The organism is Nonomuraea rosea, assembly GCF_039539705.1.
Classification (GTDB): Bacteria; Actinomycetota; Actinomycetes; order Streptosporangiales; family Streptosporangiaceae; genus Nonomuraea; species Nonomuraea rosea.
This window is the reverse complement of record NZ_BAABDQ010000016.1, coordinates 1-54581: the sequence shown is the minus strand read 5'-3', so window position 1 is coordinate 54581 and position 54581 is coordinate 1. Positions and strand designations below refer to the sequence as shown.

Annotated in this window: 61 protein-coding genes, 2 tRNA genes and 1 pseudogene (1 of these 64 running past the window's edge); 40 read left to right on the top strand and 24 right to left on the bottom strand. The window is 70.7% G+C overall.

Annotated features, from left to right (window positions below):
• The 6 genes in view from ABEA43_RS32255 to ABEA43_RS32230 are tightly spaced (at most 25 nt apart) and all read right to left on the bottom strand, a layout consistent with a single transcriptional unit that may run on beyond the window.
• On the bottom strand, positions 1–581 hold the 5' portion of the coding sequence (locus tag ABEA43_RS32255) for a LacI family DNA-binding transcriptional regulator (protein WP_345567759.1). It extends 436 nt beyond the left edge of the window; only the first 581 of its 1017 coding nucleotides appear in the window; it begins with the start codon at positions 579–581; its stop codon lies off the left edge, out of view.
• A gap of 25 nt (positions 582–606) precedes the next feature.
• Entirely contained in the window at positions 607–1863 is a 1257-nt protein-coding gene (locus tag ABEA43_RS32250) for an enolase C-terminal domain-like protein (protein WP_345567757.1), read from the bottom strand.
• Entirely contained in the window at positions 1860–2708 is an 849-nt protein-coding gene (locus ABEA43_RS32245) for an NAD-dependent epimerase/dehydratase family protein (RefSeq protein ID WP_345567756.1), read from the bottom strand. The genes ABEA43_RS32250 and ABEA43_RS32245 overlap by 4 nt, the downstream gene beginning before the upstream one ends.
• Positions 2705–3559 carry a carbohydrate ABC transporter permease gene (locus ABEA43_RS32240; protein ID WP_345567754.1) on the bottom strand — a complete coding sequence of 285 codons (855 nt, stop codon included), beginning with the start codon at positions 3557–3559 and terminating at the stop codon, positions 2705–2707. The genes ABEA43_RS32245 and ABEA43_RS32240 overlap by 4 nt, the downstream gene beginning before the upstream one ends.
• Positions 3556–4422 (bottom strand): carbohydrate ABC transporter permease, encoded by an 867-nt coding sequence (locus tag ABEA43_RS32235; RefSeq protein ID WP_345567752.1) that lies wholly within the window; start codon positions 4420–4422, stop codon positions 3556–3558. Before ABEA43_RS32235 ends, ABEA43_RS32240 begins: the two co-directional genes overlap by 4 nt.
• Entirely contained in the window at positions 4419–5783 is a 1365-nt protein-coding gene (locus ABEA43_RS32230) for an ABC transporter substrate-binding protein (protein WP_345567750.1), read from the bottom strand. Before ABEA43_RS32230 ends, ABEA43_RS32235 begins: the two co-directional genes overlap by 4 nt.
• Positions 5784–5955: 172 nt before the next feature.
• Here ABEA43_RS32230 and ABEA43_RS32225 point away from each other — a divergent pair, with 172 nt between their 5' ends.
• The gene (locus tag ABEA43_RS32225) at positions 5956–8244 is read left to right on the top strand and encodes a hypothetical protein (protein WP_345567748.1); all 2289 of its coding nucleotides are present in this window, start codon (positions 5956–5958) and stop codon (positions 8242–8244) included.
• 75 nt (positions 8245–8319) lie between these two features.
• Here ABEA43_RS32225 and ABEA43_RS32220 read toward each other — a convergent pair whose 3' ends face one another.
• Positions 8320–8895: a helix-turn-helix domain-containing protein gene (locus ABEA43_RS32220; RefSeq protein ID WP_345567747.1), complete on the bottom strand. Its 576-nt coding sequence runs from the start codon at positions 8893–8895 to the stop codon at positions 8320–8322.
• 96 nt (positions 8896–8991) lie between these two features.
• Here ABEA43_RS32220 and ABEA43_RS32215 point away from each other — a divergent pair, with 96 nt between their 5' ends.
• The 7 genes from ABEA43_RS32215 (at position 8992) to ABEA43_RS32185 (ending at position 16671) form a co-directional block, all read left to right on the top strand.
• On the top strand, positions 8992–9669 hold the full coding sequence (locus tag ABEA43_RS32215; protein ID WP_345567745.1) for a class I SAM-dependent methyltransferase: 678 nt from the start codon (positions 8992–8994) through the stop codon (positions 9667–9669).
• 4 nt (positions 9670–9673) lie between these two features.
• On the top strand, positions 9674–10171 hold the full coding sequence (locus ABEA43_RS32210; RefSeq protein WP_345567744.1) for a DinB family protein: 498 nt from the start codon (positions 9674–9676) through the stop codon (positions 10169–10171).
• Positions 10172–10337: 166 nt separating this feature from the next.
• Positions 10338–11786, top strand: coding sequence for a cellulase family glycosylhydrolase (locus tag ABEA43_RS32205; RefSeq protein WP_345567743.1), 1449 nt, complete (start codon positions 10338–10340; stop codon positions 11784–11786).
• 151 nt (positions 11787–11937) lie between these two features.
• On the top strand, positions 11938–13359 hold the full coding sequence (locus ABEA43_RS32200) for an aldehyde dehydrogenase family protein (RefSeq protein ID WP_345567741.1): 1422 nt from the start codon (positions 11938–11940) through the stop codon (positions 13357–13359).
• A gap of 17 nt (positions 13360–13376) precedes the next feature.
• The gene (locus tag ABEA43_RS32195) at positions 13377–14447 is read left to right on the top strand and encodes a Zn-dependent alcohol dehydrogenase (protein WP_345567739.1); all 1071 of its coding nucleotides are present in this window, start codon (positions 13377–13379) and stop codon (positions 14445–14447) included.
• A 2-nt stretch (positions 14448–14449) separates the two neighbouring features.
• The gene (locus ABEA43_RS32190) at positions 14450–15973 is read left to right on the top strand and encodes an MFS transporter (protein WP_345567738.1); all 1524 of its coding nucleotides are present in this window, start codon (positions 14450–14452) and stop codon (positions 15971–15973) included.
• Complete coding sequence (locus ABEA43_RS32185) at positions 15970–16671, top strand: CehA/McbA family metallohydrolase (RefSeq protein ID WP_345567736.1); 702 nt, start codon at positions 15970–15972, stop codon at positions 16669–16671. Before ABEA43_RS32190 ends, ABEA43_RS32185 begins: the two co-directional genes overlap by 4 nt.
• 6 nt (positions 16672–16677) lie before the next feature.
• Here the strand turns inward: ABEA43_RS32185 and ABEA43_RS32180 are convergent, their stop codons facing one another.
• Positions 16678–18885, bottom strand: a complete 2208-nt coding sequence (locus ABEA43_RS32180) for a helix-turn-helix transcriptional regulator (RefSeq protein ID WP_345567734.1) — start codon at positions 18883–18885, stop codon at positions 16678–16680.
• Positions 18886–18973: 88 nt separating this feature from the next.
• Here ABEA43_RS32180 and ABEA43_RS32175 point away from each other — a divergent pair, with 88 nt between their 5' ends.
• On the top strand, positions 18974–19195 hold the full coding sequence (locus ABEA43_RS32175) for a hypothetical protein (RefSeq protein ID WP_345567733.1): 222 nt from the start codon (positions 18974–18976) through the stop codon (positions 19193–19195).
• A gap of 57 nt (positions 19196–19252) precedes the next feature.
• On the top strand, positions 19253–19852 hold the full coding sequence (locus tag ABEA43_RS32170) for a DUF4386 family protein (protein ID WP_345567731.1): 600 nt from the start codon (positions 19253–19255) through the stop codon (positions 19850–19852).
• A gap of 195 nt (positions 19853–20047) precedes the next feature.
• On the opposite strand, the gene ABEA43_RS32165 is transcribed toward ABEA43_RS32170, so the two are convergent.
• Entirely contained in the window at positions 20048–21175 is a 1128-nt protein-coding gene (locus tag ABEA43_RS32165; protein WP_345567730.1) for a serine hydrolase domain-containing protein, read from the bottom strand.
• Between the two features lie 81 nt (positions 21176–21256).
• Positions 21257–22339, bottom strand: coding sequence for a serine hydrolase domain-containing protein (locus ABEA43_RS32160; protein ID WP_345567728.1), 1083 nt, complete (start codon positions 22337–22339; stop codon positions 21257–21259).
• A gap of 118 nt (positions 22340–22457) precedes the next feature.
• Between ABEA43_RS32160 and ABEA43_RS32155 the strand changes: the two genes are divergently transcribed.
• The 6 genes from ABEA43_RS32155 (at position 22458) to ABEA43_RS32130 (ending at position 27671) form a co-directional block, all read left to right on the top strand.
• A complete protein-coding gene (locus ABEA43_RS32155; RefSeq protein WP_345567726.1) occupies positions 22458–23114 on the top strand; it encodes a response regulator transcription factor in 657 nt (218 codons plus the stop codon).
• Entirely contained in the window at positions 23111–24331 is a 1221-nt protein-coding gene (locus ABEA43_RS32150; RefSeq protein WP_345567724.1) for a sensor histidine kinase, read from the top strand. Before ABEA43_RS32155 ends, ABEA43_RS32150 begins: the two co-directional genes overlap by 4 nt.
• A gap of 213 nt (positions 24332–24544) precedes the next feature.
• Positions 24545–24958 carry a TOBE domain-containing protein gene (locus ABEA43_RS32145; RefSeq protein WP_345567722.1) on the top strand — a complete coding sequence of 138 codons (414 nt, stop codon included), beginning with the start codon at positions 24545–24547 and terminating at the stop codon, positions 24956–24958.
• 9 nt (positions 24959–24967) lie between these two features.
• Positions 24968–25774, top strand: coding sequence for a molybdate ABC transporter substrate-binding protein (gene modA / locus ABEA43_RS32140; protein WP_425570389.1), 807 nt, complete (start codon positions 24968–24970; stop codon positions 25772–25774).
• Positions 25775–25779: 5 nt separating this feature from the next.
• Positions 25780–26643, top strand: coding sequence for an ABC transporter permease (locus ABEA43_RS32135; RefSeq protein WP_425570388.1), 864 nt, complete (start codon positions 25780–25782; stop codon positions 26641–26643).
• Complete coding sequence (locus tag ABEA43_RS32130; RefSeq protein WP_345567718.1) at positions 26640–27671, top strand: ABC transporter ATP-binding protein; 1032 nt, start codon at positions 26640–26642, stop codon at positions 27669–27671. Before ABEA43_RS32135 ends, ABEA43_RS32130 begins: the two co-directional genes overlap by 4 nt.
• A gap of 28 nt (positions 27672–27699) precedes the next feature.
• On the opposite strand, the gene ABEA43_RS32125 is transcribed toward ABEA43_RS32130, so the two are convergent.
• The 3 genes from ABEA43_RS32125 to ABEA43_RS32115 form a co-directional block, all read right to left on the bottom strand.
• The gene (locus ABEA43_RS32125; protein WP_345567717.1) at positions 27700–28161 is read right to left on the bottom strand and encodes a molybdopterin-binding protein; all 462 of its coding nucleotides are present in this window, start codon (positions 28159–28161) and stop codon (positions 27700–27702) included.
• Between the two features lie 129 nt (positions 28162–28290).
• Positions 28291–28692 (bottom strand): hypothetical protein, encoded by a 402-nt coding sequence (locus tag ABEA43_RS32120; protein WP_345567715.1) that lies wholly within the window; start codon positions 28690–28692, stop codon positions 28291–28293.
• A gap of 54 nt (positions 28693–28746) precedes the next feature.
• Positions 28747–29979, bottom strand: a complete 1233-nt coding sequence (locus ABEA43_RS32115; RefSeq protein ID WP_345567713.1) for a serine hydrolase domain-containing protein — start codon at positions 29977–29979, stop codon at positions 28747–28749.
• Between the two features lie 249 nt (positions 29980–30228).
• Between ABEA43_RS32115 and ABEA43_RS32110 the strand changes: the two genes are divergently transcribed.
• A complete protein-coding gene (locus ABEA43_RS32110) occupies positions 30229–30969 on the top strand; it encodes a GbsR/MarR family transcriptional regulator (protein WP_345567711.1) in 741 nt (246 codons plus the stop codon).
• 136 nt (positions 30970–31105) lie between these two features.
• Positions 31106–33256, top strand: coding sequence for an RNA polymerase recycling motor ATPase HelR (helR, locus tag ABEA43_RS32105; protein ID WP_345567709.1), 2151 nt, complete (start codon positions 31106–31108; stop codon positions 33254–33256).
• Here helR and ABEA43_RS32100 read toward each other — a convergent pair.
• Entirely contained in the window at positions 33243–34115 is an 873-nt protein-coding gene (locus ABEA43_RS32100; RefSeq protein ID WP_345567707.1) for a helix-turn-helix transcriptional regulator, read from the bottom strand. The genes helR and ABEA43_RS32100 overlap by 14 nt on opposite strands.
• A gap of 103 nt (positions 34116–34218) precedes the next feature.
• On the opposite strand from ABEA43_RS32100, the gene ABEA43_RS32095 reads away from it, so the two are divergent.
• Positions 34219–34917 (top strand): SDR family NAD(P)-dependent oxidoreductase, encoded by a 699-nt coding sequence (locus ABEA43_RS32095; protein WP_345567706.1) that lies wholly within the window; start codon positions 34219–34221, stop codon positions 34915–34917.
• A 212-nt stretch (positions 34918–35129) separates the two neighbouring features.
• On the opposite strand, the gene ABEA43_RS32090 is transcribed toward ABEA43_RS32095, so the two are convergent.
• Complete coding sequence (locus ABEA43_RS32090) at positions 35130–35975, bottom strand: NAD(P)H-binding protein (protein WP_345567704.1); 846 nt, start codon at positions 35973–35975, stop codon at positions 35130–35132.
• 78 nt (positions 35976–36053) lie between these two features.
• A complete protein-coding gene (locus ABEA43_RS32085) occupies positions 36054–36251 on the bottom strand; it encodes a hypothetical protein (protein WP_345567702.1) in 198 nt (65 codons plus the stop codon).
• A gap of 71 nt (positions 36252–36322) precedes the next feature.
• Here ABEA43_RS32085 and ABEA43_RS32080 point away from each other — a divergent pair, with 71 nt between their 5' ends.
• From ABEA43_RS32080 to ABEA43_RS32070, 3 genes are read left to right on the top strand one after another with little or no spacing between them, the layout of a single operon-like run.
• Entirely contained in the window at positions 36323–36838 is a 516-nt protein-coding gene (locus tag ABEA43_RS32080) for a MauE/DoxX family redox-associated membrane protein (protein WP_345567701.1), read from the top strand.
• A 25-nt stretch (positions 36839–36863) separates the two neighbouring features.
• Positions 36864–37346 carry a S26 family signal peptidase gene (locus ABEA43_RS32075; RefSeq protein ID WP_345567700.1) on the top strand — a complete coding sequence of 161 codons (483 nt, stop codon included), beginning with the start codon at positions 36864–36866 and terminating at the stop codon, positions 37344–37346.
• A gap of 13 nt (positions 37347–37359) precedes the next feature.
• A complete protein-coding gene (locus tag ABEA43_RS32070) occupies positions 37360–37578 on the top strand; it encodes a hypothetical protein (protein WP_345567699.1) in 219 nt (72 codons plus the stop codon).
• 60 nt (positions 37579–37638) lie between these two features.
• Here the strand turns inward: ABEA43_RS32070 and ABEA43_RS32065 are convergent, their stop codons facing one another.
• Positions 37639–38595, bottom strand: coding sequence for an ArsR/SmtB family transcription factor (locus ABEA43_RS32065; protein ID WP_345567697.1), 957 nt, complete (start codon positions 38593–38595; stop codon positions 37639–37641).
• A gap of 57 nt (positions 38596–38652) precedes the next feature.
• Here ABEA43_RS32065 and ABEA43_RS32060 point away from each other — a divergent pair, with 57 nt between their 5' ends.
• The gene (locus tag ABEA43_RS32060; protein WP_345567695.1) at positions 38653–39630 is read left to right on the top strand and encodes an NADP-dependent oxidoreductase; all 978 of its coding nucleotides are present in this window, start codon (positions 38653–38655) and stop codon (positions 39628–39630) included.
• On the opposite strand, the gene ABEA43_RS32055 is transcribed toward ABEA43_RS32060, so the two are convergent.
• The 3 genes from ABEA43_RS32055 to ABEA43_RS32045 all read right to left on the bottom strand — a co-directional run bounded on the left by ABEA43_RS32055 (position 39620) and on the right by ABEA43_RS32045 (position 42525).
• Complete coding sequence (locus ABEA43_RS32055) at positions 39620–39925, bottom strand: hypothetical protein (protein WP_345567692.1); 306 nt, start codon at positions 39923–39925, stop codon at positions 39620–39622. The two genes, ABEA43_RS32060 and ABEA43_RS32055, sit on opposite strands and share 11 nt — an antisense overlap.
• A 4-nt stretch (positions 39926–39929) precedes the next feature.
• Positions 39930–41150, bottom strand: a complete 1221-nt coding sequence (locus ABEA43_RS32050; RefSeq protein WP_345567689.1) for an MFS transporter — start codon at positions 41148–41150, stop codon at positions 39930–39932.
• A 76-nt stretch (positions 41151–41226) separates the two neighbouring features.
• Positions 41227–42525, bottom strand: a complete 1299-nt coding sequence (locus ABEA43_RS32045) for a vanadium-dependent haloperoxidase (protein ID WP_345567687.1) — start codon at positions 42523–42525, stop codon at positions 41227–41229.
• Positions 42526–42586: 61 nt separating this feature from the next.
• Between ABEA43_RS32045 and ABEA43_RS32040 the strand changes: the two genes are divergently transcribed.
• Together ABEA43_RS32040 and ABEA43_RS32035 are read left to right on the top strand one after the other, a co-directional pair.
• Positions 42587–42751, top strand: a complete 165-nt coding sequence (locus ABEA43_RS32040; protein WP_345567685.1) for a hypothetical protein — start codon at positions 42587–42589, stop codon at positions 42749–42751.
• A 67-nt stretch (positions 42752–42818) separates the two neighbouring features.
• Complete coding sequence (locus ABEA43_RS32035; protein ID WP_345567683.1) at positions 42819–43490, top strand: flavin reductase family protein; 672 nt, start codon at positions 42819–42821, stop codon at positions 43488–43490.
• Here the strand turns inward: ABEA43_RS32035 and ABEA43_RS32030 are convergent.
• Genes ABEA43_RS32030 through ABEA43_RS32020 form a run of 3 tightly spaced genes read right to left on the bottom strand, consistent with a single transcriptional unit; the run spans position 43464 to position 45676 of the window.
• Positions 43464–43979, bottom strand: a complete 516-nt coding sequence (locus tag ABEA43_RS32030; RefSeq protein WP_345567681.1) for an NUDIX hydrolase — start codon at positions 43977–43979, stop codon at positions 43464–43466. The two genes, ABEA43_RS32035 and ABEA43_RS32030, sit on opposite strands and share 27 nt — an antisense overlap.
• Positions 43980–44010: 31 nt before the next feature.
• On the bottom strand, positions 44011–44754 hold the full coding sequence (locus ABEA43_RS32025; RefSeq protein WP_345567680.1) for an ABC transporter permease: 744 nt from the start codon (positions 44752–44754) through the stop codon (positions 44011–44013).
• A complete protein-coding gene (locus ABEA43_RS32020; protein WP_345567678.1) occupies positions 44735–45676 on the bottom strand; it encodes an ATP-binding cassette domain-containing protein in 942 nt (313 codons plus the stop codon). The genes ABEA43_RS32025 and ABEA43_RS32020 overlap by 20 nt, the downstream gene beginning before the upstream one ends.
• A gap of 262 nt (positions 45677–45938) precedes the next feature.
• Here ABEA43_RS32020 and ABEA43_RS32015 point away from each other — a divergent pair, with 262 nt between their 5' ends.
• The 15 genes and pseudogenes from ABEA43_RS32015 (at position 45939) to ABEA43_RS31950 (ending at position 54229) form a co-directional block, all read left to right on the top strand.
• Positions 45939–46481, top strand: coding sequence for a P-loop nucleotide/nucleoside kinase family protein (locus tag ABEA43_RS32015; RefSeq protein WP_345567676.1), 543 nt, complete (start codon positions 45939–45941; stop codon positions 46479–46481).
• Positions 46482–46531: 50 nt separating this feature from the next.
• Positions 46532–47488 carry a GH25 family lysozyme gene (locus ABEA43_RS32010; RefSeq protein WP_345567674.1) on the top strand — a complete coding sequence of 319 codons (957 nt, stop codon included), beginning with the start codon at positions 46532–46534 and terminating at the stop codon, positions 47486–47488.
• Between the two features lie 45 nt (positions 47489–47533).
• Entirely contained in the window at positions 47534–48055 is a 522-nt protein-coding gene (locus ABEA43_RS32005; protein WP_345567673.1) for a C40 family peptidase, read from the top strand.
• Positions 48056–48174: 119 nt separating this feature from the next.
• Positions 48175–48405, top strand: a complete 231-nt coding sequence (locus ABEA43_RS32000; protein WP_345567672.1) for a transposase — start codon at positions 48175–48177, stop codon at positions 48403–48405.
• Between the two features lie 39 nt (positions 48406–48444).
• Positions 48445–48517 (top strand) — tRNA-Thr (locus ABEA43_RS31995).
• A gap of 133 nt (positions 48518–48650) precedes the next feature.
• Positions 48651–48839: an aldehyde dehydrogenase family protein gene (locus ABEA43_RS31990; protein ID WP_425570387.1), complete on the top strand. Its 189-nt coding sequence runs from the start codon at positions 48651–48653 to the stop codon at positions 48837–48839.
• Positions 48836–49258, top strand: a pseudogene (locus tag ABEA43_RS68245) (DUF2804 family protein); the annotation flags it as partial. The gene ABEA43_RS31990 and the pseudogene ABEA43_RS68245, both read left to right, overlap by 4 nt.
• A 68-nt stretch (positions 49259–49326) precedes the next feature.
• Positions 49327–49638, top strand: coding sequence for a DUF2804 family protein (locus ABEA43_RS31985; protein ID WP_345567671.1), 312 nt, complete (start codon positions 49327–49329; stop codon positions 49636–49638).
• 151 nt (positions 49639–49789) lie between these two features.
• Positions 49790–49863: transfer RNA gene (locus tag ABEA43_RS31980), tRNA-Met, on the top strand.
• Between the two features lie 70 nt (positions 49864–49933).
• A complete protein-coding gene (gene rpmG, locus ABEA43_RS31975) occupies positions 49934–50098 on the top strand; it encodes a 50S ribosomal protein L33 (protein WP_101786011.1) in 165 nt (54 codons plus the stop codon).
• 209 nt (positions 50099–50307) lie between these two features.
• The gene (locus tag ABEA43_RS31970) at positions 50308–50757 is read left to right on the top strand and encodes a MaoC family dehydratase N-terminal domain-containing protein (RefSeq protein ID WP_345567669.1); all 450 of its coding nucleotides are present in this window, start codon (positions 50308–50310) and stop codon (positions 50755–50757) included.
• Between the two features lies 1 nt (position 50758).
• The gene (locus ABEA43_RS31965; protein ID WP_345567668.1) at positions 50759–51187 is read left to right on the top strand and encodes a MaoC family dehydratase; all 429 of its coding nucleotides are present in this window, start codon (positions 50759–50761) and stop codon (positions 51185–51187) included.
• Between the two features lie 109 nt (positions 51188–51296).
• Positions 51297–52340 carry a hypothetical protein gene (locus ABEA43_RS31960; protein WP_345567666.1) on the top strand — a complete coding sequence of 348 codons (1044 nt, stop codon included), beginning with the start codon at positions 51297–51299 and terminating at the stop codon, positions 52338–52340.
• 11 nt (positions 52341–52351) lie between these two features.
• Positions 52352–53437: a UDP-N-acetylmuramate dehydrogenase gene (locus ABEA43_RS31955; protein WP_345567664.1), complete on the top strand. Its 1086-nt coding sequence runs from the start codon at positions 52352–52354 to the stop codon at positions 53435–53437.
• Between the two features lie 225 nt (positions 53438–53662).
• Positions 53663–54229 carry a TMEM165/GDT1 family protein gene (locus ABEA43_RS31950; RefSeq protein WP_345567662.1) on the top strand — a complete coding sequence of 189 codons (567 nt, stop codon included), beginning with the start codon at positions 53663–53665 and terminating at the stop codon, positions 54227–54229.
• Here the strand turns inward: ABEA43_RS31950 and ABEA43_RS31945 are convergent.
• The coding region (locus ABEA43_RS31945) for a helix-turn-helix domain-containing protein (protein WP_345567660.1) at positions 54230–54581 on the bottom strand (352 nt) is incomplete at its 5' end.

Genomic DNA, 54581 nt, shown 5'->3' with positions numbered 1-54581 from the left:
CGCACGTACAGGATGCGCTCGTGACCGAGCCCCGCCAGGTGCCGCACCACGGCGGCGCCGGCGGAGACGTAGTCGGCGCCGATGTAGGGCAGGCGGTCGCCGAACTCGTCGTGCCGCCCTATGTAGACGACCGGCAGATCGGTGGCCAGCAGGCGGTCCATCTCCCGCACGGGCAGGTGCCTGCCCAGGAACAGGCAGCCGTCGGCCAGGCGTACCCGGTTGAGCACCTGGGCGTGCGGCCGCTCGCCCGTGACGCTGGAGGCGATGAACATCAGCAGGTCGTAGCCCTGCCGCGCCGACTCTTCCTCGATCCCCACCAGGAACGGGTAATAGGCGTGGGACATCTCGGTGGGGAAGGTCGAGGTGAAGGTGTAGAGGCCGAGCAGGTTGTTCTGCCCGGCGGCGAGGCGGGTGGCGATGGGGTCGGGCACGTACCCGAGCTGCTCGGCGGCCTCCATGACCTTGCGCTGGGTCTCGGCGGCGATGCCCATGGCGGCGGCGGTGCCGCCGAGGATCAGCGACACGGTCGGCTGCGAGACGCCGGCCAGCCGAGCGATGTCCGCCTGACGAGGGCGACTCATGGCATATCTCCAAAGAAGTAATGGATCACGGAGCTTCGAGCCCGCCGTCCGGCCTGCGCACCCGCGCGGCCCACCGCTCATGCAGATGCGTCTCGGGCGGGTATCGCCTGGCGGCGCTCTCATCGAGGTCGATGCCCCAGCCGGGCTGTTCGGAGGGGGCGATGTAGCCGTTGACCGTCCGCAACGTTCCAGGAAACACCTCGTGCACGGTCTCCGGGTAGACATGCGCCTCCTGGATCCCGAACGCGGGGCTGGTGACGTCGAGCGTGACGTTGGCCGCCGCGCCCACCGGCGACACGTCCGGCGGCCCGTGCCAGGCCGTCCGCACCCCGGTGAGCTCGCACAACGCGGCGAGCTTGCGCACGGGCGTCAGCCCGCCGACGGCCGAGACGTGCAGGCGCAGGTAGTCGACGCCGCCGGAGGTGATGAGCCGCGCCGCGTCGGTCACCGAGGAGACCAGCTCGCCGGAGGCGATCGGCATCGGCGCCGCCGCCCGCACCTCGGGCAGCCGGTCGAAGTGCTCGGGCGCGAGCGGGTCCTCCAGGAAGAACAGCCGGTACGGCTCCAGCGACCGCGCGAGCACCACCGCCTCCTTGGGCGTGAGCCGGTTGTGCGCGTCGTGCAGCAGGCCGAGCTCGTCACCGAGGACCTCGCGGGCCCGCTCGAACAACGCCGGCGTGGTCCGCAGGTAGTGGCCGACGTCCCAGCCGTCAGGATGGGGGCTGCCCGGATATCCGCCGGGCGTGCCGGCGCCGCCGTACGTGCCCAGCCCCGGCCCGCCCGCCTGCAGCCGCACGTAGCGGTAGCCCTGCCCGGCGAGCGCGGCGGCCCGCTCGATCGACTCCTCGACCGTGCCACCGCGCGCCCCGGTGTAGACGGCGGCGGCCGCCCTGACCCGCCCGCCCAGCAGCTCGTACACCGGGACGCCGAAACGTTTGCCGGCGATGTCCCACAACGCCTGGTCGATGCCGGACAGCGCGTTGTTGTGCACGGGTCCGCCCCGCCAGTACGAGGAGTAGTGCAGCATCCGGCCGATGTCCTCGATGTCGGACGGATGCCGGCCGATGACCATGGGCGCGAGGTGCTGCTCGATCGCGGCGACCACGGCGTGGAAGCGCTGGGTGAAGGTGGCGCAGCCCAGGCCGTACAGCCCGGGTTCTGAGGTGTCGACCCGTACGACGACGAGCGGGACCCCGCCCGGGGCGGTGACGATCGTGCGGACACCGGTGATGCGCAGCCCGTCCCTGGCCTGCCACGGCGCCTGCGTCTCCGGCATGATCATGATTGTCGCTCCTCTGGGAACGGATGCAAGGCGGTGAACCCGAGCAGCCGCCTGGCCGGTTCGAGGTCGATGGCCACTGTCCTGCCGGGGAACGTCGTACGACATGGGACGCCGGGGTGGTGCGTCGCGAGCAGCTCCTCGGTGGGCGTCGTCACGAGCGTCTCGGGCGCGGCGAGGAAGATGATCGGCGCGCCGTGCAGCGGGGCCGTCAGCCCGAGCAGGCAGGCGCGCGCGGCGTCGCGCAGGTCGAGGTAGCTCCACATCTCCGTGGCCCCGCCCGCGGGATCCCTGGCCAGCCGGTCCGCGTGCGCGGCGAGCCTGGCCCGGTCGCCGAGGAAGGGGAAGCGCAGCGCGGCCACGATCATGCCGTGCCGCCGGTGCATCATCGCCGCTGTGGCCTCGTCCACCTGCTTGGACAGCGCGTACGGATCCTCGATCTGGAGTGGCACCCGCTCGTCCAGCGGCAGGTACGGCGGGCTCGGGCGCGACCTGGCGAAGGGCAGGCCGGTGATCGACAGGCTGCTGGCGATCACGGCCCGCCGTACCCCCTGCTCTCCCGCCTCGTTCAGCACGACGAAGGTCGCCTGCGTGTTGACCGAGAACACCACCTCGGGCGCCGCGATCTCGGGCGAGGGCAGCGCCGCGGTGTGCACGACGGCGTCGGCCCCTTCGAGGGCCGAGCGGACGGCGGCCGGGTCGCGGGCGTCGCCCACGACGACCCGCTCCGCCGTCAGCGGTCCGGGATCCCGCTCGACGAGCGCGGTCACGGCGATGCCGCGCGCTGCCAGCTCGGTCAGTACGGCGGAGCCGAGTCGCCCCGCCGCACCGGTGACCAGGACCCTCATCCCTTCAGCCCCGTGAACGCGATGCCCCGGATGATCTGCCGCTGGAACAGCAGGAACACCACGACGGGCGGAATGATCGCGATGAGCATCCCGGCGATGAGCAGAGCCTGGTCCGAGGTGTCCGCCAGCCGGGGCAGGGCGACCGCCAGCGGCTGGCTCTCGGTGTCGGTGATGGCGATCATGGGCCAGAGGAAGTCCTTCCACGCGTTCATGACAGCCAGCAGTGATACCACGGCCAGGATCGGACGTGACATGGGCAGCACGACCCGGGTGAAGACCCGCCACGGCCCGGCGCCGTCGAGGCGCGCCGCCTCGAACAGCTCCTTGGGGATGCCGTCGAAGAACTGCTTGACCAGCAGGACGTTGAAGGCGTGCGCGCCGGCGGGCAGCCACACCGACAACGGCGTGTTGGCGATGGACAGGTCCAGGACGGTCAGGTACAGCGAGACCATTGAGACCGTGCCCGGCAGGAACAGCGTCGCGAGCACCGCGCCGTAGACGTACTTACCGTAGGAGGGCCGCAGGACCGACAGCGCGTAAGCGCCTGTCGTCGCCACGAACAGCTGGGTGAGCCAGGAGCCGGCGACGAGGACGACGGTGTTCGTCAGGTAGTGGCCGACCTCCAGGGTGGTCCACGCCTCCGCCAGGTTCGACCAGCGCACGTCCGCCGGCCACAGGGCCAGCGGATGGCGCAGCGACTCCTGGGTGGAGGAGATCGCGCCCTTGAAGATCCAGTAGATCGGCCCGGCGCCCTCCAGGACCAGGGCCACGATGAGCAGCACCTGGGTGGTGCCCAGCCCGAGGCGCATCCCGCGCCCGCGCCTTTCGGTGTCGGAGATCACTCCCCTCATTTCGTCCCCCACGTTCTGGTGAGCCGCAGGTATCCGGCCGACAGCACCGCCAGCACCACGGCCAGGCTCACGCTCAACGCCGCCGCCGTGCCGTAGTCGCCGCCTACGAACGCGTAGCGGTAGATCAGCAGCAGCACCGTGACCGTCGAGTCCTCCGGCCCGCCGTCGGTCAGCACGAACGGCTCGGTGAACACCTGGAAGGTGTTGATCACCTGGAGCAGCAGCATGATCAGCAGGATGGGCCGCAGGTGCGGCAGCGTCACGTGCCACAACCTGCGCCACACCGACGCGCCGTCCAGCTCGGCCGCCTCGTACAGCTCGGTGGGCACGCCGGACAACGCTGCCAGGTAGATGAGCACGGCGCCGCCGGCGCCCGCCCAGGTCGCCTCCAGGACCAGGCTCGGCATCGCCATGCCCGTGGACTGCAACCAGGGATACGGCCCCAGCCCGACCAGCCCGAGCACCTGGTTGAACAGGCCGGAGTCCGGGTCGTAGAACCACTTCCACATCAGTACGGCCACCACCGGCGGCACCACCACCGGCAGGTAGACCAGCACCCGCATCAGCCCGGAGCCGCGCCGCAGCTCCGACATCAGCACCGCCAGGAAGATCGGCAGCGGAAAGCCGATCAGCAGGGCCAGGCCGGTGAACAGCAGCGTGTTGCGCACCGCCATGCCCAGCAGGGGGTCGGCGAGCAGCGTGCGGAAGTTGTCCAGGCCCGCGAACGTCGCCGCCTCGACCAGGTTGGTCTGCTGGAACCCGAGCACCACGCTGCGGATGATCGGCCACCACGAGAACAGGCCGAAGACCAGCACCGTCGGGACGAGGAACAGCGCGGCCGCGACGCCTCTTCCCCGGGTCACTGTGCTTTCTCAAGCAGCGGCGCGACGCGCGCCGCCGCCTTGGTCAGCTCGTCGCGCGGGTCGGCGTCCTTGCGGGTCAGCACGGCCTGCACGGCGGTGTCGAGCGCGCCGTACAGATCCTGGGCGGCGACGGGGGGCTCGACGACGTACTCCAGCTTGTCGGTGTCCTTCACGTAGGGCGCGAAGTTCGACACCGGGATGTTCGCGTGCCCGGCGATCGCGGTGTTCACCGGGCCTGCCACCGACGTGCCGTAGAAGGGCAGCGTGGGCAGGCCGACGGCCAGCTTGTCCGCCGCGTTGGCCACGGCCAGCTGCTCGGCGGCCGCCGGGTCGTAGTTGGGCTTGAGGTAGTAGAAGTCGATCCACTTCACCGCGGCGGCTCGCTGCGCGGCGGTGGCCTTGGCGTTGACGGCCGCCACCAGCCCGCCCAGCAGCGTCGCCTTGCCGGTGCCCTGCTGCGGCAGCGCCGCGATGCCGAAGTCGTCCGGTTTGCCGGAGTAGAGGGTGGTGTAGCGGTTGTAGCTGTTCACGGTGCCGATCAGCATGCCGATCTTGCCGGCCGCGAAGTCGCGCTCCGCGTCCTGCTGGGTGCGCAGGTGGTTGGCGCCCATGGAGTCGTCCTGCCACCGCATCGCGGACAGGTGCCGCAGCGCCGCCTCCGCCGGGCCGTCCAGGAGCGAGGGCACGTACTTGTCGCCCTCCTGCTTCTCCATCCGCCCGCCGAAGGAGTAGGTCATCGCGGTCAGGATCCAGCCGCCGGTGTTCTTGACCGTCATCTGCGTGTATCCGGTCGCGCCCGTCCCGGCGATCTTCTTGGCCGCCGCCCTGACCTCGTCCCACGTGGCCGGTGGCCGGTCCGGGTCGAGCCCGGCCTTGGTGAACAGGGCGCGGTTGTAGACCAGGCCCAGCGCGTACTCGGTGACGGGCAGGCCGTAGACCTTGCCGTCCGGGCCGGTCGCGGGGGCCAGCGCGCGCGGGTCGAAGTCCTGCGCGTGCGGCAGGGTCTTGATCTCGGCGCTGAGGTCGGCGATCTGCCGCCGGGCGATGAGCCCCGGCGGCTCGGTGAGCGGCACGGTCAGCACCGTCTCCGCGCTCCCGCCGGCCAGCCTGGTCGCGAACGTCCTGGCGTCCCACTGCGTGTCGGTCGGCTTGATCTTGATGGCAGGGTTGGCCTTCTCGAACGCGGCGACCGCGTCGAGGAACTGCTTGCGCGTCTTGGCGGCGGTGGTCGGAGGCATGCCCGCCACGGTGATGGCGGTCGTGCCCGAGTCCTCACCCGGCGAGCCGGACGAGCAGCCCGCCGTCGCGGCGGCGAGCACGAGCGCCCCCGCCATCCACTTTCTGGAGGCTGATACATCCATGGCTTCTCCTCTGGCCTAATGCGGATTAGGAGGCATCTAATCCGCATTAGAAGAGGGTGTCAAGGTGTTACCGGAAGATTACGTGACGCGCACACGCCACCCTTGACACTCCCGATCCGGCCGGAGTACACACTTCCCTAATCCGCATTAGGTCGACAGGGAAGAGATCTTCATGTCTGACATCCCCCGACGCCGCTTCCTCGGCGGAGCCGTGGCCGCCGGGCTCACAGGAGCGTTGCTGCCCACGGCGCAGGCCCAGGCCGACGCCCTTTCGATCTCCGCCGACGGCATCACGCTGACCGCCGGCACCGATGGCGGGATCACCGTCCTGGACGGTGGCGGCGTCGAACGGGTCAGGCTCACCGGGTTCATGGCCAAGGACTCCGTCGCCGGCATCCAGCGCACCACCGGCGGAACGCCGTCGCTCGTCACGCTTCAGGACGGCGCGCAGGCCATCCAGGTCGACTACACGCTCCCCAGCACGGCCGGGGGGATCACGGTCCGCGGCGTCTTCCGCGTGGCGCCGCACCGGGCCAAGCTTCGCTGGGAGGTCGGCGGCTCGGCCACGCTGACCCCCGCCGGGTTCATGCTCGGCCGCACCGTCGTCTCGCCGTCGGCGCCCGAGTCCTTCGCCGCGCTGACGAGGTGGAGCCGGGACGCCGGGGGCGGAGTGCCGTACGAGAGCAATGCCGGGGTCGTCTACCAGGAGACCTGGGCCGACACCCGCGCCTACTTCCGCCTGGCCACCACCACCCCTGCCTGGACCAACGCCACCTGGATCCACGCACCGGGCGTCGGCACCGCGAGCGCGGCCGTGACGGAGGCCGACCTCGTGCTCGGCTCGATGCGCCCGGCCGCGGGCGGCACCATGGGCGCCGGGCTGCCCCTCGGCGTGGAGGTCTGGACCGACCAGCCCTTCTCCCTCTGGGACGCCGGCGGCCAGACCATGGCCTTGCACGCGGAGGTGGCCAACGGGGGCAGCGCCGCCCGCAGCGTGAAGCTGTCGTGGTGGGCGCGCGACTTCGACGGCAGGACGCTGGCCAGGGGCAGCGTGACCGGCACGGTCGCGGCGGGAGCCGCGTGGCGGCAGACCTTCACCGTCACCTCGCCGCCCCGCGGGATCGTGTTCACCGAGGTGAGCGCCACCGCGGGCGCCGACAGCGCGTTCGCCCGCACCAACCTCGCAGTCCTGCCGCCGCACACCTACCAGGCGGGAGCCGGCAGCATGTTCGGCATCGCCAACTACCCCTGGCTGCTCAAGCCCGACGCCGCCGCCGTCGTGGGACTCATGAAACGCCTGGGCATCCAGCGCGTCCGCATCTCCTACGACGGCGGGCCGGGGCTCCCGCCCGCCGCCCTCGACGCGGCGGGGATGACGCACAACATCGAGCTCGCCGGGATCCCCCTGGGCGGAACGGCCGCCGAGGTCGCCGCCTGGGCCGACGCGAACACGCAGAAGGCGATCGGCTCGGGCGCCGACTACTTCGAGGTCGCCAACGAGGTGAACAAGCCGTGGATGAGCGGCGAGACCGCCGCCGCCTACGTGCGGGACGGATTACGCCCGGTACGCGACCGGCTCACCGCCGCGGGGGCGCGCACCAAGGTGCTCAACGCGGGCCTGGCCGGCATGGATCACGTCTGGACCAAGAACTTCCACGACGCCGGCGGCTGGGACCTCATCGACGGGTTCGCCTTCCACCCGGGCAGGGGCAACTTCACACCGGACTACGCGCCGCCTCCCGAGGAGTGGACGCAAGGCAACAACGGCTCGTACTGGAACTTCCTCGGCGGCCTGCGCAAGGCCCGCGAGATGATCACCGAGTACGGGCACAAGGAGGTGTGGCTCACCGAGGCCTACGCCTGCACGAAGCCGAACAGCTGGTGGCACGACACCTACCGGCAGGCCGCGGAGAACGTCCTGCTCACCCTGGCGCTGGCCAAGGCCGAGGGGGTGCGCTGCGTGAACTGGTACCAGCTGCACGACAGCGTCCTCGGCAAGCCGCAGATGGCCGACCCGGCCAACCCCGAGTACCACTACGGGCTCATGAACCGCGACACCAGCGCCAAGCCGTCCATGCTCGCCTACGCCACCGCCGCGCAGGTGCTGGACCAGGCGACGTTCGTGCGCCGGCTCCAGCCGGCCGACCCCGACCTGAAGGGCCTGCTGTTCAGCACCCCGGAAGGACCCGTCTGGATCCTGTGGAGCAGGAAGGACGGCTACCTGCTCAACACCGACCACGCGGCGGGCTCCACGTGGTTCGCCGCGCCGGAGCCGTGGGTGGACGGCTGGCCGACCAAGACGGAGCTGAAGGTGGCCGCCGCCGGCGGCTCGGTCAGGGAGCTCGACTGCATCGGCAGGGAGCGGCGGCTCACCGTCCGCGACGGCAAGGTCAAGATCCGGCTGGACGGCGCCCCGCGCGTCTACTACGGCCTCACCGAGGCGCCTGACCAGCCCCAGTAGCGCCCGGCCGGGATCAAGGCAGCGTATCTGCCGCATATCCAGGTGCATGCGTTGCCGGGTCAGGACGCGGTGTGATCACTTGGACGGTGCCAGATGGGCACGCTCTCCCTGTGCGCCGAACAGGGTGAGCAGCTCCGCCGGCTGGTCGTCGGCGCTGCCGATCCAGTGCGGGATGCGGGTGTCGAACTCCACGGCCTCGCCGACGCCCAGCCGGAACTCCTGCTCGCCGAGCACGAACCTGACGTGTCCGTTGAGGACGTAGAACCACTCGTAGCCCTCGTGGGTTCGCAGGCTCATCGTGGACGCCAGGCCGGCGGGCGGATAGATCACCTTGTAGGCCTGAATGCCGCCGGGCCGCCTGGTCAGGGGCACCATCACCAGCCCTGATCGCCGTACCGGCCGCAGGTGGATGCGCGGGTCGCCGGTGGGCGGGGCCGCGACGAGGTCATCGAGCGGGACGCCGTGCGCCCGGGCCAGCGGCAGCAGCTGCTCCAGCGTCGGGCGGAGCTTGCCGTTCTCAAGGCGGGACAGGGTGCTCGCCGTGAGGCCGGTCTCATCCGCCAGCGCCGCCAGCGTGGCGTTCCGCGCCCGGCGCAGGGCGCGCAGCCGCGGACCGACTCCGGCCAGAACGTCTACTGCGGGGTTGTCCATGACTCCGATGATGCGGATCCGCAACTTTTCTTGCAAGAGGGAAACGGCGGTGGCGATGCTGGCCTGACTGGCCAGGCCATGAAGGGGGCAACACCGATGGATTCCACCCGACGACCCGACGCCGCCACGGACGACCAGGGCGCGCAGGACGAGGACGCCGAGCAGTTCTGGGAACGGCACTACCGCACCCGGCGTGCCTGGGACGGGCGTGTCAACCCGCTGCTCGCCGAGACCGCCGCGCCGCTGCTCCCCGGCACCGCCCTGGACCTGGGCTGCGGCGCCGGCGGCGACGCCATCTGGCTCGCCGGGCAGGGCTGGCACGTCACCGCGGTGGACATCTCCGCCACCGCCGTCGAACAGGTGCGGGAACGCGCCCGCGATCTCGGCCTCGCGGACCGGGTCACCACCGAGCAGCACGACCTGGCCGGCAGTTTCCCGGCCGGCCGGTTCGATCTCGTCTCCGCCCAGTATTTCCACACCCCGTTCGCGCTGGTACGCAGCCGGGTCCTGCGCACCGCCGCGCAGGCCCTGCGCCCCGGCGGGCTGCTGCTGATCGTCGACCACGGCTCCACCGCGCCCTGGTCCTGGAACCAGGACCCCGGTGTCCAGCACCCCACCCCCACCGAGGTCGCCACCGAGCTCGACCTCGACCCCGCGCGCTGGTCCGTCCTGCGCGCCGACATGCCCCGCCGCCAGGCCACCGGACCCGCCGGCGAGAGCGCCACCGTCATCGACAACGTCCTGCTCGTCCAGCGAGCCCTCGGAACGGAGTGACTCCATGCCGGAAAACCGTACGCAGCGGACGAAGGACATCACGCCGCCGCGGACCGGCGCCGACGAGAAGGCCACCCTGCGGGGCTTCCTCGACTATCTGCGGAACGCGATCGCGGACAAGGTCGCGGGCGCGCCGGAGCCGCAGGTCAGAACGGGCGGAGTGCCCTCGGGCACCAACCTGCTCGGGCTGCTCAGGCACCTGGCGTTCGTCGAACGGTTCTACTTCCTCGGCGAGGACGCCGGCGACTGGGCCGCGACCATGCGGCCGTCCGCGGCGGACACCGTGGACGGCGTGCTCGCCGACTACCGGAAGACCGTCGAGCGAGCGAACCAGGTCATCGACGCCTGCCCGGACCTGGCCCTTCCCGCTGCGCGGCCCGCGCGCCCAGGGCCGGCGCCGTCGATGCGCTGGGTCCTGGTGCACATGATCGAAGAGACCGGCCGGCACGCCGGCCACGCCGACATCCTCCGCGAGCAGATCGACGGATCCACCGGCCGCTGACCAGCCACCTCCGCCATCGGAGTGCCCTTGCTGAAACTTTGGGCCTTGTGCAAGGTTCGGTGTCAATTTATGCTGCGCCGCAAGTTAAGAAACTTAACTAACTGGGTGGGGAGGCGGCGCGCGCGCCTGCCCCGGCCGGTGTTCCCTCGGAGAATCGGAGTGGTTCGTGAGGCGTAGTTCAGTAGCGAGGATCTTCGCGGTGGTGGCCGCGCTGGTGGTGGTGCCGCTGCTGGTGCCGTCCGGCGCGAGCGCGGCCGGGGCGCGGCAGGCGGCGGCCGACCCCCTGGTGTCACAGGGCAAAGCCGTGACGGCATCCTCGGTCGAGGCCGCCGGCCTGGAGCCGGGCAAGGCCGTGGACGGCAGCGCGGCCACGCGGTGGGCCAGCGCCGAGGGGGTGGATCCGCAGTGGATCCGCGTGGACCTCGGCTCCGCGCACACGGTCTCCCGGGTACGGCTGACCTGGGAGGCCGCCTACGCCACGGCGTACCGGGTGCAGACCTCGCCCGACGGCTCCACCTGGAGCGACGTCTACTCCACCGCCGCCGGCGACGGGGCGACCGACGACCTCACGGTCAGCGGCAGCGGCCGGTACGTACGGGTGTACGGCACGCAACGCGGCACCCCGTACGGCTACTCCCTGTGGGAGATGGAGGTCTACGGCGCTCCCGCAGGTGGCGGGGGCGGCGGCACCCCGGTGCAGGCCAACGGGCAGCTGCGGGTGTGCGGCATCAAGCTCTGCAACGAGAGCGGCAAGCAGATCCAGCTGCGCGGTATGAGCAGCCACGGCATCCAGTGGTACAACCAGTGCCTCAACAACGCCTCGCTCGACGCGCTGGCGACCGACTGGAACGCCGACGTCCTGCGCATCTCGATGTACATCCAGGAGGACGGCTACGAGACCAACCCCCGGCTGTTCACCGACCGCGTCCACTCCCTGATCGAGATGGCCACCGCCCGCGGGATGTACGCGATCGTGGACTGGCACATGCTCGACCCCGGCGACCCGATGTACAACCTCAGCCGGGCCAAGACGTTCTTCACCGAGATCGCCCAGCGGCACAACGGCAAGAAGAACGTCCTGTACGAGATCGCCAACGAGCCGAACGGCGTCACCTGGTCCGTCATCCGCGACTACGCGCACCAGCTCATCCCGGTGATCCGGCAGCACGACCCCGACGCCCCGGTCCTGATCGGCACCCGCGCGTGGTCGTCGCTCGGCGTCTCCGACGGCGGCAACGAGACCGAGATCGTCAACAACCCGGTCAACGCGGCCAACATCATGTACACCTTCCACTTCTACGCGGCCTCGCACGGCACCGAGTACCTGAACACGCTGTCCAGGGCCGCCGACGTGCTGCCGATCTTCGTGACCGAGTTCGGCACCCAGACCGCGTCCGGCGACGGAGCCAACAATTTCACCAGGTCACAGCAGTACCTCGACCTGCTGGCCCAGAAGAAGGTCAGCTGGGTGAACTGGAACTTCTCCGACGACTTCCGCACGGGCGCCGTCTTCACCACCGGAACCTGCCCGAACGGCTCGTTCGCCGGGACGGGCCGGCTCAAGGAGGCCGGTGTGTGGGTCCGTGACCGGATCCGCACCGCCGACGACTTCTGACGCCGGGAGGCGCGGGCGTCCCGAACCGGGGCGCCCGCGTCCGTGCGATGGAGCTCCGGGAGGAGTTCGCCCGCTTCGACGCCCTGGACGGCGGGGTGGAGTGAATCTAGAATCCGAATCTAGAATCTGACTCCCATAATTGAGGTGGGTCATGCCACATCGAATCTATGTAGCCGGTGAGTGGGTGCCGGCCAGCGGCGGCACGGCGATACAGGTGGTGAACCCCGCCACTGAGGAGGCCTTCGACGAGGTCCCGCGCGGCGGCGCCAAGGACGTGGCCAGGGCGGTGGAGGCGGCGGCCGCCGCGCTGCCCGCCTGGTCGGCCCGGCCTGCCGCCGAGCGGGCCGAGCTGTGCGCGGCCGTGGCGGCGGCGTTGCGGACACGGTCGGAAGAGCTCGCCAGCATGATCGTGGACGAGCTGGGCATGCCGCTGCCGCTGGCCCGGCTCATCCAGGTGGGGTCGCCGATCCGCACGTTCGCCTCGATGCCCGAGCTGGCGGCGGGCCTCGGCTTCGAGGAGCGCGTCGGCGGCTCGGTGGTGTACCGGGATCCGATCGGCGTGGTCGGCGCGATCACCCCGTGGAACTACCCGTTGCACCAGATCGCGGCCAAGGTCGCCCCGGCGCTGACCGCGGGGTGCACGGTGGTGCTCAAGCCGAGCGAGGTCACGCCGCTCAACGCGTTCGTGCTGGCCGACGTGCTGCACGAGGCAGGGTTCCCGCCGGGCGTGTTCAACCTGGTCTCCGGCACCGGGCCCGAGGCGGGGGAGGCGCTGGCCGCGCATCCGCTGGTCGACATGATCTCGTTCACCGGCTCCACGCGGGCCGGCCGCCGGGTCGCCGAGCTGGCCGCGGCGGGGGTGAAGCGCACCGCGCTGGAGCTGGGCGGCAAATCGGCGAACGTGCTGCTCGACGACCTGGACGACGCCGGGTTCGAGGACGCCGTACGCAAGGGCGTCGGCGCCTGCTACCTCAACTCGGGCCAGACCTGCTCGGCGCTGACCCGGCTGCTGGTCCCGCGCGAGCGGCTGCCGGAGGCCGAGCGGTTCGCGGCGGAGGAGGCGCTGACGTACACGACGGGCGATCCCCGCGACCCCGGCACGCGGCTCGGGCCGCTGGTCTCGGCCGCGCAACGCGAGCGCGTACGCGATCATCTGCGTGCGGCGGCGGAGGACGGCGCGACGATCCTGACCGGCGGCCCCGACGCGCCCGAGGGGCTGGAGCGTGGCTTCTACGTGCGGCCGACCGTGCTGACCGGCGTCACACCTGAGTCGCGGATCGCCCAGGAGGAGATCTTCGGGCCTGTCCTGGTCGTCCTGCCCTACGACGGGGAGGACGAGGCGGTCCGGATCGCCAACGGCACGGCGTACGGGCTGGCGGCGGGCGTGCGCGCCGCCGACCCCGAGCGCGCCCACCGCGTGGCCAGGCGGCTGCGCGCCGGGCAGATCCGCGTCAACGACGGCGCGCACAACCCCCTGGCGCCCTTCGGCGGCTTCAAGCAGTCCGGGTACGGCCGCGAGTACGGCCGCTTCGGGCTGGAGGAGTTCCTCACCACCACGTCCGTGCAGCTCTGAACCCCGGGGGAGAACACATGCGAGGCGTCATTCTGCGCGAGACGGGCAAGCCCGTCGAGGTCAGCGACGAGCTGACCCTGCGGCGGCCAGGTCCCGGAGAGGTGCGGGTACGGCTGCGCGCCGCCGGCGTCTGCCACTCCGACCTGTCCATGTGCGAGGGCCGGCTGCCCGCCCGACTGCCTCTGGTGCCCGGTCACGAGGGCGCGGGCGAGGTGGTCGAGCTCGGCCCCGGCGTGTCCGGCCCGCCGGTCGGGACGCACGTGATCCTGTCCTGGATCCCGCCCTGCGGCACCTGCTACCTGTGCCTGGGCGGCCAGCCGAACCTGTGCGTCAGCGTCCGCCCCACCGGAGAGCCCACGCTGCGGCTCGGCGGCGAGCCCGTCAACGCCGCGCTCGGCGTGGGCTGCTTCGCCGAGGAGACCGTGGTGGACGCCCGGGCGGCGATCCCGATCCCGGACGACGTGCCGTTCGACGTGGCGGCGGTGGTCGGCTGCGCGGTGCTGACCGGCGTCGGCGCGGTGGTCAACACCGCCCGGGTACGGCCGGGCGCGTCGGTCCTCGTGATCGGCTGCGGCGGCGTCGGGATCAACGTGATCCAGGGCGCCACGCTGGCCGCGGCCGCCCCCGTGCTGGCCGTGGACCGTGTGCCGGACAAGCTGGCGGCGGCGCGCAGGTTCGGCGCCACCCACACGGCCACATCGGACGAGCTGGACGCGGCGGTCAAGGAGCTGACCGAGGGCCGGGGGTTCGACTACGCCTTCGAGGTCGTGGGCCGTTCGGAGACCATCAGGCAGGCGTGGAACGCGACCCGCCGCGGCGGCACCACCGTCGTGGTCGGCGCGGGCAGCGCCGAGGACATGGTGTCGTTCAGCGCCGCCGAGCTGTTCGCGACCGAGCGGCGGCTGCTCGGCTGCCTGTACGGCTCCGGCGACGTCCGCACGGACACCGGCCGCCTGCTGCGGCTGTGGCGGGCCGGGCGGCTCGACCTGGACGGGCTGATCAGCAGGCGGATCACGCTGGACGACGTGGGCGAGGCGTTCACCGCGATGGGGTCGGGCGACGTGATCCGCTCCCTGATCACGTACTGACGATGCCGGAACGAACGCCTGCTCCTGAGCAGGATGAGCTGGATGAGCGGGCGCGGCTGCGTTACGCGTGGCGGGTGCTGTCGGTGGTCAGCCTGGCGAGCATCGTCACCGCCCTCGGCAGCAGCTCGCTGAACGTGGCGCTGCCCGAGGTCGTACGGCACTTCCGCTCGGGCGCCGCCGCCGCGAGCTGGATCCTGCTGTCGTTCATGCTGGCCAACACCGTGCTCATGGTGGTGTTCGGGCGGCTGGCGGACATGTTCGGCCGGCGCTCCATGTACCTGTGGGGCCTGGCCACCTACACCGGCGCCAGCCTGCTGCTGGGCTTCTCCCCGAGCGACTGGTACGTCGTGGGCCTGCGGGTCGTGCAGGCCGCGGGCGGCGCGATGCTGCTGACCAACAGCGCCGCGCTGCTCACCGACGCCTTCCCTCGCCGGCACCTCGGCCGCGGCATGGGCATCTACATCGCCTCCTTCTCGGTCGCCCAGCTGGCCGGGCCCACGCTGGGCGGGTTCCTGACGCACCGGTTCGGCTGGGAATGGGTGTTCTGGTACAACGTGCCGCTGGGCGTGCTCTGCCTGATCTGGGGCGCGGTCACGCTGCGCCGCGCCGGGGCCTCCACCGGGGAGCGCGGCATCGACCTGCCGGGCAACCTGCTGGTGCTGGTGTCGCTGGGCGGGCTGCTGTTCGGGCTGTCGCAGGCCGCCGACCGCGGCTGGACCGACCCGGTGGTGCTGGGCGGGATCGGGTTGTTCGTCGTGCTCGTTCCGGTGTTCGTCGTGGTCGAGCGGCGCAGCCGTCATCCGGTGGTCGACGTGCGGCTGTTCGCCGACCGGGTGTTCGCGCTCGACCTGACGGCCTCGTTCCTCAGCACGGTGGGCAGGATGGCGGTCGTCCTGCTGATCGCGCTGTTCTATCAGGCGGTGCACGGCGAGGATCCGGTGTCGGCCGGGTTGAAGGTGCTGCCGCTGTCGGTCGCGATGATGGTCGCCTCGATGTGCGCGGGGCCGCTGCACCTGTGGCTGGGCGCGCGGGTGACGGCCCTGCTCGGCAACGTCGTCGGTACGGCCGGGCTCGTGGTTCTTATGTCGTACATTTCGGTTGACGTGGGGTATGCGCCGATCTGCGTGGGGATGGTGCTGGTGGGGGCGGGTGCCGGGATGTTCATGCCCGCCACCGCCACCTCCCTGCTGGACGAGCTGCCCGCGCACCGGGTCGGCATCGTCAACGCGATGCGGCTCATGGTGCAGAACACCGGCGTCGTCGTGAGCACCGCGCTGGCCCTGTCGCTCGTCACGGGCCCGCTGCCGGCCTCCCTGCGGCCCGAGGTCTTCGCCGGGACCCTGTCACGCGTCTCCCCGGGGGACGTCGCCCACCTGGTCACCGGCTACCGGCTCACGCTGGGGGTGCTGGCGGCCGTCTCCGTGCTCGCCGTGTTCGCCTCGCTCGGGGCCCGCCGCAGGACCCCGAGGCGGCCGGTCCCGGCGGAGGCGTACGACGGGCGCGCGGTCGAGGAGCGTACGCCGTGATCGCTGGGCGCGGTCGTGGCACGCGCGCCGTGATCGCCCCGCCGGACACCTCGCGCCCCGTGCGCCCGGGGTGGGTGCGCGTCGACTGCCACGTGCACACCGTCGCGTCCGGTGACGCCGTCACCACCCTCGACCAGCTGGCCGAGCGAGTGTCGGCCCACCGGATCGACGTCGTGTGCCTCACCGAGCACAACCACCTGGAGGGCACGGCGGAGCGGCTGTCCAGGGCGGTCGGGGCGCGGGTGGTGCCCGGCGAGGAGATCCGCACCGGCTCAGGCGAGCTGATCGGGCTGTTCCTCACCGAACGGGTGCCGTACGTGCTGGCGGCCCGCGAGGTGGTCCGGCGGATCCGCGCGCAGGGCGGGCTCGTGTGCGCGCCGCACCCGTACGACCCGCTGCGCTCCGGCGTCGGAGCCGAGCTGGACGCGATGTGCGGCGCCGGGCTGATCGACGCGGTCGAGGTGTTCAACGCCAAGGTCGCCGACCAGGAGCACAACCGGGCGGCGCGGCGGACGGCGGCGGCGTACGGACTGCCCGGCACGGTGGGCTCGGACGCGCACGACCCGGCCGGGGTCGGGGCCGCCTACCTGGAGATGCCCGACTTCGACGGCCCCGGCTCCTTCCTCGACGCCCTGCGCGAGGCGGAGCAGCACGGCGAGTACCGGCCACACGCACCCCGCTACGCCCGCGAACCCTAGTCGGCCCTAGAGGAGGTGCAGGTCGCGGGCTGCCTGGATGGCGGCTTTGCGGTCGCCGACGCCGAGTTTGCGGTAGATCGAGCGGCAATGTGTCTTCACGGTGTTGAGACTCACGTACAGCTCCGACGCGATGTCGCGTTGCGACATGCTCGCCGGCAGGTACCGCAGGACGGCCAGCTCCCGATCGGTCAGTTGCTCGATGAGCACGGCGGCCCGGCCGCTCCCGCCCCCGGCCTCGGCGAGGCCGTGGCGGGATTCGGTGCGAGCCAGATAGCGGCCGGCGACGCCGGGGTCAGGGCAGCGCGCCAGGACGGACCGGGCTTCCGCGAGGAGCGGCGCACCGGCGGTGTCGCCCAGGCCGATGAGCGTGTCGCCGCAGGCCGTGAGGACGAAACCGAGCGCCAGATCGGTGGACGCCCGTCTGGCCAGGCTCAGGGCCTGCGACGCGTCCGCGTGCGCGCGAACGGGGTCGCCGCCGGTTCGCGCTCGAATCGCGTACGCGGGCGCGACACCGTGATAGGCGGCCAGCCCGAAATTCTGGGCGGTGTCCACAGCTGTGGACGCGGCGGTCTGAGCGCTCGCCGGGGAGCCGTCATCGAACTCCACGATGGCCTGGTACACGAGGGACAGGACGTGTGCTGTCGGAAACCGTTCTGCAGCGGCCTTCTCCGCCGCGAACCTGAGGGCCTGCCTGGCCTCGCCGGCCTGCCCCGCCCAGGCGTAGGCCGCGCCGGTGGCGGTCGCGAGATCGCACGAGTGCGACATCAGGTGCTCGGTCGCGGTCACCTGCCGAGCGGTGCCGAGCGCGGTGGTGACGTCGCCCCGGGCGAGCGAGATGTTCATGCGCAGAGAGATCGCCGGGGTGTGGTCGAAGCCCTCCGGCGCCACCTCGACCAGGGTGTCGAGCCATTCCTGCGCCCGCGAATAACGCCCGCCGACGTATTCGCACCAGCCGTACAGCAGAGCGCACCACGTCACGGTCTTCGCCACGTCGCCGAGCTGGTCGAGGAAGCCCCGGAGGGTTTCGGTCTGGCCACCGGCGAGCAGGCGCGGTCCGTGGACGAGCAGCAGCCGGGCCGCTTGGCGGGCCTCACCGCCGGCCAGCCGATGAACGATCGCCTGACCGTGGTCGCCCTGGGATTCGTACCACTCAGCGGCGCGCGCGTGGAGGCCGGGGATCCGCTCCGGGAACGTCTGGTGTGCTTCGAGCCGAAGCAGATCGCGCAGGAGGTGGTGGTAGCGGAACCAGGTGCGGGTGCGGTCGAGACCGATCAGCAGCTGGTTCGTGCCCGCGGTGTCGAGCAGCCACTTCGCACCGCCGGTCGCGCCGGTGACGGAATCGACGAGGGCGCCGCTGAGCTGTTCGAGGATCGAGGTCTCCAGGAGGCGCCGGCGGTCGTCCGCGTCGACCGCGGCGAAGAACTCGTCGCGGAGATACTCGACGACGAGCTGGTCGTCGCCACGGAACGCCTCGACGAACTCGCCGGGGTCGGCAGCCCGTTCAAGAGAAAGACCCGCGAGTACGAGCCCGGCCGCCCAGCCCTCGGTACGGCCGCAGAGCTGATCGAGACGAGCCCGGTCGAGCGATCGCACCGCGGAGCCGAGTAAGCCGGAGGCCTCGTCGGCGTCGAAACGTAGATCGGCGCCTCGAATCTCCGCGATCTGACCGCGTACGCGTAGCCGGCCGAGCCGGAAGGGCGGATCGATCCGGGTGGACAGCACGATGGTGACCTGGCGCGGGCAGAGGTCGATGAGGCGTTCCATGCCACGCTGCACGCTGCCGTTGTCGATCAGGTGGTAGTCGTCGATGGCCACGACCAGCGGTTCGGCGGCGTCGGCGAGCTCGTTCACGAGAGCGGACACCACGACGAGGTCGTCGCCGTTCGAGCCGACCACGGCCGACTTCACGTCGCCCGCGGCGAACGGGCGGGCTTGCCCGATGGCTTCGACCAGGTAGGACCAGAACCGGGCCGGGTCGGAATCGCTCTCCTCCGCCTGCAGCCACGCGACGGCTTCCGGGCGGCCGGCCAGCCATGACGCCAGCAGGGTCGACTTGCCCGATCCGGCCGGCGCGCTCACCAGGACCAGGCGGGCCTGGCCCTCGACACCGGCGTCGAGGATGTCGTCGAGCCGGGACCGGCGAACAAGCTGGCCGGGCGGCAGAGGCGGCCGCAGCTTGGTCGCGGCCAGGCTCATCCCCCACGTCGAGGTCACCTTCAAGAACCTACCGCCCTCCTCTCACCCGGGTGAGATGGAGAGCCGGGTGAGGCCGGGTCATGCCGCTCATCGTGATGATCGAGCCATGTCCCAGCCAGCCACGCACGAGATCGTGATCCGAGGCCGGGTCAGCGCCCGGCTCCTGCGGCCGCTCCTCGACGACTTCACCATCGACCACGCGAGCGACGGCGTCACCCGCCTGGCCGGCAGCATCCGTGACGCCTCTCATCTGCACGGGGTTCTGGCCCATCTGACCTCGGTCAACATCGAAGTGATCTCCATCGCGCCGCTCGACGACGCTCCGTAGAGCGTGCCGGCAGGCGGGCTTCTCATCCCCACAAAACCTGGAAAGGACAGTGCAGTCATGTCACCACGGAAGATCGCGGTCGCGGTAGGAGCCTTGTTCGTCTTCCAGATGGTCTCGGCCATCTTCGGCAATGCGCTCACCCAGGAATTCATCGCCGGCGCCTCCGGGAAAACGGCACTGACCGCCGGCGTCGCACTCTCGATCAGCTCCGGCCTGGCCGTGGTGGGAATCGGCCTGCTCAGCTATCAGGTCCTCAAGGGCTTCAACCGGAAACTGGCCCGCTGGTATCCGATCATGCGGATCGCCGAATGCACGGTCGTGACCGCCTGCGCCCTCTACCTGCTGATCCAGCTGCAGGCCGTCCCCAACACGATGTTGTGGGTGTACATCCCCACGGGCATCGGCGGCCTGGTGTTCACCTATCTGCTGTTCGTCTCGAGAATCGTTCCCCGGTCCATCGCGCTGCTTGGATTCGCCGGCTACGTGCTGCTTCTGCTGGGGGTGCCGCTGGAGCTCCTCGGCGTCCTGGACACGGACACGATGCCGGGCATGCTCATGCTGGCTCCCGGCGGATTGTTCGAAGTCCTGGTGCTGCCCGTCTGGCTGTTCGTCAAGGGCTTCACACTGCCTCAGCCGGCGCGGGTTCGCACGGCGTAGCACACGTGTCACCTCGGGCCCCGGCGGACTCATCCGCCGGGGCCTGCCGTATCAGGAGAAATACACGAGCCGGTCCGCCGGGCTGATCAGGCCCTGGTCAGGTCGCCGAGTCCGGGCCAATCGTCACCGGACTTCGGTACGCTGCTCGCACGTGCTCCGTGACGAGCCGGGCTGATGCTTCGCTCCCGCAGGGGTTTACTTGCCGGGGCAGAGCACCGCTTCCGCCGCCTTCTTGATCTGGGGTTCGAGGGCGGGGTCGTTGAAGGCGGTCTCCGCCGTGACGGACATGGCGAGCTGTACACGGCCGTCCCGTGACAGGAAGGTCAGTGCGTTGAAGCCGGCCGAGCCGCCCCTCGCGAGACCGTAGCCGCCGTCGCGTCCGCAGGGCGGCTCGGGCAGCGGCCGGCTGGGGTCCATGGGCGGCCGGCCGGCGTTCAGGGCGTCCTTCAGCTCCTTCGACAGCAGCTTCTCCCCGGCGTACGCCCGGTGGAAGGCGGTGATGTCGTCGGCCGTGGAGATGACGCCTCCTGCGGCGTACCCGTAGCTCATGTTGAGCCGGTCGGCGTCGACCGGCTTGCCGTCCTTGCCGGGGTGGTAACCGTGACCGTGCGGGCCCTTGATGGCGCCGGGCCACGTGACCGGCAGGTAGGTGTCGTCCATGCCGACGCGGTCGAAGATGCGCCGCTCGAACTCGGTGGCCACCGGGTGCTTCGTGACCGCCTCGATGATCAGGCCGAGGAGGAAGTAGTTGGTGTTGGTGTAGACGTACTTCTCGCCAGGCTCTCCCGTACGGGGCCACGTGCGGCTCAGCTTCACCATCTCCAACGGCGAGTAGCGCGTGGTGAAGTCGAGGGGGTCGGCCCCGTGCTCGGGGGAGTAGGACTCGGGGATGCCGGAGGTGTGCTGGAGCAGCTGCTCCACGGTGATGTCCCCGGCCCGGTCCACCAGGTCCTTCTCGGCCACGACCGGCAGCACGTCGGCGAGCTTGTCGTCCAGTGCGAGCTTGCCCTCCCCGACCAGTTGCATGATGACGACCTGGGTCATGCTCTTGGTCTGGGAGCCGATGCGGAACCGGGCGCCGGGCGGGATCTTCCCGCCCTTGCCGTCGATCAGGCGGGTGCCGGCCGTTCCCTTGCCGACCTTCTTGCCGTCGATGTAGAGCGCGCCGATCGCGCCCAGCGCCTCGGGGCTATTCGCCAGCTCTGACAGCGCCTTCTGTACGTCCCCCACCTGGGGCCGGTCCGCGCCGTACGCGGCCGTGGGCGCGGCGACGCCCAGCGTCAGCACCGCGCACGCCAGGCCGGCCACTTTCGCACGCTTCACGAGGAAGTCCTTTTCTGTCGCCTGAGTTATGGCGACATATCTAGACCTCGCGTGGTTTCCTGGCTGTTTCCATGGCTCCGGTTACCCGCCGGGGCAGAGGACGGCTTCGGCGGCCTTGGTGATGGCGGCACCGACGGCCTCGGCCTTCTCGTTGTCGATCTTCAGCGTGACGGCCACCGCGAACTGGGTCCGGCCGTCGATCGAGGAGAAGGTGATGGAGCTGATCCCGGGCATACCGCCCGAGGCCGACGCGACCGTTCCGCCGCACATGCTGGGGAACGGCCGTGGCAGCTGCCGTTGCAGGTCCGCCGGCACCAGCTTGCCCTGGCTGAGCGCGCGGTAGAAGGCGCTGACGTCGTGCGCGGTGGAGATCGCTCCTTCGGCGCCGATGGTGGCGTTGAGCCGGTCGACGTCGCGCGGCCTGCCCTGGTCGTCCGGGTAGTAGCCGTGGCCGTGCGGCCCCTTGATCTGGTCGGAGACCTTGGTGGCCAGGTAGGTGTGCCTCATGCCGAGCGGAGCGAACAGCCGCCGCTCGAACTCGGCGGCCCGATCATGGCCGGTCACCCTCTCGATGATCATGCCGAGGAGGACGTAGTTGGTGGTGGAGTAGCGGTATTCACCCGGCTCGCCCTGACGAGGCACGGTACGCGCGGCCTTCACCAGGTCGATCGGCTGGTAAGGGGTGGTGAAGTCGAACACGTCGAACTTCCCGCTGGCCATGAAGTCGGGAATGCCCGAGGTGTGCCGGATCAGCTGCTGCACGGTGATCTCGGCGGCCCGATCCACGTAGTCGTGCTCGGCCATCTCCGGCAGGACGTCACCGAGCTTGTCCTCCAAGGTGAGCTTGCCCTCCCCGACCAGCTGCAGGACGATCGCGGCCTCCATCAGCTTGGTCTGGGACGCGATGCGGTAGCGGGAACCCGAGGGGATGAGCCCGCCCTTGCCATGGAGCAGGCGGGATCCCGCCGTCCCCCGGCCCACCCGTTTGCCGTCCACGTACACCTCTCCGATGGCCCCCACCACGCCATCGGTCTTCGCCACGTTCGCGATCGCCTTACGGATGTCTCCCAGCTCGGCCTGGCCGGCGGCGGTCGCGGCTCCCGGAACGCTCACCATCAGCGCGCATGCCATCCCGGCCAGGCCGGCGGCTCTCCCACGTCTCATCTCTGAGCACCTCTCTCCACGGGGTTTCGAGGGTGACCACATCTACCGGCCGGCGCCGATCGGCGGCAGATCGGCGACCCATACGCGTTCCATATGCGGGCATTGCGATACTTCCCGGATGAGAGTGCTCTTGGTCGAGGACGAGCAGCCTCTCGCCGGGTACATCGAGGCTGGGCTGCGCAAGCACGGTTTCACCGTGGACGTCGCCCTCGACGGTCAGAGTGCGCTCGACAAGTGCGAGGTCACGCCGTACGAGGTGGTGGTCCTGGACCGGGACCTGCCGGTCGTGTACGGCGACGCGGTGTGCCGGCGGCTCGTGCAGCGGGGTGCGTCGCGGGTGCTGATGCTGACCGCGTCCGTCGCGGTGGAGGACCGGGTCGGCGGGCTGATGCTGGGCGCGGACGACTATCTGGGCAAGCCGTTCGCGTTCTCCGAGCTGGTCGCGCGGGTGCACGCGCTGGTACGGCGCAGCGCGCCGGCCCGCCCGCCGGTGCTGCGCGCCGGCGGCGTGGCGCTGGATCCGGCCCGGCGCAGCGCCGAGCGGGACGGGCGGCTGCTGCGGCTGACGCCCAAGGAGTTCGGCGTGCTGGAGCAGCTGCTCGCCGCCTGCGGGGACGTGGTCAGCGCGGAGACGCTGCTGGAGAAGGTGTGGGACGAGCACGCGGACCCGTTCACCAACGCGGTCCGGATCACGGTCGGCACGCTGCGCCGCAAGCTCGGCGACCCGACGGTGATCGAGACCGTCATCGGCGCCGGCTACCGGATCGGCCCGTGAAGCTGACGTCCCGGTTGCCGGGTCGAGCCGTGCGGCTGACGGCCCGGGCCCGGCTGGCGTCGCTGCAGACCGCTCTGGTGCTGGCCGCCGGGGCCGCGCTGACCGGCCTGACCTACCTGCTGATGCGCCGCCGCGAGATCTTCACCCAGCTGGACCCGACCGGCCCCGGCCCGCAGGGCACGCCCGAGCCGGTGCTCGCTCTCGTCCACCAGGTGCGGGCCGACACCCTGTCCGCGCTGCTGCCCCAGGCCGGTCTGGCGCTCGTCGTGGTGACCGCCCTGGCCGCCGTACTGAGCTGGCTGGTGGCCGGCCGGGTGCTGCGGCCGATCCGTGTGATCTCCGCCACCGCCCGCCGCCTGTCCGCCGAGAACCTGACGGAACGGGTCCCGGTCACCACCCCCGCCGACGAGCTGTCCGCGCTGGCGGGCACGGTCAACGGGATGCTCGACCGCATCCAGCGCGGCGTCGCCGAGCGCGACCGGATCCTGCACAGCCAGCGGCTGTTCACCGCCAACGCCGCCCACGAGCTGCGCACCCCGCTGACCACCGTGCGCACCGCGATCGACGTCACCCTGGACGGAACCCCCAGCCGGGCCGAGCTGCTCGCGATGGCCGGCGACGTGGGCGGCGCCGTCGAGCACATGCAGCGCGTCCTGGACGGCCTGCTGCTGCTGGCCCGCAGCCAGGCCGGGCTCGCCGCCCGTGAGCCGGCCGACCTGGCCGCCATCGCGGCGGCCGCCCTCGATGCCGCCGGGGCGCGCGCGGCAGCCGCCGGCATCACGGTACGACCCGGGCTCCGGCCGGCGCCGGTCAACGGCGAACCGGTCCTGCTGGAACGCATGATCGGCAACCTGGTCGACAACGCGGTCCGCTACAACCGGGCGGGCGGGCACCTGGCCGTGGACACGGGCATCGCGGGCGGGCGCAGCGTCCTGCGGATCTCCAACACCGGCCGCCAGATCCCGCCCGGGGAGGCGGAGACGCTGCTGGAACCGTTCGTGCACGGGCAGGGGGCCCGCGTCCGTACCGACGGCCTGGGACTGGGGCTGTCGATCGTGCGCGCGGTCACCCTCGCGCACCGGGGACGGATCACGGTCGCCGCCAGGACCGGCGGCGGCCTCGACGTCACCGTCGACCTCCCGCAGGCCGGGAGCACCCGCCAGACGAGCGTTCAGGCGGGGTCGCCGACGTCCAGGCGCACCACGCCGCTGACGTAGCGGCCGGGTACGACCAGGCGCGGCCCCTCCTCGTCCAGCTGCTTGCCGTCATGGGCGACGATGGTGAACGAGGGCGTGACGATCCAGGGGCGAGGCGCCTGAAGCTGTGCTCTCCGATCTCGTGGATGCGATGGCAGAACGGTAGATCATGCCGCTGCTGCGGCGGAAGACAGGTATTCAGGCTGGAATGTGCGGAAGGTATGGTGAGTGGTTGTGACGACGTTTCGGATCAGCGAGGCCGCGGTGCTGCTCGGGGTCAGCTCCGACACCGTCCGCCGATGGGTGGACTCAGGCCGGCTGGGAGCCGAGCGCGACGAGCATGGCCACCGGCGGGTGAACGGCGCCGATCTGGCCGCCTTCGCCCGCTCGCAGATCGAGGAGAACGACAGCGGCGGCCGTTCCTCGGCGCGTAACCGTTTTCGCGGGATCGTCACCGAGGTGATCCGCGATGCGGTGATGGCGCAGGTGGAGATCGCCGCAGGGCCGTTCCGGGTGGTGTCGCTGATGAGCCGCCAGGCCGCTGATGAGCTGGGCCTGGAGGCGGGAGTGGTGGCGGACGCCGTGATCAAGTCCACCAACGTCGTCGTGGAGATCCCCGGTCACGAACGCGTGGCCAGTCACTTGTGAGGAGCCCCCTTGGTGTTCAGGCGTCTTTCCCGATGGGCGATCGCTCTGCCCGTCGCGCTCGCGCTGGCGGGCCTGTCCGGTTGCGGCTCCGGTGAGCCGGCCGCGTCCACGACGTCCGGCTCGGCGTCGGCTCCGGCCGGCGGGGCCAAGGAGGTGACGGTGTTCGCGGCGGCGTCGCTGACCGGGACGTTCACCGAGCTCGGCAAGGCCTTCGAGGCCGCGCATCCGGGTACGACGGTGAAGTTCAACTTCGGCTCCAGCGCGACCTTGGCGCAGCAGATCGTCCAGGGGGCTCCGGCGGACGTGTTCGCGGCGGCCAGCCCGGCCACGATGAAGACGGTCACCGACGCGTCGCTGGCCGGCTCGCCGGCCACGTTCGTGCGCAACAAGCTGCAGATCGCCGTGCCTGCCGACAACCCGGCCAAGGTGGATGAGCTGAAGGACCTGACCGACGCCAAGGTGAAGGTGGCGCTGTGCGCCGAGCAGGTGCCGTGCGGAGCGGCGGCGGTCAAGGCGCTGGACGCGGCCGGGCTGAAGGTCACGCCGGTCACGCTGGAGCAGGACGTGAAGGCCACGCTGACCAAGGTGGAGCTGGGCGAGGTGGACGCGGCGCTGGTCTACAAGACCGACGTGATCGCCTCGGCGGGCAAGGTGACCGGGATCGCCTTCCCGGAGGCGGACCAGGCGATCAACGACTACCCGATCGCCACCCTGGCCAAGGCGCCCGCCGGTGACGCGGCCAAGCAGTTCGTGGACCTGGTGCTGTCGCAGCAGGGCAAGGACGTGCTGACCAAGGCCGGCTTCGAGGCTCCCTGATCCGGATGAGCCCTTCCGCCTCCGAACAGCTCGACGCGGCGGGTCCCCCCGGCGGGCCCGCCGCACGTCCGGCCACGGGCCGCGAGGTCACCGGGCGGCTGCCGTGGATGCTGGTCGTGCCCGCGGTGGCCGGGCTGGTGTTCCTGGTGCTGCCGCTGGCCGGCCTGCTGATCCGTGCGCCCTGGTCCACGCTGCTGGAGCGGCTGGCCGAGCCGCACGTGCTGGAGGCACTGCGGCTGTCGCTCGTGTGCGCGACCATCGCCACCGCCCTGTGCCTGGTGCTCGGCGTGCCGCTGGCCTGGCTGCTGGCCCGGGTGGAGTTCCCGGGCCGGCGCCTGGTGCGGGCCCTGGTGACCGTGCCGCTGGTGCTGCCCCCGGTGGTCGGCGGCGTGGCGCTGCTGCTGGTGCTGGGCCGGCGCGGTCTCGTCGGGCAGTGGCTGGAGGCCACGTTCGGGATCACCTTGCCGTTCACCACGGCGGGGGTGATCATCGCCGAGGCGTTCGTCGCGATGCCGTTCCTGGTGATCAGCGTGGAGGGCGCGCTGCGCGGCGCGGACCGGCGTTTCGAGGAGGCCGCCGCCACGCTCGGGGCCTCGCGCTGGACGGTGTTCCGGCGGGTGACGCTGCCGATGGTCATGCCGGGCGTGGTGGCGGGGGGCGTGCTGTGCTGGGCGCGGGCGCTGGGGGAGTTCGGGGCGACGATCACGTTCGCCGGCAATTTCCCCGGTACGACGCGGACGATGCCGCTGGCCGTCTACTTGGCGCTGGAGACCGAGCCGGAGGCGGCCATCGTGCTCAGCCTGGTCCTGCTGGCCGTGTCGGTCGTCGTCCTGGCCAGCTTGCGTGACCGGTGGGTGAGCGCGCCATGACCCTCGACGCCCGGCTGGTGGTCACCCGGCCGGCCTTCACCCTCGACATCACGCTCGACGTGCAGCCGGGCGAGGTGGTCGCGTTGCTCGGTCCCAACGGCGCGGGCAAGACCACCGCGCTGCGCGCCCTGGCCGGGCTCACCCCCATGTCCGGCGGGCAGATCACGCTGCGCGGCAGGCCGCTGCACACCCTGGCCGCCGAGAGCCGCCCGATCGGCATGGTCTTCCAGGACTACCTGCTCTTCCCGCACCTGAGCGCGCTGGACAACGTCGCCTTCGGCCCGCGCTGCCAGGGCGTCTCGAAGGCCGAGGCCCGCAGCGCCGCCGCCGCCCTGCTGGAGCGGGTCGGGCTGGCCGATCGCGCCGCCGCCAAGCCGCGCCAACTGTCCGGCGGCCAGGCCCAGCGGGTCGCGCTCGCCCGCGCGCTGGCGGTGCAGCCCGAGCTGTTGCTGCTGGACGAGCCGCTGGCCGCGCTCGACGCGCACACCCGGCTGGAGGTCCGCTCCCAGCTGCGCCGCCACCTGGCCGACTTCGACGGCGCCACCGTGCTGGTCACCCACGACCCCCTCGATGCCATGGTGCTGGCCGACCGGCTGATCGTCATCGAGAACGGCGCCATCGTCCAGCAGGGTCCGCCGGCTGAGGTCGCCCGCCGCCCGCGTACCGACTATGTGGCCCGGCTCGTCGGGCTCAACCTGTATCGGGGGGTGGCGGACGAGACCCGGGTGAAGGTCGGCGAGGTGCTGCTGCACACCTCCGAACGGCTCGACGGGGCCGCGTTCGTCGCCTTCCCGCCCGCCGCCGTCGCGCTCTACCGGACCCGCCCCGACGGCAGCCCGCGCAACCTCTGGCAGGCCCGCATCGACGGCATCGAACGCCACGGCGACAACGTCCGCGTCCACCTCGACGGCCCCATCAGCGCCTTCGCCGACATCACCCCCGCCGCCGTCGCCGACCTCGACCTGACCCCCGGCCAGCAGATCTGGGCCTCGGTCAAGGCCACCGAGACCCACGCCTACCCCGCATGAACGCCGGTCATGACCGTGCTCGTGCGGGCTAGCCCCATAACCGGTCGCCGGCGTGCACTCCGAGGTCGGTGACCTGGCTGATGTGCCGTGCTCCGCAGCGGTCGCCGGGCATCACCAGGTGGGGCCCCTGCTCGTCGAGCGCCCGGCAGTCCATGCTGACGGCCAGCAGCGCCGCGGTGTTGCCGAACTCGGGGTCGATCTCGCCCCAGGACAGCACCGCGCGGTGGCCGTCCCTGCCCCGCACCGCGATGAGGAAGCGCAGCCGATCTTTGCGCTCACCCGGGTCGAACAGCGGCTGCGCGGCCTGGAGCACGTCGATGAGCAGCGGTCCGGTGAAGTAGTGGCGCCGTGGCCCGGAGGTGCGGCACTCGAAACTCACCGTCATCTCCCGCTGCGGCATCGAGCGGAGTGCCGCGACGCTCAGCCAGGCGGGTACGCGTACCTCGCCCGACAGAGCCATCGCCGGAAGATCGGTTGATGTGGGCTGCACCGGCACCCTCCTCGCCTTTCGGCACACCTGCTCCTCGCGTGCCCGCCAGCGAACGGGCTCACACTCAACTGCAAGCTGCTTCTAGCTTACTCATCGCAAATGAGAGGGCTAACCGGCGATCTGTACCGCTCAAGCGGCGTCGAGGGCTTCGGTGATCTTGCGGGTCATCTCGGCCATGGTGGGGCTGGGCTCGCCCTTCTGGGCCCCAGTGCCTGCTTCGACGGCGATCAGGACGGTGCCGCGGAAGTTGCCGGCCTCTGCCGGGTCCTGCTCCTTGAGCAGGCTCATGGCGGCCGTCAGGGCCGGCAGCACCTGGTCGGCGAGTTCGGCCACGGTCTTGCCCGTCAGCTTCACGCCCGTGGACTTGTCGCCGAGCACGTGCCCGACCAGGCCGGTGGCGGAGGCCAGGGCGATGGAGCCCTCGGTGGCGACCTTGTGGGGCGAGCCGGCGGCGGCGGACAGCAGCGTGACGGCGCCGTAGGCGGCGGTGCGCAGGGTGAGATGGTCCTGGTCGGTCAGGGTGACGGACATGGTGATGTGCTCCTTGGGGTCTGTCGGCGCGGTCCTGCTGGTGCCCGTGCGGTGTCAGTCGTCGATGGCCTGGTAGAGGGTGGTCCAGAAGTCGTGGATCACCTGTGCCGGGTCGGGGACGGTCATGCCGACCTGGGTGAGCAGAATGCCGGTGAGCTGGTTGGCCGGGTCGGCGTAGGTGGAGCTGCCGCTGCCGCCGTCCCAGCCGAACTGGCCGAGGGGGGCGTAGTCGCCGCGGTAGGTGCGTACGGCCATGCCCATGCCCCAGCCGCCGTGCTGGCCCTGGCCGAAGGAGATGTGGACGTTGTTGGTGGCCAGGGCGTTGCGGGCGGCGTTCTGCTCGGGGGAGAGGCGGTTGGTGGTCATCAGCTCGACGGCGGGCTTGGACAGGATGCGCTTGCCGTTGTGGGTGCCGCCGTTGAGCAGCATCCGGAAGTAGGCGTTGTAGTCGTCGGCGGTGGAGACGAGTCCGCCGCCGCCGCCCTGGAAGGTGGGGGGCAGGTTCCAGCGTCCGCCCTTGGCCTCGTCCCAGACGTGGAACTCGCCGGTGGCCGGGTCGGGGGCGTAGAGGGTCGGCAGCCGGTCGATCTGGTCGTCGGGGACGTGGAAGGCGGTGTCCTTCATGCCGAGCGGGCCGAAGATGCGCTCGCGCAGGAAGTCCTCGAACGACTGGCCGCTGATGCGGGAGACGAGCACGCCGACCAGGTCGCTGCTGAGCTGGTACTGCCAGTGCTCGCCGGGCTGGTGCATCAGCGGCAGCTCGCCCAGGCGGCGCATCCACTCGTCGGGGCCGGGCATCGGCTCGGGCAGGTTGGGAGTGAGGCCGCGTTCGAAGACGGCGTTGAGGATCGGGGTGCCCAGTGCCGTCATGTCCATGCCGAGCCCGAAGGTGGAGGTCAGGACGTCGCGGACGGTGATCGGGCGGCGTGCCGGCACGGTGTCGTCCAGCGGCCCGTCGATCCGGGTCAGCACCCGCCGGTCGGCCAGCTCGGGCAGCCACGGGTCCACCACGTCGTCCAGCCGCATCCGGCACTCGTCCAGCAGCACCATCGCCGCCGCGATCGACACCGGCTTGCTGGTGGAGGCCATGCGGAAGATCGTGTCGCGGCGGATCGGGGCGCCGCCGTCGTGCTGCATCGTCCCCAGCGCCTCGACGTGGGTGTGGCCGCCCCTGCTGGCCAGGGCGACCAGCCCGGGAATCTTCCCCGAGGCGACGTAGCGCGTCAGCACTTCGCGCAGCCTGCGCAGGCCCGCTGCGGAGAAGCCGCTGTTACTGGTTTCCATCATCAATCTCCATGCTCAAACGTTCGGGAATCTTTGAACGTCTGCGACAGTACATTGCGTTCAGAAATTCGTCAACAGTCTCTAAGTGAACATACTGCCTGCAAGGTGGGGCTTATAGCGCCTGCCTTTGCAATGACACTGACGTTAAACGCAATGGATGATCAGAATGGGCTTTGCAATGGACTGCGGGCGAATGCATACTGTGCGGGGACGCCCAGCTGTGCGCATGCGACAGACAGGAGACGAGCACCGATGCCTGGAGGCAGACTGACCGGCCAGGATCGGCAGCACATCGCCGCGTGGCTGGCCGAGGGACTCGGATACGCGGAGATCGGCCGGCGTCTGGGGCGGCCCGCCTCGACCGTCATGCGGGAGGTCACCCGGAACGGCGGACCCGACGATTACGGGGCGGACCGGGCAGACGAGGCCACCCGGCATCGTGCGCGCCGGCAGAAGCAGGCTCAGCCTCCGGCGCCGCCGATCCCCGACACCGGCCACGGGCGTGACCCCCAAGCGGTGCGGGACTTCACGGAGTCCTACACCGCTCTCCTCGTTCAGCAGGGGCTGCCCCGGATGGAGGCCAGGGTGCTGGCCTGCCTGTACATCACCGACTCCGGCACCCTCACCGCCGCCGACCTGGTCCAGCGGCTCCGCGTCAGCGCGGCGTCGATCTCGCACGCCGTGGCCTTCCTCGAACAGCAGGGAATGCTCAAGCGCGAACGGGTGCCCGGCGCGCGGCGCGAACGCTATGTCATCGACGACGAGATCTGGCTCCGGTCCATCCTCGCCGCTCTGCAGATGAACGACGCCCTGGCGACCGCGTCACAGCGCGGAGCCGAGATTCTCGGGGCGGCGACCCCGGCGGGCGCCCGCTTCGAGTCCTCCGCCGCACTCCTTCTCCTCGTGACCGAGGCCTTCCATCAGGTCGTGGAGCAGTGGCGGCAGGGCCAAGCCGCAACCCGCTCAGGACCGACGGAACGGGTAGTGTCCTGACGGTTGAGGCGAAGGGCGGTCCGGCCGGCCGGCGCGCGATCAGCCGGGAAAGGGCGCTCAGCCCCGCGTGAACCACGCGGGATCGACGTGCCAGGGCTGCGATGATCGCCACAGACCTCAGATTGGAACGGAAGACGTGAACCCACTGACCACCAGCGCATTCGACCTTCCCGGTCGCCTGGCCGCCAAGGCCGACCCGGCGCTGATCGCCGGTGATGAGCAGCACTTCGCGGCCATCGCGGAGAGTCTTGAGCACTCGATCGCCGACCTGTCCGACCGCCTCGCCGCGGCACGCAAGGCGCCCGGCGGCAAAGGCCGGCAGGCGATGGACCGGGACCTGGAGGTCCACCGCCTGACCGCTCGCCTGCGCGCGCTGCGCCGCTTCGGCCTGGACCTGTGCCTCGGCCACATGATCGGCGAAGACAGCCCCGAGCCCGTGTACGTCGGGCGGCTCGGCCTCACCGACAGCGAGGGCCGCCGGCTGCTGCTCGACTGGCGTTCGCCCGCGGCTGAGCCGTTCTTCGGAGCCACCCACGCCAACCCGATGGGCCTGGCGAGCCGCCGCAGGTTCCGCTGGACCCGCGGCCGGATCAGCGACTACTGGGACGAGGTGTTCACCTCGGACGGGCTCGTCGGGCACGCCGCGCTCGACGACCAGTCCGCCTTCATCGCCAGCCTGGGCAGCAACCGGTCGGCACGGATGCGAGACGTGCTCGGCACCATCCAGGCCGACCAGGACGCCATCATCCGCGCGGGATCCCGTGGCGCCCTCGTCGTCGACGGCGGTCCGGGCACGGGCAAGACCGTCGTCGCGCTGCACCGCTCCGCCTACCTCCTCTACTCCGACCCGCGCCTCGGTCACCACCGGGGCGGCGTGCTGTTCATCGGCCCGCACCAGCCCTACCTGGCCTACGTCGCCGACGTCCTCCCCAGCCTCGGAGAGGAGGGCGTGCAGACCTGCACCCTGCGGGACCTCGTCACCGAGGGAGCCGGAGCGGCGATCGAGACCGACCCGGAGGTGGCCCGCCTGAAGTCGTCCGCAGACCTGGTGAAGGCGATCGAGCCGGCCGTCACGTTCTACGAGAACGCGCCCACCAAGGGAATGACGGTCACCACCCACTGGTCCGACGTCTGGCTGAGCGTCGAGGATTGGGCCGAGGCGTTCGAAGCACCGGAGCCCGGGACACCGCACAACGACGCACGCGACCAGATCTGGGAAGAGCTGGTCAGGATCCTGGCGGACAAGCTGGCCGAGGACGACATCTCGGTCGACCTGCTCCGCAGGTCGCTGCTGCGCAACAGGGAGCTGCTCACGACCTTCAACCGCGCGTGGCCGCTGATCGAGGCGGCCGACCTTGTCGGAGACCTCTGGTCGGTGCCCGCTTACCTGCGCAAATGCGCCCCGTGGCTGAGCACCGACGAGATCCGGCGGTTGCAGCGCGCGGACGCCGCAGCGTGGACGGTGTCCGACCTGCCGCTCCTGGACGCGGCACGGCAGCGGCTCGGCGACCCGGAGGCGGCACGCCGTAAGCGCCGCCACAACGCGGTCGTCGCCGCCGAACGCGAGCGCGTGTCCGGGGTCGTCGACAACCTGCTGGATGCCGATGACGACGGGGAGGGCGTGATCATGATGCTCCACGGGCGGGACCTCCGGAACGCCCTGGTCGACGAGACCGCATGGCCCGTCATCGAGCCGGACCAGCTCGCAGGCCCGTTCGCGCACATCGTCGTGGACGAGGCCCAGGAGCTGACCGACGCGGAGTGGCAGATGCTGCTGCTCCGGTGCCCGTCCAGCAGCTTCACCATCGTCGGGGATCGTGCCCAGGCCAGGCACGGGTTCAGGGAGTCGTGGCAGGAACGGCTGGAGCGGATCGGGCTCGACCGGGTCAAGCTGGCCTCCCTCACCGTCAACTACCGGACGCCGGAAGAGATCATGGCGGAAGCCGAGCCGGTCATCCGGGCCGTGCTCCCCGACGCCAACGTGCCGACCTCCATCCGCAAGAGCGAGGTCCCCGTCGTCCACGGATCCGCCGCGGACCTGGGCTCGATCCTCGACACCTGGCTCGCCGCGCATGAGGACGGCATCGCCTGTGTCATCGGCGATCCCACGTTCGAGGCGACGTCCCGGGTACGGTCGCTGACTCCCGAGCTGTCGAAGGGGCTCGAGTTCGACCTGGTCGTCCTCGTGGACCCGGAGGCGTTCGGCCAGGGCATCGAAGGGGCGGTCGACCGCTATGTCGCGATGACCAGGGCGACCCAGCAGCTCGTCATCCTCACGAGCTCCTGAGCGCGCGGCTCGTGACCGGCGGGCCGGCGATCACGGCGAGCCGCAGCTTGGTCTCGTCCGCGCTGCCGGGCTCGGGAGTCATGATCACGATCTTGCGCTCGGAGTCGCCGTCGGTCAGCGCGTCGCAGTTCACCGTGACCGGTCCCACGGAGGGGTGCTCGATCGTTTTGTGGTCCTCACGGTGTGCGGCCACCGTGCCGGCCGCCCACAGCTCGGCGAACCGCCGGTTGCCCGTGCTCAGCTCGCGGATCAGCGCCGCCAGACGCGCGTCCTGAGGGAAGCGGCCGGTGGCGCGGCGCAGGTCGGACACGACGGCGGCATCTGTGGCAGCACTGTCCGATTCGGTCATGGGCCACTGCGCGAGGTGGGCGGGGCCCGTACCGACCGGGAATCTGTCACGGGCGAAATTGCGCAGCTGCGGCGGCGACGACGAGGGGTCGCCCAGCAGCGCCGCCCAGCAGCGGTTCCACCAGATCAGCCGCCAGTCCGCCGCGAACACGGCGACGGCGACGTCTCCGAGCCGGCTGAGCACCCGGTGGACGCCGGGCGGGATGTCGTCGGAGATGGCGCCGTCCTCCGGCGGTACGAGCCGGGCCAGCCGGTAGAGGTGGTCCCGTTCGGCGGTGGTCAGCTGCAGGGCGCGCGCGAGGGCCGCGACCACCTGTGCCGACGGGGTCGTGGCCCGTCCCTGCTCCAGGCGTACGACATAGTCGACCGACACGCCGGCGAGCTCGGCGAGCTCCTCACGGCGCAGCCCGACCGCGCGGCGGGCCCGGCCCACCGGCAGCGCCACGGCTGAGGGGGGCAGCCGATCCCGCCACGTACGGATCATCGCGCCCAATCCAGCCTCTGACCTCATAATGTCCATTTTCCCAAATCCGCGGCTGCCGATGGTGGTACTGCCACTCCTACCGTTGAGGCGTCCCTGGCCCCGGTGACCTGGGCGGACGAACAATGGCCGGATGACGATCACCTTCATCACCGGAGCGAACAAGGGGCTCGGCCGCGAGGCCGCCCGCCGTCTCATCGAACTGGGTCACACCGTGCTGGTCGGAGCCCGCGACTCCGAGCGGGGAGCGGAGGCCGCGGCCGCGCTCGGCGCCCGGTTCGTGCCCATTGACGTGACCGACGACGCCTCCGTCGCCGCCGCGGCCGCGAATGTCGCCGAGCACGAGGGCTCGATCGACGTTCTGATCAACAACGCCGGCGTGCACGGTCCCGTCGGTGACCCCAGCGCCCTGACCGGCGCCGACGTCCTCGGGGTTCTCGACGTCAACCTCGCCGGCGTGGTCCGGACGACCACCGCGTTCCTGCCGCTGCTGCGCCGATCATCACACCCGGTGATCGTCAATGTCAGCAGCGGAATGGGCTCGCTCGCCTACACCCACGACCCGTCGCGGCCCGAGTCCAGGGTGGTCGCGCCGCTCTACACCGCTTCGAAGGCGGCGCTCACGATGCTGACCACCCAATACGCCAAGGCGCTGCCGGACATCCGCGTCAACGCCGCCGACCCCGGCTACACGGCGACCGACCTCAACGGCTTCAGCGGCCCGCAGACCGTCACGGAGGGCACGGACGCGATCGTCGGCCTGGCGACCGAGCAGCCCGGCGCGGGCTCCGGGCGCTTCGTCGCCCGGCACGGCGAGATCGCCTGGTCCTGAACCCCTCCGGATCCTTGGTGGCAGGCGCCTTAGTAGAGTGCGGTGCCGCCGAAGGGCCCGCGCCCGCATCGCCGCACTTCCGCCACGGGGGCGGCGCCGGCGCCGAGTTCGGAGCCGCCGCCTGGCCGCACATCCTCGACCTGCTCCACGACTGACCCGGCCGGGACGCATCGACCGCCGGCGGCGCGTCGTTCTGATCCGGTGGCGTGGGTTCAGCGGAAGGCCGCGGCGTTGCGCCGGGCCCAGGCGGCGTAGGTGCGGGGGGCGCGGCCGAGGACGCGTTCGACGTCGGGGCTGACGCGCTGCTCGGCCGCATTCGGCTCGCCGAGGATGGCCAGAGTGGTCTCGGCCACGTCCTCGGGCATGAACCGCACCAGCTGCGCGCGGGCCTCGTCGCGGGTCTGCTCGACGAACCGGACGGGCTCGCCGAGCGCGTCGCCGATCGCCGCGGCCTGCTCCCTGGGCGTGACGAGCGCGGGTCCGGTCAGCTCGTAGATCCGTCCCGCGTGGCCGTCCTCGCGCAGCGCCGCCGCCGCGACCTCGGCGATGTCGTCCGGGTCGATGGCCGGCAGGCCGACGTCCCCGAACGGAGCGGCGACGGTCCGCGCCGTACGGACCGGCTCGGCCCAGGCGTAGGTGTTGGAGTCGAACCCGCCCGGCCGCAGGATCGTCCACTCCAGGCCCGACTGCCGGACCGCGTCCTCGATGGAGCGCATGACGACCCCGTGCGAGGCCGACTGCGCCCGGGTCGTCACGCCCTGCGACGACAGCAGGACCACCCGCCGGACGCCGCCCGCCTTGGCGACGTCGAGGATGTCGTACGGGTTGAGCGCGTGCGCGGCGGCGCCCCCGCTCTGCAGGAACAGCGCCTCGGCCCCGTCCAGGACCGGCCGCAGGCTCTCCGGGTCGGCCAGGTCGGCCTGCCGGTGCCCGACCCCCGCCGGCACGTCCGTCGCCGAGATCCCGCGCGACGTCGCCGTCACCGGCACCCCGTCATGGGCGAGCACCTGTACGAGCGAACGCCCGACGTTGCCGGTCGCTCCAGTCACCACGATCATGTCGTTCTCCCGAGTTAGTTAGCTGACTGACTTACTGCTGAGAGTGACGTTAGCACAGCCCGACCGGTTCGTAAGAGGTCAGTTGTCGTGGAAGACCATGGGGCCGGCCGCGTTGAAGGCCGCCTTCGAGGCGTCCTTGAGCCACGGCCGCACGCCGGCAGACGAGGCGCGATTGGTGTAGATGGCCATGGTGTGCAGCAGGTATCGGTGCGTGGACCCGATCCACCCGTACGTCTGCGCGCCGCGCGTGTGAAAGCGGTCAGAGCGGCTCCGCACCTGCGGAGCGGTCGGGGCGGCGCTAGTGCTGCGCTAGTGCGGCGCTAACTCTGGGCAGCAGCATCTTCAGCATGGCTCTAGTGCTGGTGGCCTGCCAGATCTTGCTCGCCGCGGTGTTCGCCGTGTCCGCTTTCACGAAGCTGCGGGGCGGCGCGGCGCTGCGGGTCTTCTCGTCCTCTCTGGTGATGGTGCCCGCACGGTTCCGGCGGCCGGTGGCCGTGGCGGTGGCCGCCGCGGAGGCCGTCGTCCCCGTCGCGATGCTGCTCCCAGCGCTGGGGCTGGCCGTCAGCGGCGCTCTGCTGGTCTGTTTCTCGGCGTGGATCACCCTTTCCATCCGGCGGGGGACGCGGATCTCGTGCCGTTGTTTCGGCGCTTCGGAGGTCCCGCTGGGCCCGTCGCACCTGGTACGCAACAGCCTGCTGCTGGCGGTGGTCGTGCTGGGCGGGGCGAGCCTGGCGGTCCCCGGCGATCTCACGGCCGCCGGGCTGGCGATCGCGGCGGTCGCCGGTCTCGTGGGAGCCACCCTGTTGATCGTCTTCGACGACATCGCCGATCTGTTCGCAGACCGGCACGGGGAGGCAGCGTGATCCGGCCCGCGAAGGCAGCCGGGCGGTGAGCGCCCCGATCGTCCTCGCCACCGGGTGCGCCGTCGCCGCTCTCATCGCGCTGATCGTACGGCTGCGCCGGGCGTACTCGATCATCCGCGTGGACGGCTTCAGCATGGCGCCCGCGCTGACCGACGGCGACCGGCTGCTGGCCCGGCGAATGGCCCCCTCTGCCCTGAGGAACGGTCATATCGCCGTGGTGCTCAGCCCGTTGCCGATGGGTGGCCCGTTCCTCATCAAGCGCATCGTCGCGCTGCCCGGCGATGAGGTCCCCCCATCCGTGCGGCCGGTCGTCCCCGACGCCCGGGTGCCCGGCGGACGACTCATCCTGATCGGCGACAACACCGGCGCCAGCTTCGACTCTCGCGACCACGGTTACTTCGCCATCGCCGATATCCACGCCATCACCATTCGGAAATTGGCTCCCAGCAGGACGGAGAACGAGCCCGGCAAAAGGTTTCTGCGCCAGCAATCGAATCAGCGACAGTAAGGAAGCAAACAAAATGATGCAGTCCATCGGAAATCTCGGCGAGCGACTTCTCGCGCTGGTCCTTTCAGAGCACCGCGCCGCAGCGGACGAGTGCTCCACCCAATATCGCTGCGGCCCCTACGCCTGTAACCCCGGAATGATGGATTACAAGGTCAGGAAGCAGTTCAGAACCGTCTGCCGGGCGGCCGGTCTGGGGCCGTGGCAGAACACCAGTCGTTGCTGCTACATCTGATCGCTCGGAGCACCTGCGGACGTGCGCGCAGGCACGTCCGCAGGGCGCCTGACGCTCAGCTCAGACCTGGATCATCAACTGGTCGGCCAGCTCCGTACGGGCATAGAGCACCAGATGTCCGACCCTGGCCCGCGACAGCAGGCCGGCCCGCCGCAGCACGGCGAGATGCTGGGAGACGGCGCTGGGCGTGACGCCGTGCCGGCGGGCGAGCTCGGTGGTCGACATCGGCTCGTCCAGGGTCGCCAGCAGGCGCGCACGAGTCGCTCCGATCAGCTCGGCGAGGGCCTCCGGCGGCCGGGCCGCGGGCAGCTCCCACAGCGTGCCGATGCCCCGGCAGCGGTAGACGACGGTGGGCGGCTCGTCCGGCCCCACGGGAGCGATGGTCTGCGGCACGAACAGCGCGGGCACCAGCCACAGGCCGCGACCCGCGACGGCCACGTCATAGCTCAGCGAGTGGCCGGCGTACAGGCGCAGCTCGCCGTCGGCGAACGTGACCCGATGGTCGAGGTCGCGCAACACCGAGGTGGCGCCGCCCTGGGCGATGCGCTGCGCCCGGTGCAGCATGTCGGCCTCCAGCACGGCCCGCATCCGCCGCCAGTGCGGCGAGATCGCGAGCGTCCAGTACCGCTCCAGGACCCCGGCGATGGCCACGGGGTCAATCGTCCCGGGCAGCGGGTGCGGGCCGTAGACCGCGCGGAAATCGGCCAGGGCACGGTCCTGCGGGGTACGGCGCAGGCGGTCGAACTCGTCGGCGACGTCCGGCAGCGGTGTGTCCGGGCGCGGGGTAAGGAAGTCCGGCAGCCAGTCGCGTCCGGGGCTGAGCAGGCCGTCGAGCACCGCGATGTCCGCCGCGGCGGCGGTGGCCAGCGCCGCACGCGTCCGGCGTACCCAGGGCAGATGTACGGCGTGCCGCTCCGGCCGGCGCAGCGCCCACAGGCTGGTGACGGTCTCCAGCAGCGGTGAACAGGCGAAACGCACATGAGCCAGGTCGTCGACGGACAGCCGGTAGGTAATCATTAAGTCATACGCTAAATCACTACCGGTCGTGCCTCGTCGCGCAGTTGACTGCCCGCCATGGCCATCGTCGTGCAGCAAGTGGCCCGGCCCCAGGGGCGGCCGGCCGCTGAGCAGTTCGCTTACCTTGACGTTCCCACCCCGGTGCCGGGTCCCGGCGAGGCGCTGGTGGAGAACCTCTATCTCTCGGTCGATCCGTACATGCGGGAGCGGATGGACGTCGGCGACCTGGGCGTCCCCATGGAAGGGCGGTCGCTCGGCCGGGTCGCCGACTCGCGTGATCCCCGGCTCACCGCCGGTGACCTGGTCTTCCACCGTCAGGGGTGGCGAAGCCACGCGCTGGTCGCGCCGGAGGACGTCCGGGTGCTGCCCGAGACGCCCGGGGTGCCACTCACCGCGTACCTGAGCGTGCTGGGCGGGACGGGGCTGTCGGCCTACGTGGGGCTCACGCGCATCGCGGGGCTGCGTCCCGGGGAGACGGTGTTCATCTCGGCGGCGGCGGGCGGGGTGGGCAGCGCGGCCGGCCAGATCGCCCGGTTGCTCGGGGCCGGGCGGATCATCGGCAGCACCGGCTCGGCCGCGAAGGCCAAGCATCTGACCGCTGAGCTGGGGTTCGACACGGCGATCGACTACAGGGCCGGCGATCTGGCCGGGCAACTGGCGGCCGCCGCGCCGGACGGGATCGACGTGTATCTCGACAACGTGGGCGGCGATCACCTGGAGGCCGCCATCGGCGTCATGCGTGAGCGCGGGCGGATCGCCTGGTGCGGCGCGGTCGGTCAGTACAACACCGCGGTCGCGCCGCCCGCGCCCCGCAACCTGTACGACATCGTCGGGAAGCAGATCCGGCTGGAGGGCTTCCTCGTCCGCGATCACCGGCATCTGCAGCCCGAACTGGAGGAGCTCCTGATCCCGCACCTGAGGGCGGGCCGGGTCATCGCGGACGAGACGGTCGTCGAGGGCCTGACCGGCATGGTCGACGCCTTCCTGAGCATGCTCGGCGGCGGCAACACGGGAAAGATGCTCGTCAAGGTGTGAACCACCCGTAGCGCCGTTGCCGCCGGCGCTCCAAAAAGCCGATCCCCGTCATGCCTGCTCCGGCGAAGACCGCGACGGAGAGGCAGAAGAGCCAGACGGGCAGGGTGAACGCGGACACCCATCCGGTCACGCCGGCGATCAGCGTCGCGACGCCGAAGAGCCCGCCGGTGGCAGCGCCGGCGATGAGCCCGAGGCGTACGGGATGGGCCGCGGAGAAGCGTCGCCTGGCATCCGGCCTGGCACCGCCGCCCGCACGCTCATCCAGCCGCCAGAACCAGTCCGTGATCAGCCGCACGCGGTCAGCCCGTGTGCCGGGGGAGGGCGGCTCGGCGGCTGACCAGGAGTAACAGGCCGACGGCGGTGAGCATGCCCACCGCGATGATGAGCACGAGGGCCTGGAGATCGGGCCCGCCGGCCACCAGGCCGAACAGCGGTGGGCCGAGCAGGGCCCCGAGGCTGCCCATCTGCGCGACCACGCCGTTGCCGACGTCGGCCTGGTCGAGGCGCTCCAGCACCAGGGGGAGGGCGGCGAAGACGAGGGCGCCCAGGAAACCGTTCTCGATGGAGATGATCCCCGCCCCGGCCAGTGAGGAGGCCTCCGAACCGTCGCCGCCGTACAACAGCCAGGCAGCCGGTACGGCGAGCAGCCCCGACAGAGCCAGGACGCCGAGCCCGGCGCCACGGCGGAGCAGCAGGCCCACGGCGAGCCCGCCGAGCGCGCTGAGCAGCGAGATCACCGAGGTCATGGCGCCGGCGGCGGCGGCCGAGCGCCCGTGCTGCTCGATGAGGAGCGTCGGCAGCAGCACGACCACCGGCAGCGTCACGAGGACGACCAGGCAGAAGGACGCGGAGAGCAACGCCGGCCACGTGAGCGCCCGCGCGCGCGGGACCGCCCCGGCCGCCGCCCGCCGGGCCGGGCCGAGCGGCAGGCGCGCCCAGAGGACCAGCGCCATCACGAACGTCAGGCCGGCGACCAGCCCGATCCAGCCGCGCCAGCCCAGAGCGGCGCCGGCCACGCCGCCCACCAGCGTGCTCGCCCCGAGACCCACCGGGACGAAGGTGGCCCAGATCGACAGGGCCAGGCCGCGGTCGCGTTCGTGCGCGAGACGGAGGACCAGCGCCGGGCAGGCGATGATGACCAGGAGATATCCGACGCCTTCGACGACCCGGACGGTCAGCAGCCAGCCGAAGTCGCCCGCCGCCACACTCGCCCCGCTCGCCGCCGCGATCACGGCCAGCCCGGCGACCAGCGATCTCTCCGTGCCCAGACGGCGGATCACGTAGCCCGCCGGCAGCCCGGCGACGGCCGCCACGCCGACGACCGCTGAGATGATCCAGCCCAGCTGCGACAGCGACAGCCCGAGCTGGCCCGCCACCTCCGGCCCGACCGAGGCGAACTTGCCGAAGCTCATCGCCGCGACGATCCCGCCCAGGTAGACGACGGCGAACGTCACCCACTGCGTGCCCTGCTCGGACTCCTGGCCCGGCTCCGAGGTCGCTGACGTCGGCCGGGGCTTCATGAGCTCTCCTTCGAACGATGACGCGAGGGCCTGGCGGAGCGTTCAGGTTCGATCATCGTCGTGCGGGTGGCGCCGTTCAACCCCCTGGTTTCGGCTTGACGCGGAAGTAGTGCGTGGTCGCGTACGCGGTGACCTGTTTGCCGATCCGCGCGCCCTGCACGTCGGCCGTACGGGTGTGGATCCCGCCCCAGACGCGGGCCTCGATGACCTCGGCGAGCGCCTGCGAGAAGCTGCGGAAGTGCCTGGTGGTGCCCGAGGCCGCACTGTACCCGCTGAAGGAGATGTCGTCCCGGCCGAAGAAGTGCGCCAGCGCCGACATGCTCGCCGCGGTGAAGCAGGTGTGCCCGGAGGTGAAGTCCGGGTGCGGCGGCGTGACCAGCAACGGCGTCCAGCCGGGATCGGCCGTCGTCTCCGGGTTGCCGTCGGTGTCGGCCAGCTGGATCGCGGTGATCGGCCGCCAGAAGCTCCACGCCGCCTTCTCGTTGAAGCAGGCGGTGGTGGCATCGGCTTCGGTCAGATCGACCATCGCGAACATCCGGGCCGACTGAAGCGTGCTCAGCCGCTGCGTCGTCGCGAGCTGGCGTTTGATCTCCCATTCGGCCAGATGCCGGTCATGCCACCAGATCGCGGCTTGTGTCTGGTCGGTCGTCCTGACCGTGCTGGTCGCCGCACCGATCGTCTTGACCTCGTTGAAGTCCCGGGCATAGCGGCGGCTGGTGAGCGCGGGCGGGCCGGACGTGCGGAACATGGACGCGCTGGGGATGAGGAACGGCTTGAGGTGGCCGACCCAGGCTCCGTCGGAGGCGTACGCGGGCGGCGTCGGCCGCCACTGGCCGGGCTGGGTGCCCACGGTCCACGTCTGGTCGCCGAACGCGCCGTCGTCCTGCCGCGCCGCGATCATCGCAGCGGCGGCCTGGGCGCCCACGGAGATCCCGCGCCGCTTCGCGGTGCCGTCCGGGATCGTGGCCAGCGACTCGTCGTACTGCGTCTGCAGCCTCGCCTGCTGCGCGGGGAACAGGGCGGCCAGCACGCGGAAGGCCGCGGTGGCGACGGCGGCGTTCGCCGACTCGGCTCCGGTGGCGCGCGGCGCGATCAGGTACGGCTGGTACGGGCTCCCGGCGATCGCGTTCACCGCGTCGTAGACGGCTCCGTGCACCATGGCGAAGCTGTGCGCCTGGACCTGCGGCTGCTGGCCGGCGACGTCCCAGATCGCGGTCTGGGCATTCATGTCCCAGACGATGACGGCGTTGGGGGCAGGGGGCGAAGCCGACGCGTACGCGACCGGTGACCCGGTGGCGAGGACTCCGGCGGCGGCCAGGCAAACGGCCTTGCGCGGCAGGGCGCTCGCCCGGCCGGCGGCACGCAATTTAGGCATGGCGGAAAATTACTATGCCGGCTACTTCCGTCGCAGCGGCCGACCGGTCTGAATATCGATAATGGGACAGCTGGAAAAAGTCATTGAGATGATCCGGCAGGCCATTCTGGAGTTTCGGATCGTCATAGGGAAATCAACCGGGGCCGGACGCGTGGTCGAAGTCGATGCCCGGCAGGTCGGCGCGCGACGAGACGGGGCGACCGAGCTGATGCGTCGCTACTACTGAGCAGGCGGGCAACGAGACGTCCGATCGCCGCCAGCACCTGAGGGCCTACCGGACGAAAGTAGGGCGTATGACTGTTGTCGTTGACCAGCAGACCCGTATCGAGCCGAACATCCTCTACTTCGGCACCCCCGTCGTCCTGATCTCCTCCGAGAACGAGGACGGAACGCCCAACCTGGCACCCATGTCGTCGGCCTTCTGGCTCGGCTGGCGGGCGGTCCTGGGGCTGGGTGCGCGGGCCAAGACCGCCCAGAACCTGTTGCGGACGCGCGAGTGCGTGCTGAACCTGCCCTCCGACGACCTCGCTGCGGCCGTCGACCGGCTGGCGCTGACCACCGGGTGCGATCCCGTTCCCGGGCGGAAGCATGAGCGGGGTTACCGGTACGTGGCGGACAAGTTCGGGCGGGCCGGGCTGAGCGCCGTGCCGTCCGAGACGGTGGCGCCGCCGCGGGTCGGCGAGTGCCCGGTGAGCATGGAGGCGGTGGTCGAGGCCGTGCATCCGGTGGGTGACGACGGCGGCGTGCTGTCGTTCGAGGTACGGGTGCAGCGGGTGTACGTGCACGACGAGATCCGGCTGGCCGGAACGAGCGATCACATCGACCCGGACGCCTGGCGGCCGCTGATCATGAGCTTCCAGAAGCTGTACGGCCTGGGACCGCAGGTGCATCCGTCCACGCTGGCCGGCATTCCCGAGCGGATGTACCGGTCGCAGGACCTAGAGCGGGCCCGCGAGATCCAGTAGCGCCAGCCAGGTGCGGCCGGGGCAGACCCGCTGGATCTCCTCGCTCGGGAGCCAGTCGGCCCGGCTGCTCTCCGATTCGGCGGGCGGCCGCGTCGGGCCGCCCGGTGCGGGAAGAGTGGCCCGGAACATCGCCATGTACGTCAGCGGCGCATAGCGGTAGTCGTCGGGCGGCGGTTCGAGCAGCTCGACCCGCTGCCAGGCGAAGACAGACAGAGCGGACGGGGGCAGGCGGAGGCCGGTCTCCTCGTAGAGCTCGCGGACCGCGGCGTCGAGCGCCGTCTCACCCGGTTCGAGATGGCCGCCCGGAATGTCCCAGCCGCGGCCCACACGGTCCACACAGGTCATGAGGGTCCGGCCGGCCTGGTCCGAGACGAACGCGAACGCCGACGTCGTCTGCCCGGCGGGCGGGAGGGCGGAGGACAGCATCAGGTCCAGGCGATGGGCCACGGGGATCCACGGAACCGTGTTCGTCGCGATCAATTCGGCCATGGATCCCCCTCCTGGAACCCTGACAGCTTAGTCAGACGCCCTTGCGCATGGCCCGGTTGCCCAGATGGAGCCCGACGGCGGCGACCGCGCAGGCGGCCGCGGTGCCGTACAGGATCGAGGGGTTGGCCAGGTCGCCGGAGAACAGGGCGCGCTGGGCGTCGACGAGGTAGGTGACCGGGTTGACCTGGCCGATCACCCGCAGCCAGCCGGGGGCGGTCTCCAGGGGCAGCAGGACGCCGGAGAGCAGCAGCAGCGGGAACATGATCGACTGGCTGACGATGTAGAACAGCGTCCCGCCCGGGGCCGACTTGATGGCCAGGACGAACGACAGCGAGCCGAGCCCGACGCCGAAGACCACCAATTGGGCCAGCCCGGCCAGTACGCCCGCCACGTGCAGCTCGAAGCCCAGCGGGATGGACAGGGCGATGATCAGCAGCGCCTGCGCCAGCAGGATGATCATCTCTTTCATGGTCCGGCCGACCAGCATCGCCGTCCGGTTCAGTGGCGTGACCATCATGCGCTCCATCGAGCCGCCGATCAGCTCGACCAGCAGCGTGTAGCCGGAGCTCATCGGGCCGGTCAGGCACATCATGACCAGGATCCCCGGCACGAACCACTGCCACGACGCCCCGACCGCCCCGTCCAGCAGCGAGCCGAACAGGAACAGGAACAGCAGCGGCTGCCCCATCTCGAACAGCAGCCCGACGGGCTCGCGGACGACCGGTGCGAACTCGCGGGAGAAGACGGTGGTGGTGTCACGCAGGAATGTCATCATCGGTGAGGCTTCTCCCGGTAAGAGTGAGGAACACGTCGTCGAGGGTCGGCCGGGTGGTCTCGGCCGTGACGACCTTGATGCCCGAGCCGTCCAGGGTCCTGAGGTAGTCGGGGAGCGCGGCGGCGGCGTTGGGGACCCGCACACGCACGGTCGTGCCGTCCGCCGTAACGCCGGCCGTCTCGGCGGCGGCCCGCGCCTCCTGGTCCGTGGCGGTCGTGATGGTGATGTGGTCGCCCGCGAGGTCGTTCTTGAGCTGTTCGGCGGTGCCGTCCGCGATGATCCGGCCGTTGTCGATGATCACCACGCGCTTGGCCATGCTGTCGGCCTCCTCCAGGTAGTGCGTGGTCAGGAACAGCGTCGTCCCGTACGTCTCCCGCAGCCGCAGGATGTGCTGCCAGATCTCCGCGCGGCTGGTCGGGTCGAGGCCGGTCGAGGGCTCGTCGAGGAAGAGCAGGGCGGGGCGGTGGATGAGGCCGAGCGCGATGTCCAGGCGGCGGCGCTGGCCCCCGGACAGGGTGCCGGGCTTGCGCTTGGCGAGTGGCCGCAGGTCGAGCAGGTCGAGCAGCTCGTCCGCCCTGGCGCCGGCCTGCTTGCCGTCGAGGCCGTAGCAGCGGCCCTGGGTGACGAGCTCGTCGCGGACGCGGAAGTTCTCGCCCGCGCTGTTGCGCTGGCCGACGTAGCCGATGCGGGCGCGTACGGCCGCCGGGTCGCCGGCCACGTCGTGGCCCGCCACCGTGGCGGTCCCGGCGGTCGGCGGCAGGAGGGTGGTGAGCATTCTCAGGGTGGTGGATTTGCCGGCGCCGTTCGGGCCCAGGAAGGCCACGAGCTGGCCGGCCTCGACGTCCAGGTCGATGCCGCGGACGGCCTCGACCCGCTCTTTCTTGACGGTGAACACTCGGGTCAGTCCCCGGGTGTGGATCATGGTCGGTCTCCTCCGGGCATGGCGAAGAAACCCCTGGTCGGGGGTTGGTTCGAGGATCGGATCCAGTTTGGGCAGGGAAAACCCGGTTTGGCAAACGCGAACATGACGTTCATATACGGCCCTGACCTGCGAAAACGACGTCGGGAGACGGAGTGGAAAACGGCCGATTTCCGGGCTCCCAGGTGCGGTTTCCCGGAAAACGGCAAGTTTCTCGGACCCGGCCCGCGCGGACCTGCGGAAGGTTGCGGCAACATGCCGGAGCGTGAGCGAGCTGGTGGTATTGGTGAACGGCCTCCCGGGCGCGGGCAAGACGACGGTCGCGCGGGCCCTGGGCCGAGCGCTCGGCCTGCCCGTCTTCAGCAAGGACGACCTGAAGGAGACGCTGGCCGACGTGCTCGAACGACCTGAGGGGGTCGGCGAGCGGGAGTGGAGCAGACGGCTGGGCGCGGCGGCCGGCGAGAGCCTGTGGACGCTGCTGGCGAACGCCGGACGGGGTGCGGTGCTCGAAAGCCCCTGGCTGGCGCCGCTGCGGCCGGTGGTCCTGGCCGGGCTGGAGCGGGCGGGCGTCGTGGGCACGGCCGGGGTGCGGGAGGTCTGGTGCGAGGTGCCGCCCGAGCTGGCCAGGCGCCGGTACGAGCGGCGGACGCGGCACGCGATCCACCACGACGACGAGGTGGGCGACGAGCGGTGGCGCGAATGGGTGGCCGGGGCGCGGCCGCTGGGGCTGGGGGTGGTCTATCGAGTGGACACCTCGATAACAGTGGATATTTCTGGACTTGCGGCAATGTGTGAAACTCCGCGATGATCTCCCGCGTGAAACGACTGTTATTTGTTGCGGTAATTGCGTTGGTCGGGATGGGCGGGGTCGCCCACGCGGACGACGGTGTTCCCGGGGTGGACGTCAGTAACTGGACCGGTGACATCGACTGGGAAAGCGTGGCCTCGGGCGGCGGGAAGTTCGCGTTCGTGCAGGCCACCGAGGGTACGAACTATCGCAATCCGCGTTACGACGCCCAGTTCGGCGGCGCTGCGACGGCCGGGCTGGTTCGCGGGGCTTATCACTTTGCGCAACCGCACGAATCCGATGGGACAGCCCAGGCGGACTATTTCCTGCAGAACGGCGGCAACTGGATCAGCGACGGCCAAACGCTGCCCGGAGTTCTCGATATCGAGGACAACCCGTACAAGGACAAGAACGGGAAGAACAACTGCTACGGCCTGTCCACCGAGGACATGGTCACCTGGCTGAGGGACTTCACCAAGAAGTATCGTGCGGCCACCGGCCGGCACGCGATCATCTACACCACCACGAGCTGGTGGCAGACCTGCACGGGGAACTCCACCAAGTTCAGGTCCAACCCGCTCTGGCTCGCCCGCTGGGGCAGCGAGCCCGGTGAGCTGCCGAAGAGCTGGAAGAAGCACACGTTCTGGCAGTCGGCGGAGAAGGGCACCCTGGCCGGCGGCCAGAACGCCTTCAACGGCTCGGAGTCCCAGCTCAAGACGCTGGCCAACCCGCCCGCCGAGGTCAAGGTCGCGGGCGTGGCCAAGAGCAGGAAGACCTACACGGTCACCATCTCCAACACCGGCCCCCACCCGGTCAAGGACATCAAGCTGTCGGGCCGGGCGTTCGGCGGGCAGAAGGTCGTGCGGGCCCCGGGATGCACCTTCAGCGGCACCGCGGTGCGCTGCTCGGTCGGCGAGCTGCCGCGCGGCCAGAAGGCGACGTTCACGTTCACCACCAAGCCCAAGGCGAAGGGCTCGGTCGGCATGTACATCACCGTCGGATCGGTGAAACTCACCCTCAAAGCCTGATGATGCAGGATGAATCCCGGGGCCCAGGACAAAAGGGGGAACGGGATGAGGCGGCGGTTAGCCGTGGCGGCGGCACTGATCCTGCTGGTCGCCACGGCCTCGATGCCGCTGGACGCGTATGTGCCGCCGCGGATCGTCCGGCTCGCGTACGAGATCGAGCAGCGCGGCGTCGTGTACTCGTGGGGCGGCGGCCACAGCGACGACCCCGGCCCGTCGAAGGGCACGTGCAAGGGCTACCGAGGCAAGATCAAACCCTGCCCGGCCAGGCGGACGCGCGGCCTCGACTGCTCGGGATTCACCAGATGGGTGTACGCGCTGGCGCACGGCCAGGACGTGCTGGGGCCGGGCAACACCAATGATCACGTACGGAAGATGCGCCGCGTCGGCTCGCCCGCCCCCGGTGACCTGGTTTTCTTCGGAAAAATCACGAAAAAGTCCGTCAAAACGCACCACGTGGGCATCTATCTCGGACAGGGAAAGATGATGAACGCCCCCGAGACCGGGGCCGTGGTGCGCATCGACGACATCGCGCGCAAGAAGGACTTCGCAGGCTTCTACCGATACTGACCCCGCGCAGGTCGGAGCCTATGAGCCCGCGGCTCGACCTTCTCAGTGCCGACTCGGTATGGCTGTAACGCCTGTGGCGTGGCGAAAATTGAGAGACCCGGCGGCTAATCTGTGCCGCTATGGACAGGAGATGGGTCGGTCTCGACGGCTACGAGGTCGTGGGCGTCCTGCGAGCCGGGCGACAGGTGCTGCGCGTACGCAGGCATGGGTGGCTGGTCGCCGACTGCGTTTCCGTCGCGGAGGTGGCCAGGCACGTCGATCTGGCCGACCTGTGCGAGGTGATCGATCTTCCCCCACAGCGGCTGGCGGAGGAGCCCGCGGGGGCCCGAACGAGTTCGCATCATCGCTGACTGCCGTGTATGGTTACACCTGTCCGCAGCGCCGGACAGGCCCCTATAGCTCAGTCGGCAGAGCGTCTCCATGGTAAGGAGAAGGTCAACGGTTCGATTCCGTTTGGGGGCTCGCACTCTGTGAGACACCACGCCCGATCCGCGTAATGCGGTCGGGCGTTTTTCGTTTGCCCGGACCCGCCTCGGCGCGCCTTCGAGCCCTTCGGCCCGTCCTGAGCTGCTAGGAAACATTCCGGTAACAGTCCTTGACCGCCGACCTGACCAGGATGCTGCGGGTGGCGGAGGCACTGGAGTTCGGCATGGTGACCGTGAACGGCGGGCCGCAGGCGCCGTTCGGCGGGATCAAGAACAGCGGGTACGGCCGTGAGGGCGGCGGTCTCGGCGTGGCCGACTACCTGGACTACAAGTACCTCAGCGTTGGGCTGGGCCGATGACGGAGAGCAGCATGCGAACGAGCCCGCACGCCGTACGCGAGCGAGAGAGCACCGCGCGGGTGGACCTGTGCCTGCCCGACGGGCGGCTCAACCCGGCGGCCGTCGGCTGGAGCCGCACGCCGCTGCACCGGGCCAACCTCCGCGGCTGGGGTCGCACGATGCGCTGGGACTACTGGTGTGTGACCAGCCCGGATCAGGTGTTCGCGTTCAGCGCGAGCAGCCTCGACTACCTGGCGGTCGAGTCGGCGTGGTTCCTGGACCGCCGCACCGGCGAGCAGACCTCCAGCAGAGGGCTGCTGGTGCCGGCCAGGCAGGTCGCCTTCTCCGAGCGCTGCGGCGAGGGCAGCGTGCGGATCGGCGCGGGCGCGGTGCGGATCAGCGTGGACGAGACGGCCGAGGGGACCCGGCTGCCGTTGAAGTCGGCCGAGATGCAGGCCGACCTGCTGGTGCACCGGGTGCCCGGCAGGGAGAGCCTGACGGCCGGGACGTGGCCGTGCAGATCGGCGGGAAGTGGACCGACGGCACCGGCAGCGTCGAGAACGCGCTCATCCTGGACGGCCGCGTCCACAAGATCAGCGAGGAGCTGGTCTGGCGGTACGACACCTCCGACTGGCACGCGCCCTGGCGGGTCACCGGCGAACGGGTGGATCTGGCGTTCGTGCCCGAGCACGTCAGGCTCGCCGACGTGCGCAGGGCGCTGTACATGCGCAGCAGGGAAGCACAGGCGTTCGGACACTACCGGGGGACGGTCGTGGCCGACGACGGGGAGGAGGTGGAGATCACCGGGTTGTACGGCTGAGCCGAGGAGGTCTACCGGCGCTGGCGACGGATTTCGGTTTGGCGGGGGTCCTAGGGCATAATGGGGGGACCCCACCCGACTGGGTGAGTTACTAATGTGCTCACAGCGTCGGGTATCCTCTATGGGGCCGGGGGGTCATTACCGGCTCAAAGGCGGAGTAGCTCAGTCAGGCAGAGCAAACGGCTCATAATCGTTGTGTCGCCGGTTCAAGTCCGGCCTCCGCTACTGCCCTATCCCAGGTCGATCGGCCTGGGTACGGGTGTGTCCATATCCCGACGTAGAAAGGCACTCCCAAGTGGCTGCCACAGACGTTAGGCCGAAGATCACGCTGGCCTGCCAGGAGTGCAAGCACCGCAACTACATCACGCGGAAGAACCGGCGCAATGACCCGGATCGGCTTGAGCTGAAGAAGTACTGCCCCAACTGCCGCACCCACCGCGCGCACCGCGAGACCCGATAGGGCTCCGGGCAGTCACTCCTGCCTCTTCATCGTTAATATCGCACAACCGGCGCTCCGTCGTAGGGCGCCGGTTTGTCGTGTGTTCAGGGCATGTCAGTGCAGGGCTCCGGCGCAGAGCAAAAACCCGGCCATGAGCGGGGACAGCCGAACCTTGTTCTGTTAGCGTCGGCCTCATCAGCGCCCGGCTGAGGACATGCGAGGGAGCACTGATGGCCTTGAACCGTGACTTCGTGGGCAGAACCTATCCGCCCAGCGCCCCATACGAGGTCAGCAGGGTGAAGATCAGGGAATTCGCCGCCGCGATCGGAGACGGGAACCCGCTCTACCGCGACAAGGAGGCCGCCCGGGCCGCCGGCTATCCCGACGTGATCGCGCCTCCGACGTTCCCCATCGTGTTCGGCATGCAGAGCGGCGGCGAGGCGCTCGTCGACCCCGACCTGGGCCTGAACTTCGCCATGGTCGTCCACGGCGAGCAGCGCTTCGAGTACGTGCGTCCCGTGTGCGCCGGCGACGAGCTGGTCACGACCGCGACCATCACCGACATCAGGAGCGCGGGGCACAACGAGCTGCTGACCATCCGCAGCGACGTGACGACCGTCGGCGGCGAACCGGTCTGCGTCACCTACAACACGATCGTCGAGCGTGGAGGGGCAGGCTGAGATGACCGCCACGGTGAAGTACGACGAGGTCGAGGTCGGGCAGGAGCTCCCGGCCGTGGACTACCACGTGCGCAGGCTCAACCTGGTGATGTACGCCGGGGCTTCCGGGGACTTCAACCAGATCCACTGGAACGAGCGGTTCGCCAAGATGGTCGGGCTGCCCGACGTGATCGCGCACGGGATGTACACGATGGCGCAGGCCGGGCGGTTCGTCACCGACTGGGCGGGAGATCCCGGGGCGGTGGTGGACTTCGGGGTGCGGTTCTCGTCGATGGTGGTCGTTCCCGACGACGACCAGGGCGCGACGGTCTCGGTCAGCGGGATCGTGGAGGAGAAGCTTGGGGACAAGCGGGTGGTCATCGGGCTCACCGCCAAGTCGGGTGACGCACGGGTGCTGTCCAAGGCTCGTGCGGTGGTACAGCTGTCCTGATCATCCCTGAAGCGGATGATATGTCGCGCGGCTCTCGGGTACCCGTGTCGGTATGACTGAAGCTGCGCGACAGGTTTGGCCCTCGGTTCGTTCGATCCCGGTGTCCGCCGTGACCGACGCCAAGTCGCCGTCCTCGCTGCGGCCTGCGCGGATCGAGCAGGTGGCGGGGAGCGCCGGGACCGGGCGCGACACGACGGGCGGCCCAGAGAACGGTGCCGCGGGCGCGGCGACCGGTGTGGGGACGGCGCGGGCGCGAGGGACGCACGCCCGGCTCAACCCCGCCGCCGAGCTGGGGTTCTCGGGCGATCCCGGCCAGCACGGCGATCCGGATGACGGCATGCTGCACGCCCAGCGCGCCTGGGACGGCACGCTCGCCACGAACCGCCTGGACGAGCTGGGCGTCAACGCCGAGCGGCAGCGCGTGGAGACGAAGGGTGTCACCGCCGCCGTGGGCCTGCTGGTCGACGGCTGGCCGCAGGACGTCGAGCGGTGCGTGCGGTCGGTGGTGGAGCACACCGACGCGCAGGTGCTCGCCCTCGACCTCGGCAACGTGGACGGCGCCGGTGACGTGCTGGACGTGCTGAGCGAGCGGCATCCCGAGCGGATCACCGTCTGGCACGTGGCCGAGGAGCCGCACTGGCGAGGGGGCACGGCGACCTGGGGCGAGAGCCGGGCCAAGCTGCTGCGGCTGGACGACTCCGACGTGCACGTGCTGATGGAGACGAGCGGCGCGCTGCTCGGCGACGCCCTGACCCCGCTGGTCGCGGCCATCGTGGCAGGCGCCGTGGCGGCCGGCTGGCACGGCATGGAGCCGTCGGACGGAGAGTGGCAGGGTGCGGTCGCGGAGGACGACGGGTGGCGGAAAGCGGAGGCGACGGGCTGGCGGGAGGCCGGGCCGGGGAAGGTGCGGGCGCTGTCCGGGGACCTCCTGGCGGTACGCAGGTCGGCGGCCCTGACCGCGCTGCCCGAGGACGCCAACTATGGCGGGAACGCCGACCTGGAGCTCTCACTCGCCCTGTCCGGCGACCTGGTCGTGCCGGAAGAGCGCCTCCCGGTGGAACGGCTGGGCAGGCACGACGTCTCGCCCGACTACCGCGACCGCGAGTGCCGTCGCAACTATGACGGGGTGCTGCGGATGCTGCGAGCCTCATAAGCTTGTTACCCATGGAGAAGCTCGCACCGTATACCACGCTGCGCCTGGGCGGCCCCGCCCGCGAGTTCGCGGAGGCGACCACGTCGGAGCAGCTCGTGTCCCTGGTCGCCGACGCCGACAGGAAGGCGGTGCCCACGCTGATCCTGGGCGGCGGCAGCAACCTGGTGGTGTCCGACGAGGGGTTCGACGGGCTCGTCATCAAGGTCGCGACCCAGGGCGTGACCGTCTCACGCGACGGCGAGCAGGTGCTGGTCACGGTCGAGGCGGGCGAGGACTGGGACCCGCTGGTGGCCCGCGCCGTGGCGGAGGGCTGGTCGGGCATCGAGTGCATGTCGGGCATTCCCGGGCTGGTGGGCTCGACGCCCATCCAGAACGTCGGAGCCTATGGGCAAGAGGTCTCCCAGACCATCTGGTGCGTGCGCGCCTACGACCGCCGCACCAGGCAGGTCATCGACGTGGAGGGCCGGCAGTGCGGATTCTCCTACCGTGACAGCTCCTTCAAGCGCGACCTCTCGCGGCACGTGGTGCTGGGGGTGACGTACGCGCTGGATGTCTCGGACCTGTCCGGGCCGCTGGCGTACGCGGAGCTGGCCGCGCGGCTGGGCGTGACGGCCGGGGAGCGGGTGCCGCTCGGGAAGGCGCGGGAGGCGGTGCTGGCGCTGCGGCGGGGCAAGGGCATGGTGCTCGACCCGGACGATCCCGACACGCGCAGCGCCGGTTCGTTCTTCACCAACGCGGTGCTCTCGCCGGAGGAGGCCGAGGTGCTGGCGGTGCGCGCTCCCGGGCATCCGCGCTGGGACCTGCCCGACGGATCGGTCAAGGTGCCCGCCGCGTGGCTGATCGAGCAGGCCGGCTTCCCGAAGGGCTACGAGCGCGGGCCCGTACGCATCTCGACCAAGCACACGCTGGCGCTCACCAATCCCACCGGCGCGGCCACCACGGCCGACCTGCTGGCGCTGGCGCGGGAGGTCCGTGACGGGGTGCGGGAGAAGTTCGGGGTCACGCTGGTCAACGAGCCGGTGATGGTCGGGTGCGCTTTGACCGAGGATGCCGGGGATGCCGAGGACGTCGGGGACGCCGGGGACGCCGGGGAATAGGACGCTGTTCCCGGCTGTTATGGTGGGTTGAAATACCGAAGGGGAGTAGTCCCAATCGCGTGATCGACATGCTGGCGCTTCACCGCGCCCGGTCACGCGGGCCTGCGACGGGCGGACGAGACCTTCGGCCTGGCAGTCATGTGACAAAGACGCTGCCGGGCCGGAGTCGTGCCCGAAAATCTCCCCGGGTGCCTGCTTCCGGCTCGGTCGCGCGGAAGAGGACCGTTGGAAGCGTTCTGGATCAGTCTCGGCGTCATTTTCGTAGCCGAGCTGGGTGACAAGAGCCAGCTCATGGCCATGACGTTCGCGACGCGTTTCAAGACCTGGACCGTGCTCCTGGGCATCACGATCGCCACGACCGTCGTCCACCTGCTCAGTGTGGCGGTCGGCGGCCTGATCGGCGACGCGCTGCCGACGACGGCCATCTCCGTCGTGGCCGGGCTGGCCTTCCTCGGTTTCGCGCTCTGGACGTTGCGCGGCGACGAGCTGACCGAAGAGGAGTCGAAGAAGGCCCAGCGGACCACCAGGAACGCCCTGATCGCGGTGACCGTGGCGTTCTTCCTGAGTGAGCTGGGCGACAAGACCATGCTGGCCACCATCACGCTGGCGACGCAGCACGGCTGGGTCGGCACCTGGCTCGGCTCGACCGTCGGCATGGTGGCCGCCGACGCGCTGGCCATCGTGGTGGGGCGGCTGCTCGGCAAGCACCTGCCCGAGAAGGTCATCCGGTACGGGGCCGCCGCCGCGTTCGCCCTCTTCGGTGTCGTGCTCCTGGTCGAGGCGCTCCTCTAGTCACGAGGACAGCAGGGACAGCCGGTGGGCCGCGGCGGCGGCCTCGCCGCGCGTGGTGACGCCGAGCTTGGCGAGGATGTTGGACACGTGCACGCTCACCGTCTTGGCCGAGATGAACAGCTCGCCCGCGATGTCCCGGTTGGTCCTGCCCTGGGTCACCAGGCGCAGCACCTCCAGCTCACGCGGCGTCAGCAGCTCAGAAGGCTCCTGCGCCGCCTGCCCGCCGCCCACCCGGCGCGACAGCGCCTCGATGTCGTCGATCAGCGGCGTCGCGCGCAGCGCCTGGGCCAGCGGCAGCGCGACCCGGAGCCGGGCCGCCGCCCCGTCGCGGTCGCCGGCGCGGGCCGCCGCG

Coding starts and splice junctions, on each gene's coding strand:
- ABEA43_RS31965 (WP_345567668.1), top strand. CDS start 50,759: ATGACCGCCACGGTGAAGTACGACGAGGTCGAGGTCGGGCAGGAGCTC.
- ABEA43_RS32160 (WP_345567728.1), bottom strand. CDS start 22,339: ATGAGACGTGGGAGAGCCGCCGGCCTGGCCGGGATGGCATGCGCGCTG.
- ABEA43_RS32110 (WP_345567711.1), top strand. CDS start 30,229: ATGCCTGGAGGCAGACTGACCGGCCAGGATCGGCAGCACATCGCCGCG.
- ABEA43_RS32050 (WP_345567689.1), bottom strand. CDS start 41,150: ATGAAGCCCCGGCCGACGTCAGCGACCTCGGAGCCGGGCCAGGAGTCC.
- ABEA43_RS32190 (WP_345567738.1), top strand. CDS start 14,450: ATGCCGGAACGAACGCCTGCTCCTGAGCAGGATGAGCTGGATGAGCGG.
- ABEA43_RS32130 (WP_345567718.1), top strand. CDS start 26,640: ATGACCCTCGACGCCCGGCTGGTGGTCACCCGGCCGGCCTTCACCCTC.
- ABEA43_RS32195 (WP_345567739.1), top strand. CDS start 13,377: ATGCGAGGCGTCATTCTGCGCGAGACGGGCAAGCCCGTCGAGGTCAGC.
- ABEA43_RS32245 (WP_345567756.1), bottom strand. CDS start 2,708: ATGAGGGTCCTGGTCACCGGTGCGGCGGGGCGACTCGGCTCCGCCGTA.
- ABEA43_RS32065 (WP_345567697.1), bottom strand. CDS start 38,595: ATGATTACCTACCGGCTGTCCGTCGACGACCTGGCTCATGTGCGTTTC.
- ABEA43_RS32100 (WP_345567707.1), bottom strand. CDS start 34,115: ATGAGGTCAGAGGCTGGATTGGGCGCGATGATCCGTACGTGGCGGGAT.
- ABEA43_RS31970 (WP_345567669.1), top strand. CDS start 50,308: ATGGCCTTGAACCGTGACTTCGTGGGCAGAACCTATCCGCCCAGCGCC.
- ABEA43_RS32095 (WP_345567706.1), top strand. CDS start 34,219: ATGACGATCACCTTCATCACCGGAGCGAACAAGGGGCTCGGCCGCGAG.
- ABEA43_RS32080 (WP_345567701.1), top strand. CDS start 36,323: ATGGCTCTAGTGCTGGTGGCCTGCCAGATCTTGCTCGCCGCGGTGTTC.
- ABEA43_RS32220 (WP_345567747.1), bottom strand. CDS start 8,895: ATGGACAACCCCGCAGTAGACGTTCTGGCCGGAGTCGGTCCGCGGCTG.
- ABEA43_RS31955 (WP_345567664.1), top strand. CDS start 52,352: ATGGAGAAGCTCGCACCGTATACCACGCTGCGCCTGGGCGGCCCCGCC.
- ABEA43_RS32010 (WP_345567674.1), top strand. CDS start 46,532: ATGGGCGGGGTCGCCCACGCGGACGACGGTGTTCCCGGGGTGGACGTC.
- ABEA43_RS32070 (WP_345567699.1), top strand. CDS start 37,360: ATGATGCAGTCCATCGGAAATCTCGGCGAGCGACTTCTCGCGCTGGTC.
- ABEA43_RS32000 (WP_345567672.1), top strand. CDS start 48,175: ATGGACAGGAGATGGGTCGGTCTCGACGGCTACGAGGTCGTGGGCGTC.
- ABEA43_RS32135 (WP_425570388.1), top strand. CDS start 25,780: ATGAGCCCTTCCGCCTCCGAACAGCTCGACGCGGCGGGTCCCCCCGGC.
- ABEA43_RS32230 (WP_345567750.1), bottom strand. CDS start 5,783: ATGGATGTATCAGCCTCCAGAAAGTGGATGGCGGGGGCGCTCGTGCTC.
- ABEA43_RS32240 (WP_345567754.1), bottom strand. CDS start 3,559: ATGAGGGGAGTGATCTCCGACACCGAAAGGCGCGGGCGCGGGATGCGC.
- ABEA43_RS32155 (WP_345567726.1), top strand. CDS start 22,458: ATGAGAGTGCTCTTGGTCGAGGACGAGCAGCCTCTCGCCGGGTACATC.
- ABEA43_RS32020 (WP_345567678.1), bottom strand. CDS start 45,676: ATGATCCACACCCGGGGACTGACCCGAGTGTTCACCGTCAAGAAAGAG.
- ABEA43_RS32225 (WP_345567748.1), top strand. CDS start 5,956: ATGTCTGACATCCCCCGACGCCGCTTCCTCGGCGGAGCCGTGGCCGCC.
- ABEA43_RS32250 (WP_345567757.1), bottom strand. CDS start 1,863: ATGATCATGCCGGAGACGCAGGCGCCGTGGCAGGCCAGGGACGGGCTG.
- ABEA43_RS32045 (WP_345567687.1), bottom strand. CDS start 42,525: ATGCCTAAATTGCGTGCCGCCGGCCGGGCGAGCGCCCTGCCGCGCAAG.
- ABEA43_RS32040 (WP_345567685.1), top strand. CDS start 42,587: ATGGGACAGCTGGAAAAAGTCATTGAGATGATCCGGCAGGCCATTCTG.
- ABEA43_RS32090 (WP_345567704.1), bottom strand. CDS start 35,975: ATGATCGTGGTGACTGGAGCGACCGGCAACGTCGGGCGTTCGCTCGTA.
- ABEA43_RS32120 (WP_345567715.1), bottom strand. CDS start 28,692: ATGTCCGTCACCCTGACCGACCAGGACCATCTCACCCTGCGCACCGCC.
- ABEA43_RS32215 (WP_345567745.1), top strand. CDS start 8,992: ATGGATTCCACCCGACGACCCGACGCCGCCACGGACGACCAGGGCGCG.
- ABEA43_RS32170 (WP_345567731.1), top strand. CDS start 19,253: ATGTCACCACGGAAGATCGCGGTCGCGGTAGGAGCCTTGTTCGTCTTC.
- ABEA43_RS32005 (WP_345567673.1), top strand. CDS start 47,534: ATGAGGCGGCGGTTAGCCGTGGCGGCGGCACTGATCCTGCTGGTCGCC.
- ABEA43_RS32200 (WP_345567741.1), top strand. CDS start 11,938: ATGCCACATCGAATCTATGTAGCCGGTGAGTGGGTGCCGGCCAGCGGC.
- ABEA43_RS32115 (WP_345567713.1), bottom strand. CDS start 29,979: ATGATGGAAACCAGTAACAGCGGCTTCTCCGCAGCGGGCCTGCGCAGG.
- ABEA43_RS32030 (WP_345567681.1), bottom strand. CDS start 43,979: ATGGCCGAATTGATCGCGACGAACACGGTTCCGTGGATCCCCGTGGCC.
- ABEA43_RS32025 (WP_345567680.1), bottom strand. CDS start 44,754: ATGATGACATTCCTGCGTGACACCACCACCGTCTTCTCCCGCGAGTTC.
- ABEA43_RS32175 (WP_345567733.1), top strand. CDS start 18,974: ATGTCCCAGCCAGCCACGCACGAGATCGTGATCCGAGGCCGGGTCAGC.
- ABEA43_RS32035 (WP_345567683.1), top strand. CDS start 42,819: ATGACTGTTGTCGTTGACCAGCAGACCCGTATCGAGCCGAACATCCTC.
- ABEA43_RS32060 (WP_345567695.1), top strand. CDS start 38,653: ATGGCCATCGTCGTGCAGCAAGTGGCCCGGCCCCAGGGGCGGCCGGCC.
- ABEA43_RS32210 (WP_345567744.1), top strand. CDS start 9,674: ATGCCGGAAAACCGTACGCAGCGGACGAAGGACATCACGCCGCCGCGG.